We start from the raw sequence: 45,977 nt of genomic DNA, 5'->3' as shown, positions 1-45,977 counted from the left end.
GCGACCAATGACCACAGCGATACGCTGACCATGGCCGAACTTTTGGCCACCTATAAAGCGCAGCAGAATGTCGAACGGGGCTTTCGTTTTCTCAAGAGCCCGGAGTTTTTAACCTCCTCACTGTACCTGAAAAAGCCGGAGCGGATTGAAGCGTTGCTCATGGTGATGACCTGTAGCCTGATGATTTACGCAGCGTTGGAGCACCGGATCCGGCAGGGATTAGTGGAGCAGAATCGCAGTGTGGCGGATATGAAAAAGAAACCGACCCAGCAGCCGACGGCCCGTTGGATCTTTTTGCGCTTTGGTGGCATCCATGAATATCGACTGGGAGAAGCTCCGCCACAAGTAACGGAGCTAACAGGAGACCAGCAGATCATTTTGGAGGTATTGGGTGAGCGCTATCGGCAAATTTATTCCTAAATCAGGTGCGGAATGTCGGCTCCAAGCATGACCGCTTGTTGCGCCTCGAGAAAACCCATAGGGAACAGACGATTGAGCTCAATGACGAGCAGATCCGCCTGCTCGAGCGCTTCAGCCCCGAGTTCCGAGAACGTCAGATAGAGGTCCACTACACCGGGGAACTGGTGGCGGTCGACACCTTCTTCGTCGGCGCACTCAAGGGGGTGGGCAAGGTGTATCTGCAAACCGTACTGGACTGCTACAGCCGCCACGCCTGGGGACGGCTCTACATCAGCAAGCTGCCGGTGACCTCGGTCCATGTGCTCAACGAAACGGTCCTGCCGTTCTTCGAGGCTCACGAGGCTCACGAGGCGCGGGTCTATACCATCCTGTCGGACAACGGGCGCGAGTTCTGCGGGCGCCCTGACCATCACCCCTACGAGCTGTTCCTGCAACTGGAGGGGATTGAGCACCGGACCACCAAGGTACGCAGGCCGCAGAGCAACGGCTTTATCGAGCGGCTACATCGCACCCTGCTGGATGAACATTTCCGTATCAAGGGGAGGACAACCTGGTATGAGTCGGTAGAGCAGATGCAGACAGACCTGGACAGCTATCTGGATCACTACAACACCCAGCGGCCACATCAGGGCAGGATGATGGAAGGACAGACTCCCTACAGCATGTTCAAAAAGGGTCTGAAATTGATACCGAAGGAAGTGCGCACTAAAGTAGCGTAAACAAGACACCGGTTTGAGGCCGGTGTCAGGTGATAACTAGATCTGTACAGATTTACCCCCTTGTTTATTACTTTCCAATAAAGTCCATCATTTTCAGTGGTTAATGGCTTAATAGAACGCTATACATGATGCTCAAAGGATTATATATCCAATGAGTAATGCATCGTACTTTGTCTCATTGCATGATGGACATTTATGCAGACTGGGTAGCAGTAACTGATAAAATAATGACTGAATTTGATGTGTGTCATATGGGTATGTTTGTTAGCTTGCTGGTTTAATTTGATGAAGTATTGGTGTAAGACATTTATTTCTGACTTTTTGATCTTCCTCTATATCTTTCTTTTCGAAAAAGTCATTATATCTTGACTGAAGTGTTATCCAATCAAAAAACTTAATTGAAACTTTAGATACAAATTTAGGGGCAAAACTTATATAACCAACAGGAAGAGAAATGTCGCGCTGCTCATCTTGCTGTAAATGAAATAAGCTGGCTACCATAAGACCCGGTATAATCATAAACTCTGCATCAGCACCACCAAATTTAGCTGGTAAGTCCATAAGCTCTGCGTTGGATAGCTTCCAGAAATTGTTCTTTAAATTCATTGATTCTTGATAACTCTCGCAAGCCATACCTAAAATTATTTTCGATGTTTTCTTTCTTTTATCGAACAAGTTGTAAACTTCATCGACTAACTTATTTAAATCCGCAGTTTTACCCCATGTTTTAGATTCGGAGTTAGCAAGCCAAATCAAACCAGAGTTATCAGGTCTATCTTTAAAGATAGTTTCAAGTCGATCCACTATAATGCCTCTGTTTTGTGCGGTATAAAAATTACCGAGCAGCATAAAAGTATCATTATTTAGCTTCGTTAAGCCATTTTCATAATGATTAACTAAAGCTTTAACATTGAGAGTCTTGGTATTGTCATCCCAAAACTGTATGAGAAAAGGATCACTTGATATCTCAAGGTATTCGTTAAAACTATGGTATTGATTCTTCAATGCACCCACTGAAATTGTAGAGTCCATAAGAGAAAACATTTTTTTTTCCTCATCCCATTCATCAAGTGTATTTGAAACATACTCCATTTTTATCTTACTGGGAGAGTCAGTATCAATAAAATACTCCACCTCCAGTGGAAGTGTTGCATCATATCTATCTGATACCTGATTTATTTTGTATAATTCTTTCACCTCTGAAAATACATCTTCTTTCAATACAAGTTCTCTAAATAAGTTGAAGTTTTTATCAAAAGCGTTTTGGGCCTTATTCAATAAGTTGCGGTAGCATTCATCCGGTAAATCTAGTGAAATGCTAAAGTCATCAGATCCTGAGCGTCTTACATCTGTTGACAGCATTTGAAAGCTATACAATTCGAACTCAACAGGTGATGCTTCATCAGTAACTTCAAAAAAAGTAGGCCTCAAGTTCCCATCTTCTTCTGTAAACTTACTCATCGCATAGTAAGTAAGCTTTATTTTACCACCTTCCCATTCCACCAAGTTTTCTTCTTGTAAATCATCAATAATCGCCAGCATTTCTTTACTAGTTAGACCAAAGTAATCCTGAATAGTATCCAAACTAGTGGAAGATAATGAATAAATGAGTCTAATTACAAACTCTTTAACAACCGGCAGTTCTCTTTTTTTACTGACGGTATAATCCATAAAAAAAGACTTCATTGGTAAGCCATAACAAACCTTGCTTAATTGGATCTTCATTCTTTAGCCTCTAGAGATTGTGAGTTTACAATAGAATATTCTTGACCACTATGCTCTGAGATATATTTGTACACTCGACCAAATGCAGAGCCTTCATTATGATTGCACCACATATCAGAATTTCCAACTATAAATAATGCTTCCTTGGCACGAGATAAAGCTACATTTGCTCTATTCTCTGAAGCAACGTGCCCTTGAGCACCACTTGAGTTACTTCTGACCAAAGAAACGATAACAATGTCATTTTCTTTACCTTGATAACTATCGATCGTATCTACTTTTATGATACATTTTTCGAGCAAAGTTCGTGCCCATGAAACACCATTTATTTCACGAATTAAATATTTTACTTGCTCACCATACATACAAATAATGCCAATCTTAGGATCATTACCTTCTACAAGGATAGTTTCTGAATTTTTATGTGCTACGATTTTACTCAGAAGTCCTAATATAATTTCTGCCTCGTACTTATTGACATAACTTTTTTGATTTGCATTCTTGGTGGTTGGTTTAGATTCAAAAGAGCTTTTGTTGGCTTTACTAGTATCAATCCAAGTTACTGGTGTACAAATATCTTTGAACAATTCTAAGTAAGCTTTTTTCGTTACTCCCCGACCGGTTTCCAAGCCCCCTTCCTCTGAATAAAAACACTCTGATACTAAGTTTCCAACAGCAGGTATCATTCGATATTGAATTTTTAAAAATCGTCCAACAGTTTTTCCATAACTGGATACGAATGCTCGTTCAAAATCACTGCGTTTAAACTCTTCAGTGCTAACTGCAGGTAAAATACGCTTGGCCGCTTTTATGTGTTCTTCATCAAATAATGGGGGGAGTTGCTTATGGTCACCGACTAAAAGAACCTTACGTCCTACCTGCATTGCTATTGCAAGTTCACTTGCGGGTGATCTGGCAGCTTCATCAATAACTACTAAGTCATAAATATTCTCTTGAATGCCATAATGATTACGCCCTATACCAACACAAGTTCCACAAACCAAAGTTCGAGTTTTTGATAAAAAGTTTTGAAATTGTGATTGACTTGAAGCCATAACACTCAGCCATTCATTTGAAATAGAAATTATGTTCTTAAATTTTGATACTAAATCACCAGAGAAAATTTCATAATGTCTAGCCATGGCTGAGTAAATAAAGTCTCTATAATATTTAAGATTAATGCCACTTAGATTAAATTCCATACCTGCTTTGCGAGAAAAGAACTCCGGCAATTTCTTATTTAATACTTCAGTTTGCTTAACCAGTGCATCTGACGCACTGCTGTCCACATCCTTCATACGAGATATTATACGATCTAATTGTTTGCCAAATGACCGTTCAAATTCGGTCGCAACTTTTGTAAATGCCTCATCAATACCTAACTCTCGAGATACCCTAGCAATTCGCTCTTCATATTCAGCTTTAAATCTATCTCTATAATGTTCTTGAAGTGCCTTTTCTCCCACATCATCAAGTTGTTCAGAAAGTACATGCTGATCGCCAAGACGAACTATATCTATCTCAGTATCATTTCTACCGAATAGTGATCTAACTTTTTCAGTTGCATTGTTGACAGCCTCATGAGATTGGCTGACTAAAAGGACCCTTCTAGCACCATTAGATATGCAGTAGTGAATGAAAGAACCAATAAATGCTGTTTTGCCAGTGCCAGGAGGACCTTGAAGCAGGCTAACAGGACCATACTTGTATAAACCTTTAAACGCTTCTCGTTGTTGTGTATTTAGTTTGAAAATAACGTTTCCATCAATATCAAACTCTGTATATGAGTCTAACTCTGCTTCAGTAGGTTCAGCTTGTTCAGTTGGTTTAACATCTACGCCAGGAGAAAAGTAATCTGCTATATTGCTAATAACACTTCGGTTATTTACAAGATTGTCGGTTGCCAACTTTCTTTTGTTTAATGATGATGCTGTCAACGCGCCTTCAAGAACCAAAGTATCCCCCAACTCAATCGTTGCCTTACCTCGGATGATTATTGCCATTGTATTAGGGCTGATATCGGCAACCAATCCTATTCTACGGAGTTCGCCATGTCTCTCCGCGTATACAAAAACACGCTCTGTATTTAGATTGAAATCTAAAGACGAGCCTTCACTCGTATATTGGAATAAATATTTATCTCCTTGAATTCGAGGATCTGTAGATATCTCAACCCTTGGGTTACTTTCGTGTTCGGTTTCAACGAGTGCTTTCCAAACATCTCTGGCATCGGTTACTTTAGAACCTTTTATTTTAGTCAAAATCGGTGATGCTTGGTTAGTGTTACTTGCTTCTGTGATTACCGCATCCTTACAAAGTTCTCGGTACACTGGACTTTCAAGTATTTCACCAAAAAATTCTTCTGAAGCTTCACTCTCAGATTTACAGAAAATAATTTCACCATTTAGTTCAAGGATCGATCTTTTCTTATTGCTTATGAATTCATTGTGCCTGATTTCATCAATTTTAGCTGAAACTATAAACTTTTTTTCGGGATGGATGAGTATACTCAATCTATGTTTTACACCAGTTATTCTAACAGAAACGAGGTCATTATCTTTACCTTTATTAATGTCTAAATCTAAATAGTATCTCCCATCATCAGACAATAATTTATTCTGTTTAGTTGGAAGGCTTTTATGGAATATCTTGAAAGTATTAACCAGCTTTAGAGGTGTGGGGATAATTATATTATCTAATTCATCATGCAGTTTTATAATTTCTTGGCTTGAAACTTCAGGTAGTTCAAGTAACTCATTTACATATTTTTTTAGATGGGTTAGCTGCATTAAATCTGATAACTCACTAATTATCTTTACAATGGCGTAGCGGTCTATGCTTGCCTTAGAGATATTCTCATGATTATCAGGGGTGTAGGTGGGGGTATATCTACTTTCATCTAACTCAATAATGTCTATAAACACTAAGCCATTATCATTGATAATGATGTTTTCTGGGTGAATATCGCCGTGATGGATGCTTGCTGAATGTAGATCAATTATTGAAGATAACAGTTTTTTTATATTTTGCGTAGGGTCTTCAATAGATTTTGACTCAATAAACTGCTTCCAGGTAATGCCTTTAATCCACTCAAACTGGAAGAATGCGCAGGTCATTTGTGGGTTTAATCCATAGTCTATAATTCTTGGAAGGCACTTTATATCAGCGTTTTTTCTAATATCCAGCCTATTAAAGAATGAAAGTAATTGACTATTAACTCCACCATCTGCTAATACGTCACTCACCCCAAACCAAGCTTTCAGTCCAAATGTATCATCAACAGCTTTTAAAAAAATAAATGTTCCATTACCTTTGACTGAGCTGATATCACCAAAATCAACGTAGATGTTTTTTGAAGAGTGGTAGTTGGCCAACATACCTAGTTTATCTTCACCATTAGATTCCCCTACATTCAATAGTTTATTAAGTTCAGTAAGTGCTTCTCGTAAGTCTTTGAAACGGGCTGCAGCTTCAAGCTCTAATCCCCTTTCAAACCATTTATTGAGTCGTTGGCCTATGTGGTTGTCTTCAATTGTTTCCCATATATAAATGCCGTCTTCTTTAATTGGTAGTTTGCCAAATGCAATATAGTGACATATAGCAGTAGCCAGATATACATCACGAGTAAAATGCGTACCGTTAGAGTCGTCGTACAATTCTTCAGGTGTTTCAATTTTATTATGTTGAAGGATTTTACGAATATTAGATACTGTTTTATTTTGTGGGTCTGGATAGGTCGCTGTTAAGAAGTTAGACAATACGACTTTACTTGGAAGTGATACCCAGACGCTGTGATTTCCAATGTCACGATGTGCAACATCAATATCATGGAGACTAGCGAGTCGACTAACTAGAGCTTGAATCAGGTTGAGCCTATTTTCTTCCGTAAGTGTTGTGCTGTGTTTTCTGATAAATGTATCAAGTCGCTCTTTTTTATTTGGCCATTCATATAACTCAACAAAATCTGACGATAGTTCACCAGGTAAATATTCAAGTCGTAGAAATGCATCCCTAAGATCCTCATCCTGACTTGCTATATACCCAAGCACATCACTTTCTCTATGCGCAATTAGAGATCTTTGTTCTGGTGTTCTTGCATGCTCAACGATACACGGAGAAGTAAAATTCCACCTGCGCATCAATGCTTTGTAGTTATGATTATCTGAACGTTGGCTAAGATATTCAGAATATAGTCCATCTCTATGTTGGAATAACGGCATTCCTTGTAAGACATAGTTGTTAGCGGAATAATTTTTTGCTTTAAAATCCGCACTGTTATTAGAAAAGATTTTATCCCATTGCTTTAAGTTTTTGTTAGGTGCATCTTCTTTTCTTTTTATCATCCATGATTTATCTTCGAAATGCTTTTTATAGACTTTTTCGTCGCCAATTTTAGAAAACTCTTCTAATGTAAAGACATAGTCTTGCTCATCAGGATGAAGGTGGTCTTTAGTAGCCTCACCACATAAAACAACACAATGATCGACCCAAGGGACAAATCGATCGCTTAAACGCTCTTTCAATTTGGTTGCTAGTATTTGGGCAGATCTTCTTGCTTGGCGCACACCATTACTACGATGCTCTTCACGTCCATCTGGAAACTGTACAACCCACTTTCCTTCTTTTGAATAAATTTTTCCAGACCAGTTTTTCAGCTCAACATTTATGATTCGATCGTGTGTAATCAAAATTAAGTCGCCTTCAAACTCTTTACTTTGCCGACCTCTCATTTCTAACGAAGAATAAGCTTTCCAGTTATTTGGAAGGCTAGCTTCAAGTTTCTCATTTGCTTCTCTTTCATAGCTGTTTATCCCTAATGGGTCTAAGCATTGAATTTTCATTATTTGACCTTCTATTATTAAATATAGTTATTGCAAAGTATTGTTAATACGGTGATACCTACAATAAGTAGGAAAGCCATGGTTCATGGACACCTCTGAAGGCATATAATTAAAATGCCATGTTGTCAATGGTTATAAAAATTTTAATGAGGAGATGCTCGCTAAACCTGCCTAGCAACTTATCCGTTGATTGAGGAGTTGAACTGCGAAGACTAGAACTCGAGATCATGCTCAAAAAGCTAGTGGTAATTAGAGGTAAGGCGGTATTAACTCGTTAATACCGCCTTATATTTAACTCTGCTCTGCTCTGCTCTGCTCTGCTCTGCTCTGCTCTGCTCTGCTCTGCTCTGCCCTGATGCCTATATGAACAAGCCAACTTTAAATCAGCTTATTGCTAGCTAGGCTTGGAGAGTGCCATTCACTTTAATGCTTTTCTATCGCATAGCCATACCCACTGTGTAAAAACAGTTGAAGTGTGGTGACGAAAAGTATCGGCCACGCTACCGCCCCTGAATTTCAGCCTCCAGTCTGCTGCGCTTTCCCTGTGGTGTTGCTCTGGTCTGGTACATGGCTGCTTCGACAAGAGGGGGTCTGATGGCCATGTTACCGAACGGAGCCTTTTAGGGAAGGGGGAGTGGGGGATTTCTCGGGCAAGATCAATAAATTGAGCTGCCATCGGGTGGTGGTCGGGCGATGTGAGGACTTCCGCGCCCTTGCTTGCTCAACGCTCGCTGCGTATTTGGGCAGAGGAATGAACTGCGGGGCCGTGACGCTGTTGAGTGAGGCGTAGCACAGATACCAGGGTGAGGGCATCAAGGTTGGGGCTGTGATGGTATGGGCGCACCCATACGGCCAGAACCGTCTTTTCCACAAGAGATAAATGGGCCCGCTGCCGGTGACGGCAGGGGCCCGTTTTTATTGTTAGCGCACGGTCTTTGGGTCTGGTTTCCTCTGTGAAGGCTTAGCGGGCCAGCAGGGGTTGGCCGCTGGTCAGGGCGGTGCTGGTTGGCCGGGTGGCGGGATGCTGCTGGAACTGGCGTACCAGCCGCTCCAGATCCCCGAGCTGCTTCACGAGGGCAATGATGCCCTGCACGGCGTGGCGGCTGCCCTGGCTGGAGTCATCGGCCAGACGCTTGATGTCCAGCACGCTGTGGTGGATGTCCTGGGTGACCAGGGATTGCTCCTGCACCGCCTGGGCTATCTGGTTGCTGCCTGCGGTCACCTGCAACAGGCGTTCGCTTATCTGTTGCAGGATATCGCCGGTGGCGGCGGCCTTGAGGCGGCAACTGGCGGAGAGCTGCTCCCCTTGCGCCATGGCCTGCTGGGCATCGTCGGCGCTGGCCTGCAAGAGGCTTATCATCTGCTGGATCTCGCCGGTGGAGGATTGGGTCTTGATGGCCAGGGTGCGGATTTCGTCCGCCACCACCGAGAAGCCGCGACCGGACTCGCCCGCCCGGGCCGCCTCGATGGCCGCATTGAGGGCCAGCAGGTTGGTCTGGTTGGCGATGTTGTTGATGACGTCCAGGATGCCGTCGATGGCGCGGCACTGGCTGGCCAGCGCCTCTATCACGGCGCGGGAGGTGAGCAGCTCGCCGTGAACCCCTTCCACCGCCGCCACGGTATCGAGCACGCTGCGATTGCCCTCCCGAAACAGCACGGCGGTGTTGTCCAGGCTGTCCGAGGAGGCGCTCGAGCTGTGGGAGACCTCGCGAATGGACGCCGTCATCTCGGTGATGGCGGTCGCGACCTGGTTGGTCTGGGCCTGCTGTTGTTGCAGGTTGCCGGTGATGGACTCGGCATTGTTCAGATCCGTCTGCGCCGCCTGCACGATCTGCTGGCAGGTCTGCTGGGTGCGGGCCAGCACCGCATTGAACTCGGCCTGATTCATCTTCATGGCGAGCTCGACGGCAGCCAGACGATCGACCCGGCCGGTATACAGCAGTTGCATCAAGGGGTTGTCGAAACGGTGGCGGGCCAGGGTCTCCAGCCGGGCGAGGCGCCGGGAGAGGGTCTGGCAGATGACGAGCGCAACCACCAGGGGCAGGGCGCCGATGAGCAGAGGCCAGCCCGGGCCGTGCTGATAGCCGAGGGTGACCAGGCTGGCCAGCAGCGCCATCAGGCAGAGGTGGATCCCCAGGGTGTGGCAGCAGGGGGGCAGGCGCAGGGCCCGGGGGGTCTTGCCGCGGCGCATCTCGTCATAGACCCGCTCCGCACGCTGCTTGATCGCGTCGTCCGGCGCCGTGCGCACCGACTGGTACTCCACCACCTTGCCGCTTGCGTCCTGAATGGGGGTGACGAAGGCGTTGACCCAGTAGTGATCCCCGTTCTTGCAGCGGTTCTTGACCGGGCCCATCCAGCTTTTGCCTTCCCGCAGATGGCGCCACATGTCGGCAAACGCCTGGGGCGGCATGTCGGGGTGGCGGACCAGGTTGTGGGGGGCCCCTTGCAGCTCCTCCAGGGTGAAGCCGGCTATCTGGCAGAACTCGTCGTTGGCATAGGTGATGCGGCTCTCCAGATCCGTGGTGGAAATCAGGTTCTGGTGCGACGGGTAGAGGCGCTCACGCTGGGTAACGGGTTGATTGACTCTCATGGTACTTCCTGCCTGACAGAGGAAAGAGAGTCTGGTTGCAATTCGTACACCAGAGTGCCCAAAAACGCTTAAATTGCGCTCTATATGTCTCTTTTGCGCTCAAAACCCGCAGAGGGGGGAACATGGCCCGGGCTCGCGTCCACCCCTGCCGTCAGGATTCGCTTTTTGGGAGCCGTTTTGGCAATGGCAGGGCGGGTTTCGCAATTTGGCCAGGCGGGGCCGGGGCCTCCGCCAGCCTCAGGCGGGCAGATCCGGCTCGCTGACCGGGGCCGGCATCTGGGTCTCTATCTGCAGGTGGGTGGAGAGCAGGGTCTTCAGATCCTGCAGGTACTCCTCCAAAGGGGGCTCGTCCAGCAGCAGGGCAAGCTCGTTGCCGATGGGGGTGAGCCGGTAATAGAGCAGGGTGAGGTTGCTCTGGCGTTGGCGCAGACGCCAGCGCTGGTTGCCAAAGGCCAGCTCGACCCCGTCGGCGGGCAGGGGGCCGGATTCGAGCTCGCCACGGTGTAGCAGCCCGAGATCGCACAACAGCAGCAGGGCGCTGTAGGGCACCCGGTATTTGCCGAGCCCCATTCGGGTGACCTTGGCGCGACTGAGCAGGCTGGCCCCCTTGTGCATGCCCAGCAGCAGGCGCTGCTCGTCACTGCCCTCGTAGTGGCAGGAGAGGGCGCAGATGCGCTGGAACAGCTGGGCTTCGCGCTGGGTCATCTCCTTGAGGGTGTTGAGGGCACGGATGGAGAAGCGGCCCGGGGTCGCCACTTCCAGGGCGAAGATGCGGCCCCACAACTGCTGCATGGGGGTCATGCTGATGTCTTCGGCCAGTTGCAGGAAGCGGGTGAGCCAGTCGCTGTCTATCTCGCCGCCGGCGGCGGTCTCTTCGCAGTGGCGCGCGGCCATCACCATGATGGATTCCAGATTGCGCTGGCGGGTGGCCTGCTCCGCCAACTGGCGGAAGGTGGCGCGCTGCTCGAAGGTGCTGTCGCTGTTGCGGGTGAGCATGCCATCGATGCCGCGGCTGCGGGCCAGGCGCAGGGTCTGCTCCTGGCTGCTCAGGATGGAACTCTCTTTCTTGGGGGGCAGGTCAGCCATGCTGGCTCCGTGATGGCAAGGTCTGGTAGTGAATGTTACTCCAACCAGATCCATGAACAATCCCTTTGCCGGGGTCGTCACGGGATAAAAAAATGGCCTCCCGGGGGAGGCCATCAGGGGCTCACTCTTCGTAGACGCTGACCTCGACCGCGTCCATGGAGTAGGAGGCGGTGGCCATCTCGTGGCTGGAGCTGACGGTGTGCATCTTGCCCTTGACCCAGATGGCGTCCCAGAGGTCATCCACCGGCGCCCCCTTGGGGTAGCTCACGTAGATCACCTGGTTGGTGGGCGGGGGCGGCACGTGAATGCAGGCGCCGAAGTAGGGGACCAGCAGGAAGGCGGTGATGGTCTTGGCATCCCCTTCCAGGGGCACCACGAACCCGGGGATCCGCACCTCCTGATTGTCCAGCTTCTTGTTGACGCCCCCCACCGGCTGGGGCACCGAGGAGAAGTCGCCATCATGGCTGACCTGGGGCGGTGGCAGCAGTTTTTCCCCCTCCGGGATGAGGATATCCCAGTCGATGGTCTTGTAATCTGCAGCCATGGCAGGCAGCACCAGCAGGCTGGCCAGCAGCGCCACTATTTTCCACTTCATCATCTGTTCTTCTCTCTTGGTCGGATGCGTCGGGTCAGACGCGAATGCTCATGCCGTCGCTCAGGCTGTAGCGGTAAGCGCGGGCGGCAGGCAGCAGCCCGATCACCATGCCCGCCAGCCAGACCAGGCCCAGCAGTTGCCACTCATAGGCGCTCGGCAGACCCAGGCTCATTTGCAGGCCATAGTGGCTGAGCAGCCAGGGGCTAGCAAGCCCCTGACCGAGATAGAGCGCGGCCACCCCGAGGGCGATGCCCGCCGTGGTGAGCGCCATCGCCTCCAGCGCCAGCAGCAGGAAGAGGTGGGCAGGGCCCGCCCCCAGGGAGCGCAGAATGGCGAGCTCGCGGCGCCGCTCGTTGAGGCCGGCGAGCAGGGTGGTCAGCATGCCGATGAGGCCCGCCACCACCACGAAGCCTGCGATCACCGACAGGGCGGTCTCCGCCACGCTCATCAGCCCCCAGAGCTCCTGCAGGGCGGCTCCCGGCAGGATGGCCATCAGGGGCTCTCTGGGATAGGTGTTGACGCTGCGCTGCAACTGGAACGCCAGGATCCGGTTGCTCAGCCCCACCATGAAGGCGGTGATGGTCTTGGGGGTGAGATCCTGCGCCATCGCCTGTTCCGGGGTCACGTTCTTGCTGTGACGACCGGTGTCCCAGCCCAGGTGGATCGCCTCTATGCCCGCCAGCGGCACATGAATGGTGCGATCGATGGGGGTGCCGGTGGGGGCCAGGATCCCCACCACCTTGAACGGCATGTTGTCGTGCTGGCTGAACGAGGTGTTGCCGGCGCCATGGGCGATGACGATGGATTGATCCAGGTGATAGCCGAGCTTTTCGGCCACCTGGGCACCCAGCACCGCTTCAAACGGTGTTTCGAAGGGGCGACCTTCGCGCAGGACGAGCGCTTGCTGCTTGCCGTACTTCAGGTGGGTGAAGTAGTCCCCGTTGGTGCCGAGCACGCGAAACCCCTTGTGGGAGTCGCCAAGGGAGAGGGGGATGGTCCAGGCGATGCCGGGCCTGGCCTTGATGGCCTGATAGGAGTCCCAGCCCACGTTGTTGGTGGGGTTGCCGATGCGAAACACCGAATAGAGCAGCAGGTTCACCTGGCCGGAGCGGGCGCCGACGATGAGATCGGTGCCCGAGACGGTGTTGGCGAAGCTGTCCCGTGCCTGACTGCGCACCCGCTCCACCCCGAGCAGCAGGGTGACGCTGATGGCGACGGCCAGCAGGGTGAGCCCGGCGGTGAGGCGACGGGCCCAGAGACTTTGCAGGGCGAGTTTCAGCATGAAAGCCTCCGCAGTGAAGGGGAGATGGCCGGACGGGCTGCGAGATGATGGCGTGTGGTCATGCCGCCCTCCGGTTGAGCTGTTGCAGGTTCTCCACCCGGGGGAAGAGGGGCTCCAGATAGGGATCGTGACTGACGAAGACCAGGGTAGATCCCTGCTTGTCGCACTCCTCGAACAGCAGCCGGATGAAGGCGGCCCGGTTGTCGGTGTCCAGGGCCGAGGTGGGCTCGTCGGCGATCACCAGAGGAGGGGTGCCTATCAGGGCGCGGGCGGCGGCAACCCGCTGCTGCTGGCCGATGCTGAGGGCGTGGACGGGGCGATGGAGCGCCTCATCCGGCAGTTGCAGTTCTGCCAGCAGGCGGCGCGCTTCCTGCTCGGGGCTCCCTGTCAGGCGGGCCCGCTTGGCGGGTGAAAAGGTGAGGGCAGCGGTGACGTTGTCCTGCACCGAGAGAAACGGCAGCAGATTGAACTGCTGGAAGATGTACCCCAGATTGGCCGCCCGGAACTGGTCACGGGCGCGGCCGGAAAGCCGGGCCAGGGGCTGGCCCAGCACCTCCAGGGTGCCGTGGTTGGCGGTCTGGATGCCGGCCAGCAACCCGAGCAGGGTGGATTTGCCACAACCCGATGGGCCCTTGATGAAGACGCGCTCACCCTCGTGGATGCGAAGGGCGGGCAGATCGAGGACGGCTTCGTGACCCGGCCAGGCAAAGGCCAGATCACGGATCTCAACCACGGCATGTTTCATGGTGTTACCAGCCCAGTTTGTTGGCGGACGGAGTCAGTTCGGCGGCGGTCTGGCCGGTGGGCAGTATGCCCTGCACGCTCAGCTTATCCAGGCTCGGGTAGAGGCTGAACAGGGTAGCCTCGAGACCGGTGAGCTTGGCCGGGGTAGCGCAGGTGTAGGTGTACATGGCCCCCATGTCCGCATGGCCCGCGTCGTCGTGATGGTGTTCATCGTGAGCGCCATCAGCCTTGTCGTGCTCGTGCTCGTGCTCGTGCTCGTGCTCGTGCTCATGGTCATGGTCATGATCTTCCTTGGCGGCCTGCAGCTCTTGCTGGGTCAGCTTGCAGCCGGCGGCCGGGTCGAAACGGAAGAGGGCGTCGGGCTGCTGGAGGCGGGCCACCGCCTTGGCATACTGCGCTTTCTCCTCATCGGTGTTGGCGGCATGCTCGAAGCCCACCAGATCGGCGGCAGGGGCCTGCAACTCGATCATCAGCTGGTTGCCGTCGAGTACCAGGTTGAGGTGGCCGTGACCGTGCTCATGGGCACCGTGGCTGTGGCTTTCGTGTTCGTCGTGATTGGCCTGGGCGCCGAAGGCGGCAGCGGCCAGCAACAGGGTGACTGCTTTCATCGTTAATCCTTTTGAATAAATAGAGAAAAGATTGGTTCAAAAAAAGAAACAATGAAGGGGCGGTGGGGCGCGGATACGGCGATGTCCCGTGGTGCCGGTGGCCGTCCTCGGTTGGGGAGTGCCGATATACCGGTCGATGCCAGAGGAGAGGGGAGGGAGTACGGGGGTCGGCGTCAGTGCCAGCTTGCCATCCAGATGCAGGACGCAGAGGGTGCAGGCATGACCGTGATCGGGCAGGGCTGCTTCAAGAGGGTGTTGTGCCAGCGCAGGTTGCATCCACAACCAGCCCAGCAGCAACACCCAGATTGTCAGTGTGGAACGACCCATAGACCCTTGTGGAAAGGGCGCCATCAGCGCCCTTCTCTCTGATTCAGAGATGGGACTGGATGAGCCCCATCACCTTGGTTATCTCGGCGGCATCGAGCTGGCCATCTTTGGCAAACAGCACCTTGCCCTCTTTATCCAGCAGTATGATGGCCGAACTTTCCGGGGTAAGCGCCCAGGCGTTGCGGGCCATCCCCTTGGCATCCAGCACCATGGCGGACCAGGGGAACTCCTTCTTGCTGTCCTCGGCACTGCTCTTCACGAAACCGGACGTGCCCCAGATGGCGTCATTGCTGTTGATGATGGTGACGGTCTGGTACTTGTCGTGGGGCAGCTTGGCCGCCTTGATCGCCTCGATCATGGGGGCATTGAGCTCCTTGGCGCTGGAGCGACCCGCAATGTGCTGGATCAGGAAGACCTTGCCGGTCAGGACCTTGCTCTGCCAGGGCTGATAGCTGATCTCCTTCTCCTTGAGCACCAGCTCCCCCTTGTCGCTGATGTTGACCAGCGGCACCTGGGTTGATTCCTTGATGTTGTGGGCCATGACCAGGGTTGGCAGCAGCGCCAGAGTAAGCACGAGATGTTTCATCCGGATGACACTCCTTTGTGATGTTATAACGATTTTTGGGTCGAGGGAATGGGACCCTGAACATCCTAAACTGATCGGATCTGTTTAAAAAGTGTTAAATAATGCAGGGTGCGACGGTGATCTTGTCAACATGGTCGCCATCCCCCCAATGACGGCGGCAAGGATGGCATGTCATCCATCAAAAGCAAGTGATGGTCAGAAGAGGCTAGTAGAGCGGTTCGCTGATCAAGGGAATCTGGGCCATCGTCATCTGCTGGGCCAGCAGGGGAGAACCGGTGAGCAGCACGTGGCGCTGATTGCCGATCACCAGGGTGTCTCCCTCAAGGCCGCTGTCGGCCGTGATGGCGAGCCAGGCCGGCGAGACGCTGCCTATGCTGATGTTCGGATAGATGATGCTGAGACTGTACTGGGGCGCCAGCTCCGCCAGCAGACTGGCCATGAGCAGCGCCTTCTCGTCGCTGTCGGCCTTGTTGTCCTGCAGGGCCTGCAAGGGCGGAGCGAAGTGGTCCATCTGCTCGGGCGGGGTGGGGATGCCGCTCAGCCACTCCTGCAGCAGGGTGACGCTGGTGGCGAGATCCTTGGCCGAAAACTGCTGTGCCAGGGGTTTGAGGTCTCCCTTGAACTGATAGAACAGCTGGGAGTAGTTGGGGCGCACACAGGGCAGCTTCTGATTGGCCGGGTGAACGCAGGGCTGGACCCGCATCTCGTAGAAGGCGTCCTCCTGATATTGCCGGTAGGCCTGCCAGAACTGGGCGGATTCGAGGCTGCTGTCGTGCAGGGTAAAGGCCTGTTCCAGGTTGCGGAACTTGGTGGCCGTCTCCGGGCTGTGCTGGTTGATCTGGTTGATGCTGTTGTAGAGGCGCGGACTGATGTAGGAGTAGAGTGTTTCCAGCGGGAAGTTGAGGGCGGTGTCGAGCTGTGTCATCTCGTGACGGCTGGCTGAAAAGGTGCGCTCATCCGCCGTCAATTGCAGGTGCTTTTGCTGACCATCCGCAGATTGCCACTGCCAGCTCAGGTTGATCTCGTTGGCCTGCGCCATGGTGCCGAAGAGCAGACTGCACAGAAAGCCTTGTGCCAGTTTCATGGTGCGCCTCCGCCTGGGTTGATAATAAACAACTAGGTGAGTGACCGGCATTTGGATTGGTCTGGTGACAGATATATTGGTAATTATCTGATCTGACTTTAAATTTAATTCAGGAAATAAGTCATGGGGGAAATCATCATGAAGCTTGTTTCACGGTTTCTGCTGATATTGGTGGCCACGCCGGCGCTGGCGGGGCAGGTCATCGTCAATCAGGGATTGTCCAGCGCGGATACCTTCGCCCTGCGGGATCAGCTGGCCCGGGAGCATGAATGGCAGGAGTGGCTGCGATTCCAGCAGGCCATCAAGTGGCTGGAGGTGCTGCCGGTCAACTGCGATCTGGTGGGAGGTGCCGGTCAGGAATATCGCTGCGGTGATGACTATTACCGCCCCTATCGGCAAAATGGGCGCGACCTCTATATCCAGGGGGATCCCCCCGGAGCGTCCCCGCAACGCCCCATAAAAAAGGCGCCATAAGGCGCCTTTTTTGCGAGGAATACGCTTATTTTGCAGCGTAACGCTCGGCAGAGGTCTTGATTTCGGCTTCGGCAGCGGCCTTGTCGCCCCAACCTTCCACCTTGACCCACTTGCCCGCTTCCAGCTCTTTGTAGCGCTCGAAGAAGTGCTGGATCTGGGCTTTCAGCAGCTCGGGCAGATCGTTCACATCCTGGATGTGATCGTACTGCTTGGTCAGCTTGGAGTGGGGAACGGCCACGATCTTGGCGTCTTCGCCTGATTCGTCGGTCATCTTCAGCACGCCGACCGGGCGGCAGCGGATGACGGAGCCAGCCAGCAGCGGGTAGGGAGTCGGAACCAGCACGTCGACCGGATCCCCGTCCAGGGACAGGGTGGCGTTCACGTAACCGTAGTTGCACGGGTAGAACATCGGGGTGGACATGAAACGGTCAACGAAGATGGCGCCGCTGTCCTTGTCGACTTCGTATTTGATCGGGTCGGCGTTCTGCGGGATTTCGATGATGACGTAGATGTCGTCAGGCAGGCTCTTGCCGGCCGGTACCAGGTTCAGGCTCATGACGTTTCCTTTGAGTGTTGGAGTCAAGTTTGCAGGCCGACATTATAGCGATGTCCCGTCAAATGACCATATTTCAAGGGCCGGGTGGCGTGGCGGAGGGTAGCTTTTCCCCGCGCTTGCCCGATTTCTGTCGTCTGCGGGCGCGGATGCCTTCGCTCCCCATGGGCGCGGCTTGTGCCACCGGGTCAACAGACCCTAGAATGCGCACTCCCTTTACTGGAAAAGGCAGCGGTATGCACATTCACATTCTCGGGATCTGCGGCACCTTCATGGGTGGTCTGGCGGTGTTGGCAAAACAGCTTGGCTATCGGGTGACCGGCTCCGACGCCAACGTCTATCCCCCCATGAGCACCCAGCTCGAGCAACAGGGCATCGAACTGACCGAAGGCTACGACCCCTCCCAGCTCGATCCGGCGCCGGATCTGGTGGTGATCGGCAATGCCATGAGCCGTGGCAACCCCTGTGTGGAATATGTGCTGGACCGCAATCTGCCCTATATCTCCGGCCCCCAGTGGCTGCTGGAGCACGTGCTGAAAGATCGCTGGGTGCTGGCCGTCGCGGGCACCCATGGCAAGACCACCACCGCCAGCATGCTGGCCTGGGTGCTGGAGTATGCCAAGCTGGAACCCGGTTTCCTCATCGGCGGCGTGCCGGGCAACTTCCCGGTTTCCGCCCGTCTCGGCTCGGCTCCCTTCTTTGTGATTGAAGCGGACGAATATGACTGCGCCTTCTTCGACAAGCGATCCAAGTTTGTCCACTACCACCCGCGCACCCTGGTGATGAACAACCTGGAGTTCGACCACGCTGACATCTTCCCGGATCTCGCCGCCATCCAGCGCCAGTTCCACCACCTGATGCGCACCGTGCCGAGCAACGGCCGGGTGCTCTTCCCCAAAGGTGATGACAACCTTACCGCCGTGCGCGAGATGGGCCGCTGGAGCGAGGTGGAGCTGGTGGGCCAGGACGACGCCAAGTGGAAGGCGGTGAAGCTGGCCGATGACGGCTCCGCCTTCGAGGTGTGGCTGGATGGCGTGAAACAGGGCGAGGTGCACTGGGAGTGCATCGGAGAGCACAACGTCAACAACGGTCTGATGGCCATCGCCGCCGCCCGCCATGCCGGTGTCATGGTGGAGCACGGGATCAACGCCCTCTGCCAGTTCAAGTCCCCCAAGCGGCGCATGGAGCTGAAAGGGGAAGTGGCCGGGATCAGCGTCTATGACGACTTCGCCCATCACCCCACCGCCATCGAGACCACCCTGGGTGGACTGCGCGCCAAGGTGGGCAAGGCCCGCATCCTGGCGGTGCTGGAGCCCCGCTCCAACACCATGAAGCTCGGGGTTCACAAGGAGGAGCTGGCCGGTTGCTTCGACGGTGCCGACGAGGTGTTCTTCTTCCAGCCCCCCAACATCGGCTGGGATCTGGGGGAGGTGACGGCCCACATGACCCGGCCTGCCCGGGTATTCGAGGCCCTTGATGCCCTGATTGGCGCCCTGGTGGCCGAGAGCCGCCCAGGGGATCATATTCTGATCATGAGCAACGGCGGGTTCGGCGGCATTCACGACAAGCTGATCGCCCGCCTCAAGGAGCAGCAGAGCACATCATGAACAAGGCCATCACTCTGGCGCTGACCGGCGCCTCCGGCGCTCCCTATGCCCTGCGCCTGCTGGAATGCCTGGTGCAGGCGGACTATCGGGTCTTCCTGCTCGCCTCCTCGGCGGCCAGGGTTGTGCTCAAGACCGAGCAGCAGCAGGATTGGCCGGGCTCCCCCAGGGAGCTGTCGGCGTACCTCTGTCGCCATTATGGTGCCAAAGAGGGTCAGATCGTCGCCTGCGGCAAGGAGGAGTGGTTCTCGCCGGTGGCTTCCGGCTCGGCGGCCCCCAAACAGATGGTGGTCTGCCCCTGCTCCATGGGCACCGTCTCGGCCATTGCCAACGGCACCTCGGACAACCTGCTGGAGCGGGCGGCGGACGTGGTGATCAAGGAGCGGGGCCAGCTGATTCTGGTTCCCCGGGAGAGCCCCTTCTCGGCGATCCATCTGGAGAACATGCTCAAGCTTGCCCGTCTTGGTGTGACCATCATGCCGGCGGCGCCAGGGTTCTACCATGAACCCAAAAGCATCGAGGATCTGGTGGACTTCATGGTCGCCCGCATCCTCGACCACCTGGGTGTTGAGCATGAGTTGACCAGTCGCTGGGGTTATGCAAACCACTGATACGGCGGGGAGCGGACAAAAAAGCGGCGCCGGGCTGTAAAGCCCGGCGCCGCTTTGTCAACATCTGCGCGAGTCAGCTGGCCTGGATGGGGGCCGTCACGTACTTGAACAGGAAATCCGTCACCTCTTCCCGGCTCGGACGCTGCGGCTGATTGATCATCTGCATCATCACATAGCCAAAACCGGTCAGGGAGCGGGCCAGATCCTGCGCCGACAGCACGCTCTGAATCTCGCCGTTGTCGATGGCCCGTTGCAGGTGGGGGGCAATGCGCTCCAGCGCCTTGTCCAGCAGCCGGGTGTAGCGAGGCCACACTTCTTCCCGCACCGAGGAGCTCCACTCCAGCCAGATGCTGGCGTGATCGGGCTTGTCATAGGCGGCGTCAACGAACAGCTTCACGTGGCGGTGAATGCTCTCCCTGGCGGAGCCCTGACCGTTGTAGGCCTGTTCGAGGATCTGCTGTACGAAGGCTTCGATTTCTGTCAGCACTTCGTCGACCAGATCTTCACGAGTATTGAAATAGTTAAAAACGGTCGCAACCGAGACCTTTGCCTGTTCGGCTATCTCGGCATGCCCCGCACGGCCGATGCCGCGACGGGAAAATACCTCGACGGCACACTCCATCAATTGATCACGGCGAGCCTCCGGCGAAAGCCGGGTTCGACGTCTTATTTCTGCGCGTGGTTCCATAGTTTTTTCATCTAATAGTTATTGATTATGGTGTTTATAGTATTGTCACCGATAATGCCCGAAGGCTTGCTAACTCTATCAATTAAAATAAGCCGATAAAAGCATCACGTATGCCTGACGCCCACTGGTTGGAGTGGTAGAATCCTCGGTTTTGACGTTAATGAACGGCCAATAACCCTTTGGTCATTATTGGAGTATGTGATGAAACACATTGTCGAGGTGATGATCCCCGAGGCCGAGGTTGCAGCCCGGATCGCCACGCTGGGTGAAGAGATTACCGCCCGTTACCAGGGCTCCGAGGAAGTGGTCATGATCGGCCTGCTGCGCGGCTCCTGCGTCTTCCTGGCGGATCTCTGCCGTCAGTGCCAATTGCCCATCACCCTGGACTTTATGACTGCCTCCAGCTACGGCTCCGGTATGCACAGCACCCGTGACGTGCGCATCCTCAAGGATCTGGATGACGACATCAAAGGCAAGGACGTGGTGATCGTGGAGGACATCATCGACACCGGTTACACCCTCAACAAGGTGCGCGAGATCCTCTCCCTGCGCGAGCCGAAATCCCTGGCCATCTGCACCCTGCTGGACAAACCGTCCCGCCGCGAGGTTCAGGTGCCGGTGGACTGGCTTGGCTTCTCCATCCCGGACGAGTTCGTGGTGGGCTGTGGCATTGACTACGCCCAGAAGTACCGTAACCTGCCTTTCATCGGCAAGGTCGTACCGCAAGAGTAAGCCGGGTCCGAAGTAGCAAGGCAGGCTGGCCGGCCCGCCATCGACTGTCTTCAGGCGGCGTCACAGCCGCCTTTTCTGTCTCGAGATGGGCTCATCCATCACAGGGGTTGCAATGAACGCATTGGAAATCAGCGGTCTGAAGAAGACCTATCAGGGGGGCGTCGAAGCCCTCAAGGGCATCGATCTCACCGTCAAACAGGGGGATTTCTTCGCCCTGCTCGGTCCCAACGGGGCGGGCAAATCCACCACCATCGGCGTGATCAGCTCACTGGTCAACAAGAGTGCCGGCAAGGTGAAGGTATTCGGTCATGACATCGATACCGATCTGGAGCTGGCCAAGTCCCAGCTCGGCCTGGTGCCCCAGGAGTTCAACTTCAGCCAGTTCGAGAAGGTGAGCCAGATAGTGACTCACCAGGCCGGTTTCTATGGAGTGCCGCGGGCCGAGGCCAAGGTGCGCGCCGAGAAGTACCTGCGTCAGCTCGATCTGTGGGACAAGCGCGACATGGCGGCCCGCACTCTCTCCGGTGGCATGAAGCGCCGGTTGATGATCGCCCGCGCCCTGATGCATGAGCCCAAGCTGCTGATCCTGGATGAGCCGACCGCCGGGGTGGACATCGAGATCCGCCGTTCCATGTGGAGTTTCCTCAAGGATCTCAACGAGCAGGGGGTGACCATCATCCTGACCACCCACTACCTGGAAGAGGCCGAGATGCTGTGCCGCAACATCGGCATCATCGACAAGGGCCGTCTCATCGAGAACACCAGCATGAAGAGCCTGCTCGGCAAGCTGGGTCGCGAGACCTTCCTGCTGGATCTGGTGCCGGGCTCCAGCGTTCCGGCCCTGCCCGAGTTCAACGGCCGGATGCAGGATGAGAACACCCTGGAAGTGGAGCTGGAGAAGAGCCAGTCCCTCAACAGCCTGTTCGAGCAGCTCTCCGCCCAGGGGGTGAAGGTGCTCAGCATGCGCAACAAGGCGAACCGGCTGGAAGAGCTGTTCGTCAATCTGGTAGAGGAGGGTCGCAAAGCATGAACCCCATGACCTATTACATCGCCTTCAAGAGCATTCTGGCCAAGGAAGTGAGCCGCTTCACCCGGATCTGGATCCAGACCCTGGTGCCGCCCGCCATCACCATGAGCCTCTACTTCGTCATCTTCGGCAACCTCATCGGCTCGCGCATCGGTGACATGGGTGGCTTCAGCTACATGGAGTTCATCGTGCCCGGCCTCATCATGATGTCGGTCATCACCAACTCCTACTCCAACGTCGCCTCCTCCTTCTACAGCGCCAAGTTCCAGCGCAACGTGGAGGAGCTGCTGGTGGCGCCGGTGCCCAACTACATCATCATCGCGGGGTATGTGGGCGGTGGCGTGGCGCGCGGCCTCTGTGTCGGCCTCATCGTCACCCTGGTGTCGCTGTTCTTCGTGCCGCTGCAGATCCATCACCTGTTCAGCGTCTGCGTGACCGTGCTGCTCACCTCCATCCTCTTCTCCCTGGGGGGGCTCATCAACGCGGTGTTCGCGAAGTCGTTTGATGACATCAGCATCATCCCGACCTTCATCCTGACTCCCCTGACCTATCTGGGGGGCGTCTTCTACTCCATCACCCTGCTGCCGCCGTTCTGGCAGGGGGTTTCCCAGGTGAACCCCATCATCTACATGGTGAACGCGTTCCGCTACGGCTTCCTCGGGATCTCCGACGTGCCCCTCGGCACCGCCTATCTCATCATCATCGGCTTCATCCTGGTGCTCTACGGGATGGCCTGGTGGCTCATCTCCCGCGGCACCGGTCTGCGCCACTGAGGCGCGCACCTGCCAGCAAAAAGGCGCCCTCGGGCGCCTTTTTATTTGCACATGTCGGTCTCAGAGGGCCGGGGCATCGTAGTCCGCGGGCTCGTCGCTGTAGACGCAGACGTTCCACTTGGCCGCGAGGCCATCATCCGCGAGGCAGTAGCGCTCGAAGAAGGCCTTGATACCGGCGCGCTGGCAGTGGGCCTCGAAGCTCGCCATGTCGCGCCAGATCTCGTTGAAGACGATGGGGAAGCTCTCCCCCTCGGCAAAGGGGCTCTGGATATGGCGGGTGACGATGTACTGCAGGCAGCCATCTTCACGCAGGGTGTCGGGTTCGAGCCCTTGCAGGACGCGGAACAGGGCCTGCTCCTGGCCCGGCTTGGGCTGGAACTGGGCGATGCAGTAAACCTTCTTGGACATCGTGGTCTCCTTGCCGTGTCTCAACCCCGCAGGGCGACGACCCGGTTGTCGATGAGGCGGGCCTTGCCCAGATAGGCGGCCATCAGGATCACCAGGCGCTGGCTCTCGGCGCTGGCGGATTCCAGGGTGTCGGCATCGACGATGTCGATGGCATCCGTCCTGAATCCCGCGTTGTCGAGGCGCTGGCTGGCCTGGGCAACCAGGGAGGGAAGGTGACTGTTCCCCGCTTCAATCTGCCCGGCAATCCAGTTCATGGTGCGCGCGAGCTCGGGGGCAATGGCCCGTTCGGCAGCGGTCAGATAGCCGTTGCGCGAAGAGAGGGCAAGCCCGTCTTCGGCCCGCACGGTCGGCACGCCCACGATCTCGATGGGCATGGCCATGTCGGCCACCATCTTGCGAATGAGCGCGAGCTGCTGGTAATCCTTCTCGCCAAAGCAGGCCACGTTCGGCTGTACCAGATTGAACAGCTTGGTGACCACGGTGCTGACCCCGCGAAAATGCCCCGGACGCAGCGCCCCTTCCAGCAGGCTGGAGATGCCGGGCACCTCGACGAAGGTCTGGCTGGCGAGCCCCTGGGGATACATGATCTCCGGCGTCGGGGTGAAGACCAGGTCGACACCGGCGGCCTCCAGGGCGGCGCAATCCTGCTCCAGGGTGCGGGGGTAGTTGGCGAGATCCTCGGCCTTGTCGAACTGCAAGGGGTTCACAAAGATGCTGACCACCACCTTGTCGCCATGGCGGCGGGCCTCCTCGACCAGGGTGAGATGACCCTGATGCAGATTGCCCATGGTGGGCACGAATGCGATGGCGCGGCCTTCGCGATGCCATTGACCGATCTGCTCGCGCAGCGCGGCGGGATTGTTCACAACCAACATCGTCAGTTCACCTTCAGATGAATCAATAAAAGAGGGGGTCGTCAGGGGGGAGGGCAAGACGGGGGCACAGGCCCCCGCGCTCATGACGACAGAAAGTCAGTTGAAGCAGTGCTCGGGGCCGGGGAAGGTCCCCTCGCTCACCTGCTGCACGTAGAGACGAATGGCGGCACGCATGTCACCGGTCTCGGCCAGGAAGTTCTTGGTGAACTTGGGCACATAACCCGAGGTGATGCCGAAGGCATCGTGCATCACCAGGATCTGGCCGTCGGTGGCAGGGCCGGCACCGATGCCGATCACCGGAATGCGCAGCGCCTTGGTGATGCGCTCTGCCAGAGAGACGGGCACGCACTCGAGCACCAGCAACTGGATGCCGGCCGCTTGCAGCTCCAGTGCCTGGCGGTAGATCTCCTGGGCGTGGAATTCGTCGCGCCCCTGTACCTTGAAGCCGCCAAACACGTGGACGGATTGCGGGGTCAGGCCGAGATGGCCGCACACCGGCACCCCGTTACGGGTCAGGTGGCGGATGGAGTCGCACAGCCAGTCCCCCCCTTCCATCTTCACCATGCGGGCACCGGCCGCCATCAGGCGCGCCGCGTTCTGGTAGGTCTGCTCCGGGGTGGCGTAGCTCATGAACGGCATGTCGGTCACCACCAGGGCATTGGTGGTGCCGCGCACCACGCAGCGGGTGTGATAGACCATCTCGTCCATGCTGACCGCCAGGGTGTCGTCTCCGCCCTGCAATACCATGCCGAGGGAGTCGCCGATGAGCAGCACCTGGGCGCCCTCGTCGTCGAACAGCTTGGCGAAGGTGGCGTCATAGGCGGTGATGGCGGTGATTTTCTGTCCGTCCTGCTTCATCTTCTGCAGGTGGGTAGTGGTGATCTTGCTCATTACGTTGTTCCTACTCTTCTCTACTCGCCTGCTGCACCGGCCAGGATCGCGAGTCCATTGCGCGGGCAGCGGGCAACCAGTTCGGTGAGCGGGGTGCCGCAGGGCAGCACCAGGGAGGGGGCTATCTCGGCAAGGGGCAGCAGGACGAACTCCCGCTCCTTCATGCCATAGTGAGGCACAGTCAGGCGCTCATGCCGGATGACCTCGTCACCGTACAGCAGCAGATCGAGATCCAGGGTCCGGGGGCCCCAGCGCTCATCTTTGCGCACTCGTCCCTGTGCCTGCTCGATGCGCTGCAGCTCGTCCAGCAGCGCCAGAGGGCTGAGGCGGGTAGCAAGGCGCGCCACGGCATTGATGTAGTCCGGCTGATCCGCAGGGCCCATGGGGCGGCTGCCGTAAAGGTGGGAGGTCTGCAGCAGCTCTGACTCGGGCAGGGTCGCCAGCGCGGCGATGGCGCGACGAGCCTGGCCGAGGGGGTCGGCCAGGTTGGAGCCGATGGCGACGAAGACCTCGATCATCGGCGGATCCTTACTCTGCCGACTTCGGCTTGCGGCGACGGGGGCGACGGCGGTTGCGGCCATTGCCGCTGCGCTTCTCGCCATCGTTGCTGCGGGCCTCACCAGCCTGACCGCGCTCACCGCTTGCCGGGCGGCGGGTCGCCTCCCGTTGCAGTTGCGGGCGCACATCCGGGTTGGAGGCCACATAGCGCTCCCACCAGCTCGCCAGCTCGCCGAGGCCGCGCTCGACCCGGTTGCGCAGCAACAGGAAGTCGAAGGCCGCACGGAATTTCGGGTGCTCCATGGCGCGCTCGGGGTGCTTGCCCTGGCGGCGGGTCAGGCGCTGTTGCAGGGCCCAGATGTCGCGCACGTCCGTGGTGAAGCGGCGCGGCACGGCGATGATCCGCACCTGGTTGTCCAGCACCTCGTTGATGGCCAGCATGAAGGCATCGTACCAGGGCAGACCGCTCTCGTTTTCCAGCACCCGGCCGCGGGCCTCAACGGCACCCCACAGCAGGGTGGCGTAGAGGAAGGCGGGAGTGACGCGCTTCTCTTCACGGACCCGGGTATCGGTGTCCATCAGCGCCTGCTCGATGAACTGCTCGTAGGGCGAGTTGCCGTGGGGCGTGAACAGGGCGGCTACCTGGGGGAACAGCGGCTGGAACAGCCCGTATTCCCGCAGCAGCTTGTAGGTGGCCAGACCGTCCCCCGCCAGGAACAGCTTGAGGGTCTCCTCGAACAGGCGGGCGGCCGGGATGTCCTGCAGCAGCGGGGCCAGCTCCCGGATGGGCGCGGCGGTACGCGGGCTGATGGTCATGTCCAGCTTGGCGGCGAAGCGCACGGCGCGCAGCATGCGCACCGGATCTTCCCGGTAACGGGTCTCGGGGTCACCGATGAGCTCCAGCCTGCGCGCGGCCAGATCTTCCAGCCCGCCCTCGAAATCGTGCAGGGTGAAATCCTTGGCGCTGTAGTAGAGGGCGTTGACGGTAAAGTCGCGACGCTCGGCATCCTCTTCGATGGTGCCGTAGACGTTGTCCCGCAGCAGCATGCCTTCATCGGACTGGGCCGACACATGCTTGCTGGTATTGACCTGATGGTGGTGACCCCGGAAGGTGGCCACTTCGATCACGTCACGACCAAAGACGATGTGGGCCAGGCGGAAACGGCGGCCAATCAGGCGGCAGTTGCTGAACAGCGCCTTGATCTGCTCCGGCGTCGCGTCGGTGGCGATGTCGAAATCCTTGGGGGTCTTCCCGAGCAGCAGGTCACGGACGCCGCCGCCGACCAGGTAGGCCTCATAGCCCCCCTTGTTCAGGCGATAGAGCACCTTGAGGGCATTCTCGCTGATCTCTTTGCGCGAAATCGGGTGCTGGTCACGGCTCAAGGTACGGCGCTGTCCGGCGACACGGGCCGGAATGGGGGACTCCACCGACTGCTCGCCGTCTTCCTTGCCGAGCACTTTGCGGCAAAAGTTTGCGATCTGGGAAAAAATGGTACACCTCGTTATGACTTCAAATTGACGGGAGGCCAAAAAAATAGCGGCCTATCATAGCTCAGCCCCAACCAAATGAGAAACGGTGTGGCCTGCTTCCCCTTGATTGGTCCTTTTGGGGCAAGAAATGCAGCCGGGGCTAGCTTTGCCCTTGCGGGATCTTCTGCTGGCGGGGCACCCGGACCAGCTGCCAGTGGGCGATGCCCCAGCCGATGATCTCGTCGATCCGGCTCGCCATCAGCTCGGGCGGCGGGCACTGACCGAGAAAGTGCAGCGCCTGCCACAGGGCCGGTCGTGCCTCGTCCGGCGACAGCGCCGGCGCATGGTTCTGCTTGGAGAGCTTGTTGCCATCCGCTTGCACCGCCAGCGGCAAGTGCACCCAGGCGGGCACCTCTGCCCCCAGGGTCTGGTAGAGGGCAATCTGGCGCACAGTGGGCTTCAGCAGATCGGCGCCGCGGACGATCTCGGTGATGCCGCTGTCCATGTCATCCACCACCACCGCCAGGTTGTAGGCATAGAGCCCGTCCCGGCGGCGCACGATGAAGTCCTCCTCCGCCAGCGCCGCGGGGACGGTGATCTCTCCCTGCAGCGCATCCTCGAACCGATAGACCGGGTGGTGCTGGCGCAAACGGGCGGCACACCCCTCGGCGGTCAGCCCCAGGGTGCGGCAATGACCGTTGTAGAACCCCCCTGCGGCCATGATTTCGCGTCGGGTACAGCGGCACCAGTAGAGATCCCCGGCCCGATAGAGCTGATCGATGATCTCGTCATAGCGGCCATGGCGCGCGCTCTGGAACATCACCTCCCCATCCCAGCCAAGACCGTGTGCCTCCAGGGTGGTGAGGATAAGGTCAGCCGCTCCCGGCATCTCCCGCGGGGGATCGATGTCTTCGATGCGCACCAGCCAGCGTCCCTGCTGCGCCCTGGCCTGCAAGAAGCTGCCAAGGGCGGCGACCAGGGATCCGAAGTGGAGCGGACCGGACGGTGAGGGGGCGAAGCGGCCCACATAGGGGCGTCGGGAGGGGGCGGATGTCATGACCATGGCAATTCGGGTAGGCGTTGCATTGAGGCTGCATTCTGGGACGGCCCGACCAAAAGCTCAATAAAAAAGGGAGCCTGGGCTCCCTTTTCGTTCCTGTGGATGGGCGGCATCAGCCAGCCATCTGTTTTTCCTTGATCTCGGCCAGCGTCTTGCAGTCCACGCAGAGGTCTGCGGTCGGACGGGCTTCCAGACGGCGGATGCCGATCTCGATGCCGCAATGCTCGCAGTAACCGAAGTCATCTTCTTCGAGCAGCAGCAAGGTTTTCTCGATCTTCTTGATCAGCTTGCGTTCACGGTCGCGGGTGCGCAGTTCGAGAGCAAACTCTTCTTCTTGCGCGGCGCGATCCACGGGATCCGGGAAGTTGGCAGCCTCATCCTTCATGTGGTCGACGGTGCGGTCAACTTCCTGCATCAGTTGGTTGCGCCAGGCTCCCAGGATCTTGCGAAAATGTACCTTCTGTTGGTCATTCATGTACTCCTCACCGGCTTTCATCTGGTAAGGCTCTACACCCGCAATGGCCAGGGGGCCCAGAGATTTCCTGTTTTCGCCTGTTGGCATGCCCTGTCTCCTAATTCAGCACGCTACCCGTGCCATCCATAAATTGAGGGCGACATCTATAGCAGAAGGGTCAACGGGAGGCAAACAAGCCTTATCAATAATGTTACCCACTTCTGCATTTATTCTCTGCCCTCGGGTAGCATATGGTCAGATTCAAATGGGATAAAATCCTGAGCCACCATGCCCTGCACCCCAACATGGGGGCGATAGCATAAAATTTCAACCCCTGCCGCCATCGCCTGTTCAACAAGCTGACTATAGTGCGGATCGATATGGGCTGCAGGGCGCATTCTCGCGATGCCGGAGTGCAATACCATGAACAGCAGCACGGCCCGGTGCCCTGCCGCCTTCATGGCCATCAATTCACGCAAGTGCTTGGCGCCACGGGTGGTGACCGCATCGGGGAAGTACCCCATGCCGGGTTGCTCCCGCTCGTCGAGCAGGGTGACGGATTTCACCTCGATGTAACAATCCGGTCTGTGGTCATCTTCCAGCAGCAGGTCGATGCGGCTGTTCTCTTCCCCGTATTTCACTTCGGTGCGCAGCCTGGCATAACCTGCCAGGGGGGAGAGAGCGCCCTGTTCGATGAGCTCCCGGGCGATCTGGTTGGCACGGGCCGTGTTGACGCAGATGAAGTGACCCGCCGGGCTCTCGGCGATTTCCCAACTGTTTGGCAGCTTGCGCTTGGGGTTGTCGGATGTGGAGTACCAGACCCGGGTGCCCGGCAGGGCGCAGCCGGTCATGGCACCGGTATTGGCGCAGTGGATGGTGATCACCTCGCCGTTGTCGAGCGCGACATCCGTCAGGAAGCGCTTGTAGCGTGAGATCAGCTGCCCGGACTGCAGGGGGGGATCGAAGATCATGGGGTGAGCTCCTCGCGGTGCGGGTTTTTGACGCGGGCCCGCAGGGGCCAGCAGGCGAGCGGTTCGTAGTGGACGCCGTCCGGCGTGCTGACGGATTGATAGAGGCAGAAGCGATCGGCCCTGAGCAGAAAATCCGGCGCAGGCAGCTCGCCGGGGGCCTCGCCCGCCTTGCGCGACAGGGTGACGTGGGGGCGATAGCCCTGCTCGCCGTTGCCCAGCCCGAGTTTTTCACCGTGGCGGCGCAGTGCCCTCGCGAGCACAGTCAGCTCGTTCGGCCACTCACCGGGCCCCACCCAGGCGGCTTTGGCGCGCTGAAACCAGCCGGTCTGATCCAGATGGACGCTGAAAGGGGGGCAGTGCTGTCGCTCGGCGGCCGCGATCAGGCGAGCCTGGGTCGTTTCGTCGGCCTCCCCGAGAAAGGCCAGGGTCAGGTGCAGGTTGCTCTCGGGCACCGGCTGGCCGGGCCAGGGGCGCTGGTCTCGCCAGGTCGCAAGCTCGGGGGCAAGCTCTGGCAGGGGCAGGGCAAAGAAGAGTTTGGGCATGCGGCGTGTTGGTCCTCGTGATGGGCATCGGATAAGGGCCATTCTATGGCAGCCGCTCCCGGGATGTCTTGCCGTGTTGCACCTGACGCTTCCTGCCCCTGCCCGGCAGGGGCGCTTACGATGGCCGGGAGGCTGTGGCAGAATGGACCCCTTTTCAGAAGTGTCACAGAAGGTGCCCATCGCTTTGTCTTCCCTCCCCATCGTCCCGGTGTTGCCTGAACTCTTTGCAGCCCTCGACAACCATGCCAGCGTGATCCTGCAGGCGCCCCCCGGCGCGGGCAAATCGACCCTGCTGCCGCTGGAGCTGGTGCGCCAGCATCGGCTGCCCGGTCGCATCATCATGCTGGAACCGAGACGTCTCGCGGCGCGCAATATCGCCGGCTTTCTGGCGCGCCAGCTCGGGGAGAAGGTGGGCGAGCGCATCGGTCTGCGGGTGCGTGGCGAGAGCCGCACCAGTTCTGCCACCCGGCTCGAGATCGTGACCGAGGGGGTGCTGACCCGGATGCTGCAGAAGGATCCTGAGCTCACCGGTGTGTCGCTCGTCATCTTTGACGAGTTCCACGAGCGCAGCCTGCACGCCGATACCGCGCTGGCCTTCGCCATCGAAAGCCAGCAGGGGTTGCGCGATGATCTCAAGCTGCTGGTGATGTCCGCCACCCTGGATGGCATGGCCCTGGAGCGCCTGCTGCCAGGTGCCCCCGTGGTGCGCTCCGAGGGGCGCGGCTTTCCCATCGAGTACCACTATCGCCCCGCCAATCGCCAGCAGTGGTTGGAGCCTCAGGTCGGCGCCGTGGTGCTGGAGGCGCTCGCCAGTCAGGCTGGCAGTGCCCTGGTGTTTCTGCCGGGACAGGGGGAGATAGAGCGGCTGGCACAGTGGCTGGAAGGGCGGTTGCCAGGGGATGTGACCCTGGCTCCCCTTTATGGCCGTCTTGACCTCGCGGCCCAGCAAGCGGCCATCGAGCCTGCGCCTGCGGGTCGTCGCAAGCTGGTGCTCACCACCAACGTGGCGGAGACATCCCTCACCATCGAGGGGATCTCCGTGGTCATCGACAGCGGGCTGGAGCGGCGCGCCACCTTCGATATCAAGAGCGGCGTCACCCGGCTGGAGACCCGGCCCATCGCCAAAGCCTCCGCCACCCAGCGGGCGGGGCGGGCAGGGCGGCTTGGCCCCGGCGTCTGCTACCGGCTCTGGAGCAGCGAGGTGCAGGAGCGCCTCGCCGAGCAGAGTCCCCCCGACATCCTGACGCAAGAGCTCACCGGCCTGCTGATGGACGCCGCCCAGTGGGGGGCCCGGGTGGAGGCGCTGCCCCTGCTGGACATGCCGCCCCCTGCCGCCGTGGCCAGCGCCCGGCGGTTGCTGGTGGCCCTGGGCGCCATGGCCCCGGAGGGTGAGCAACAACTTACCCCGGCAGGCCGTGCCATGGCGGCCTTCGGCACCCATCCCCGCCTCGCCCGCATGTTGCTGCGGTCCCGGGAGCTGGAATCCGAGGGTCTGACAGGGATTGTCGCCGATGCGGCTTTCCTGGTGGCGCTGCTGGAAGAAGATCTGCGAGGATCGGAGCGCTTGTCCGTGTTGTTCCACCGCCGTCAGGGCGCCCTGCGCCAGGGAGCGGCCCGCTGGTTCGAGCGGCTCGGTGTACGGGCAAGCAGCCCGCAGGGTCAATGGCTGGGGTTGCTGTGCGCCCTCGCCTGGCCCGATCGCATCGGCAAGCTGCGCAGTGGCAGCCGCTATCAGCTCAGTGGCGGGGTGAGCTGCGATCTGGTAGAAGGGCATCCCTGCCAGGGGCAGGGGGCCATCGTGGCCGTCGAAATGGGTCAGAACGAGCGCGGCAGCCGCATTTTCATCGCCGAGCCGGTGGCGCTGGATGAACTGGTGCGCCAGCTGCCCGAGCTGGTCGGCGAGCGCCAGTGGTTCGACTGGGACGATCGGGAGGAACGGGTGCGTGCGGAGCGCCAGCAGGTGCTCGGCGAGCTGGTGCTCGGCCAGCGGCCGCTGACGGATCTCTCCGATGAACAGAAGGGGCGCTGCCTGCTGCAGGGCATCCGGCGCAAGGGGCTGCACGTGCTGCCCTGGGACGAGAGCAGCGAGGGGCTGCTGGCCCGCTTGCGCTGCGCCCGCGACTGGCTGCCCGGCGAAGCCTGGCCCGCCATGGATGAGGAGAGCCTGCTGGCCGACCTCGAGCAGTGGCTGCTGCCGGCGGTGAGCGGCATGACCCGGCTGGAGCAGTTGAAGCGGCTCGACATGAGCGACATCCTGCGCCAGTCTCTGCCCTGGCCCCTGCCAAGGCGGCTGGACGAGGCGCTGCCGAGCCACTTCACCGCACCGACCGGCAGCCGGGTGCGGATCCGCTATCAGCCGGGTCAGGCGCCAGCGATCCCGGTGCGCATCCAGGAGATGTTCGGGCTGGGCGCCACCCCATGCGTGGCCGATGGCCGGGTGCCCCTGGTGGTGGAGCTGCTCTCCCCGGCCCAGCGCCCCTTGCAGATCACCGCGGATCTCGCCGCCTTCTGGGCGGGATCCTATGAGCAGGTGAAAAAAGAGATGAAGGGGCGCTACCCCCGTCACTACTGGCCGGACAACCCGCTGGAGGCGATGCCGACCCGGGTGACCAAGAAGAAGATGGGATTGCAGGAGTAGCCGACGGGACAGTGATCGGTCGGTACGATCAGAACAAGATGGCGGTGGCACAGTCCCCCTCCACAACAGGCATCGCAGGCCGCTCGCATCAGCGGGATGGCGAGGAGAACGACAAGAGGATTTATGGCAACCCAACGACGCAAGCGCACGCCCAAGAAGGCGGCGCCCAAACGCACCATCTGGCGCACCCTGTTCTGGCTGGGCTTCAAGCTCTCTCTGGTGGTGGCGGCCTTCATGGTGGTGTTTGGCATCTATCTCGACACCAAGGTGCGCGAGCGCTTCGACGGCGAGAAGTGGCAGTTGCCGGTGATGGTCTACAGCCGCCCGCTGGAGCTCTATCCCAGCCAGCGGCTCTCCCAGACCCAGATGCTGCGCGAGCTCAACATGCTGAGCTACAAGCAGGTGCGTCAGCCCCATACCCCGGGTGAGTACGCGGTGAGCGGCAATCGCATCGAGCTGGTGCGCCGGCCGTTCGAGTTCCACGACGGTGCCGACGGTGCCCGTGGCCTGCGCCTCACCTTCAACGGGGCGCGCCTCGAGGGGATCCAGTCCCTGGAGAACCAGCGCCAGCTCGGCTATGCCCAGATGGACCCGGTGCTGCTCGATCGCCTCAACACCGAGGATCGGGAAGACCGCCTGCTGGTGCGCCTCTCCGAGGTGCCGGACAGCCTGCTGGTGACGCTGCTCACCACGGAAGACAGGGACTTCTACCAGCACGGCGGCGTTTCGCCGGTGGCCATCATGCGCGCCATGGCAGCCAACCTGCTGGCGGGGCGCACCGTGCAGGGGGGCAGTACGCTCACCCAGCAGCTCGCCAAGAACTTCTTCCTGACCCGTGAGCGCAGCCTGTGGCGCAAACTGCAGGAAGCCTACATGGCGGTGCTCATCGACTACCGCTACAGCAAGGACGAGATCCTGGAGGCCTACCTCAACGAGGTCTATCTGGGGCAGAACTTCTCCCAGGGGGTCTACGGCTTCGGGCTCGCCTCCTACTTCTACTTCGGTATTCCGGTCAACGAGCTGGACATCGATCAGGTGGCCCTGCTGGTGGGCATGGTGAAGGGCCCTTCCTATTACGATCCCTGGCGCTTCCCGGACCGGGCCAAGGCGCGCCGGGATCTGGTGCTGAAACTGCTGGCGGATCACGGCAGCCTGACCCAGGCCGAGTATGACCTGGCCAGCAAGCAGCCCCTTGGCATCATCGCCCGCGGCCAGATGAGCTATGGCCGTACCCCGGCCTTCATGGGGCTGCTCAAGCGGGAGATCCAGAACCGCTTCGGCCCGGATCTGCTCAAGCAGTCCGGCCTCAAGATCTTCACCAGTCTGGATCCCATCGCCCAGCACGCCGCCGAGCAGGCGGTGGAGTCGGGTCTGGCCACCATCGAGAAGCAGCGTGGCAAGAAGAAGCTGGAGGCGGCCATGGTGGTCTCCGATTGGCACAAGGGCGAGGTGGTCGCCATGGTGGGGGGACGGGATCCCCGCTACGCCGGCTTCAACCGGGCGCTGGATGCCCGCCGTCAGATTGGCTCCCTGGTCAAACCGGCGGTCTACCTGACCGGCCTCTCCAACGGCCTGACCCTTGGCACGCCGCTTAAAGATCAGCCGATCCGGATTCGCGGCCAGGATGGCCAGATCTGGACGCCGCAGAACTACGACCGCAAGTTCCGCCAGAGCGTGCCCCTGATGGAGGCGCTCGCCAGCTCCCTCAACGTGCCGACCGTCAACCTCGGGATGCAGATAGGCCTGGACAAGGTGGTGGACACCCTGCACAAGCTGGGGGTGCAGCAGGAGATCCAGCCCTATCCGTCCCTGGTGCTGGGGGCGGTGGCGCTCTCGCCCATGGAGGTGAACCAGATGTACCTGCCCATTGCCAACCAGGGGTTGACCCAGCCCCTGTCGGCCATCCGGGCCGTGGTGAATGGCGAGGGACGCCAGCTCTACCAGCATGACGAAGCGGCCAAGCGAGTGACGGATCCCCAGGCAAGCTGGCTGACCCTGTTCGCCATGACCAAGACGGTGAGCCAGGGGACGGCCCGGGCGCTCGGTGCCAAGTTCCCCGGGGCCACCATGGCCGCCAAGACCGGTACCACCAACGAGCTGCGTGACTCCTGGTTTGCCGGGATGGACAACAACGAGCTGGTGAGCGTCTGGGTCGGCCGTGACGACAACACACCGGCCGGGCTGACCGGTGCCAGTGGCGCCTTGCAGCTGTTCAGCGGCTACATGAGCCAGCGAGGGGTCAACAGCCTGGGGCTGAAGATGCCCGAAGGGGTGAGCTGGGCCAACTTCTCCCGCTCGAGCGGTGCCCGGGTGGCCAGCGATTGTCCCGGCAGTCTCCAGGTGCCGGCCAAGCTGGCCGGTCTGGCCGAGCCCATGAGCTGTGCCAGCCCGGTCTCGGACCCGGCGAATGCCCTGGACAACTGGTTCAACGGTTTCTTCAACTGACGAAGACGGGCAGCGCAGGCTGCCCGTTTTGCAAGGATTGCCATGACCCATCCCCTGTTTGAGGCCATCCATCACGTGGCCATCATCGCCAGCGACTATCCGCGCTCGCGCCACTTCTATCACCAGGTGCTGGGGTTGCCCATCATTGCCGAGACCCTGCGGGCCGAGCGTCAGTCGTGGAAGCTGGATCTGGCGCTGCCGGACGGCAGCCAGCTGGAGCTGTTCAGCTTCCCGGCGCCGCCACCGCGCCCCTCCCGGCCGGAGGCGTGCGGGTTGCGCCACCTGGCGTTTCGGGTGGCGGATCTCGACCGGGTCATCGCCCACCTGGAGCAGCACGGGGTGGAAGTGGAGCCGGTGCGGGTGGACGAGCTGACCGGCAAGCGCTTTACCTTCTTCGCCGACCCCGACGGCCTGCCGCTGGAGCTGTACGAGGCAGCGCGTTAGGCTGCCTGTTGCAATCTGGGTGATCGGTTTGACCATGAAAAGGCCGCCCTGGGAACAGGGCGGCTTTTTTCATGGGGTTGGAGAGGGGATCATGCTGTGGTCAGCAGGGCGACCGCGACGGCCATCACCAGCATGCCGACCCAGCCGATGGGCTTGAGCCGCTCGCCAAACAGCAGCAAGCCGCCGAGAGCGGTGCCCAGAATGCCGATGGCACCCCAGGTGGCATAGGCCACGGCCAGATCGATCTTGCCGGTACTGACCGCCTCGCTGAGCAGAGTGAAGGCACAGAGCACCAGCAGAATGCCGAGGACGCCCCACCCCTTGTCGCGAAAACCGACGGAGCGGTTGATTGCCATGTTGGCGCCGATATCCAGCAGGGCGGCGCTCAGTACGATGATCAACGGGTGCATGGGGCTTCCCTCCTCTGGCGGGTGGGGGCTGGTGCATCATGGGTCTCGCCCAGGGTCACCATGACAATCCCCACTATGGCCAGCGCCAGTCCGATCCACTCCTGGATGCTCAGCTCGTAGCCGAGGAACAGGACGGAGACGGCGGTGATGAGGGCGATCCCCAACCCTTCCCACAGCGCAAACGCGATACCAATGGAGATTGTCCTGGCGGCCTTGGCGAGCAGCAGGTAGGAGAGGGTGATGAGGAGCCACATCGGCAGATAGTGGATCCAGCCGCTCGCGCTCTCTGGAATCAGGGCCATGGAGGAGGTGCCGGCGACCTCGGTCAGGATGGCCCCTGTCAGAAAGAGGCGGGCCAAAAGCAGGGGACGGGATGACATGCAGTTTCCTTCTGTTGCTGCGACGAAGAGAGGATAACGGCACCCGAAACGGGCAAGGTTATCGCTGAGCGTCGAGAAAGCTGTCGCTGCTTGTTTGCCTTGGGGGCGGGCCAGGGGATAAGGTGGTGATGGAATAATCTGCCGCCAGTTTGAAGCCATGAAGCTAAATCAGATACAACTCTTTGTAGAAACAGCAGACAGTGGTTCGATAGCCAATGCCGCCAGACGACTTGGCAAGAGTCGCAGCGCCGTGAGCTCGGCGATAGCAACCCTGGAAGTGGAGCTTGGCGTCGAACTTTTCGAACGAGGGGCGAATCAGAGCCGACTGACCGAAATCGGCGAGCAAGTGCTGGACGACTGCAAGCGGCTGCTGCAGGCCGCCAACAGCCTGAAGCTCAAGTGCGAGCACCATGCCTCCGGTGCCGAGGTGGCGCTGCGGGTAGCCCGGGACGACGCCATTCCCGAGGTGGTATGGCGCGAGATGCTGGGGGCGCTGCGTCGCCAGTTTCCGGGCACCAGCATCTCCCTGGTGCTGGCCTCACCGCCGGAGCTGCCGGCCCTGGTGGAAGAGGGGTTCGTGGATGCCGCCTTCGGCCTCATCACCGAGGAACAGGAGCGCAGCGGTCTTTGCATCGACGTGCTCAACCCGATCCGCACCCTGATGGTGGTCGCGCCAAGCCACCCGCTGGCTGGGCTGAAGCGGGTGTTGCAGCAGGATCTGACCGATCACACCCAGGTCACTCTCTCTTATGTGGACGCGTTTTCGGTCAAGAGCCTGCTGCCCATCGGAGGGCAGCATATCGGGTTGTCGAGTTTCGAGCTGATGCGGGATGCGGTGCTGGATGGTCTGGGCTGGGCGGTGCTGCCTTCACCCCTTATCCAGAGCCAGCTGCGCCTGGGAGAGCTGCTGACCCTGAAGCACAAGTTCAGCCTGCAGTGGCGCGATTACGGAGTCTATCTGTCGGAGAACGCCCATCACGGCAAGGTGCTGGCTTGGCTGAAGAAGGCCATAGAAACCTATCTCGAACCCTTCGAGTAGCCGCCAACCGGGGCGGGCACCCCGGTTGGCAGTGAGAGGGGATCAGCGCAGGCCGTGACGGGGGATGCGCTGGCGGGAGCGAAATGGCAGCAGCAGGAGGCCGAGCAGCAGATCCCCCGCCAGGGAGGCCAGCAGACCCGCCGCCACGCCGCAGAAAATGGCGGCCTGTTTGAGGGGGACCACATAGCCGTAGTTGTGAAGGGTATCCTGCCAGAGGGCGGGATCGGCGCGCAGCAACAGGTGGGAGAGCTGCTGGTACCAGGGACTCTCCCGCACGGCGATCTCCCCCTGAAGGTGCTGCTGCTGGTTCACCAGTTGCTGGAGGCTGGTGGCATCCTGGGTGAAGACGGGATCCTGGCTGGCACCGTAATGGGCGACCAGCGCCTGCAGATCGCCATTGAAGTGCTGGTCCGCCGTGCGCTGGAAGGGGGCCAGTGCCAGACCAGCCTGCTGCAGCCGGGCATCCAGCCGCTGGAAGTAGAGATCGACCAGCCCGGGGATCTGTACACCTGCCAGCAAACCGAGGGCAAACAACATCATGCGAAGGTAGCTGCGCATCATCATCATCCTGAACGAAGGGAGCGCCCATACTAGCCGCAACCGGTGGGAGAGCCAAGGAGGGGACGCGCTTGTCCACCCGGTCGGCGGCGCCAAAAGAAGAGCCGATGGAATACCTTTGTTACACGAATTCTTACACTTTTGTGATGCAAGTCATCTTGCGGCTGGCCTAGAATGAGCGTTTTTCGAAGGACACGTCGGCATGAGCAAGTTCATTCCTTTCTATCTGGCCGGGGGCCTCATCGCCTTCAGTTGGGGCGCCCTGCCTGAGCACGGCCCCTGGGATGGGTGGGATCTCGCCCTCTTCCAGCTGGTCAATGGCTGGATTGGCCACTCCCCCCGTTGGGCCGATCTGGTGGCCATCACCAACAACCGCCTGTTCGATCTGGCCGCGCTGGCCTGCATGGGCGGGATCCTCGCCGGTTGCTTCTTCCGTGCCGACGGACAGGAGCGCCGTCGTCTGGTGGCCATGGGGGTAGTGATGCTGCTGGGGGCCCTGGTGATCAATCAGCTCGGGCATCTGTTGCCGGTCAGCCGTCCCAGCCCCACCTTGATGGTGGACGGGGCTCTGCGCCTGACCGAGATCAGTGCGATTCCCACCAAGGACTCCGCCGGTGACAGCTTCCCCGGTGATCACGCCCTCTTCCTGATGATCTTCGCCGGTTTTGCCCTGCGCTATCTGCCGCGCTGGGCCGGGGTGGTTGCGGTGGTGATGGTGCCCCTGTTTTCGGCGCCCCGCATCCTGGCTGGTGCGCACTGGATGACGGACGTCTATGTGGGCGCTCTTTGCCTCTCCCTCATCTGCCTGCCGCTGCTGTTGCTCACTCCCGTGTCGGATCGCCTGATCGACCGCCTGGCTCCCCGGCTGCCACGCTGGATTGCCTGACGGAGAATGAAAAAAGAAGGCGGGTCACCCCGCCTTCTTTCGTTTACGCCTCACCGGTGCTGTGGTCGTCGCGAAATGACCAGGACTACGCCCGATGAGCCCGGGCTGTCGCCCTCCCAACCAGTATGGATAGCCCCATTCGGGTTCTGCCAGCCAAAATAGTCGCGGCCAAACGTTTGCACCCGTCGTCTCATGATCCTGGCCAGGATTTTTTCCCTCCGCTGCCTTAGAATCGCCGCCCGTTGTTGGAGGTATCCCCATGCTTGTCACTTTTCTGCGTCTCTTGTTTATCGGTTGTGCCCTGGTCTTTCTCTTTATGCTGGTCCGTGCCTGGTGGAACAAACGGCGTCATGGCCAGCTCGAAGCCACCCCTTTCTGGCCGGTGGCGGCCATCGGTTTTGTGGCCAATTTTCTCGATACCCTGGGGGTGGGGAGCTTTGCGGTGAAGACCGCCTGCTACAAGCAGTTCAGGTTGATCGATGATCGGGTGCTGCCCGGTACCCTCAACGGCCAGTGCGTGCTGCCGACCGTGACCCAAGCTCTCATCTTCATCGGCGTGGTCAACGTGGATCCCGTCACCCTCATCAGCATGATGGCGGCTGCGGCGGCCGGTGCGGCCTGGGGCGCCCGTTACGTGGCCTCCTTTGATCGCCAGACCATCCGGCTGGTGATGGCGGTCTCCCTGCTGGTGGTCGCCGGTCTCATCTTTGCCGGTCTGCTCGGGCTCTTCCCCCTCGGTGGCGAGGCCATGGGGCTGAGCGGTTACAAGCTGGGGATCGCCCTTGCCGGCAACTTCCTGTTCGGAGCCCTGATGAACGTCGGTATCGGCCTGTTCGCCCCCTGCATGACCCTGGTCTATCTGCTCGGCATGAACCCGCTGGTGGCCTTCCCCATCATGATGGGATCCACCGCCGTGCTCAGCGTCTTCTCGGCGGGGACCTTCATTCGCAAGGGGGCTTTCGATGCGCGGGCCGTGCTGGCGGTGGCCATCTTCGGCCCCATCGGCGTGGTGCTGGCGGCCATGCTGGTCAAATCCATGGAGATGGAGATGCTCAAATGGCTGGTGGCCTTCATCGTCATCTATACCTCCTGGACCATGTACGCCTCCTGGCGGGCGGCGCGGCGACAGCCAGCGCCCGCGCTGGCAGAGGCGACGAGCTAGCTGGCGTCGGCGAGGCCCGCCTGCACGGGCACCCCGCGTTGGTATGTCATCCCGCTCGCCCGGTCCTGGCGCCTCTTCTGATGCCCCTGGCAGCCCCCTCCGAGTGGGCAGTCTGCTGGCTGGAGGCGACCAGTGCGGCTTCCGCCCTGGCACCGAGAAACACATAGAGCCCCAGCGCCAGCAGCAACCCCACGGCGCACCCCATCACCCCCACCGCAGGCCAGAGCAGTTCGCTCTGGCCGAGGGATCCCTTGAACAGCAGCAGCAACCCCTCGATGGAGACCGCGATCAGGATGGCGGCGATAAAGCGGGTAATGGTGCGCCGGATGGCGCTGTGGCGGAAGATGTCCTTATGCAGCAGCACCTCCTCTTCGAGGATGGTCTTGCCGAGATCGAACACCGCCAGCGCGAGCGTGAGGAAGATGATGGCGCTGAAGGCGCCCAGCCGGTTCTGCTGGGTGCCGCACAGGAGCAGATAGAGCTGTTCCAGCCCGTGCCAGATGAGGGTGCCGACGATGAGAAACAGGGCCAGACTCAGGACAACGTAGACGGCCCTGAACCAGGGAATGGCGCGCCGCCGCTCCCTGTCCCCCATCAGCCAGGCGATCAGCTGGTGCAGGTTGATCTCCAGCTCCCGGCCATGGCCCTGCACCAGCAGGCGCAGCTGCCCCTGGGCTGCCGGAACGGGCGCCAGTATGGCTGGCCTGATCTGGGGGGCCAGGCTCTTCACCTCCTCGACGAAGGCATAGGTCTTGAGAGACGCCTCGGGGAGGGTGAGCAGCCCCAGCAGCAGGGGGGCCAGCTCGGTTTCGTACTCCTGATAGCGCCGCAGCACATCGATGGGGCTCATCTCTGCCATATACACCTCGGTCCAATGGGCTCCTGAGCAGGGTTCTGCAAATTGTGGGCCCGATTTATGACAGCCCGTGTACGGCGCGGCGCACCAGCAGGTGGCAAGGCTCCGGTGAGGGACTTAAGGATGCACCACTATGGTGCCTTGTCGGGACGAGCAAACAAAAAAAGGGCCCCATCGGGGCCCTCTGCACATCTTGCGGCTTGTCAGCCAGCCAGCTTGGCGAAGCTGCGCTCGGCGGCCGCCAGGGTGTGTTCAATCTCCTTGTCCCCGTGGGCAAGCGACAGGAAGCCCGCCTCGTAGGCGCTCGGTGCCAGATAGACACCCTCTTCCAGCATCAGATGGTAGAAGCGCTTGAAGCGTTCCATGTCGCAGCGAGTCACCTGCTCGTAGCGGGTGATCTCGGGCTCGTCGGTGAAGAAGAAGCCGAACATGCCGCCCACGTAGTTGATGGCAAGCGGGATGCCGTGCCTGGCGGCGGCCGCTTTCAGCCCTTCGGCGACACGGGCGGTCTTGGCGCTCAGCTGCTCATAGAGGCCCGGCTCCAGCAGCAGGTCCAGCATGGTGAGGCCGGCGGCCATGGCCACCGGGTTGCCGGAGAGGGTACCAGCCTGATAGACGGGGCCGGTCGGGGCGATGTGCTGCATCACCTTCTTCTTGCCGCCGAAGGCGCCCACCGGCATGCCGGCACCGATGATCTTGCCAAGGGTGGTGAGATCCGGGTCGATGTTGTAGTGGCCCTGGGCACCACGCAGGGAGACGCGAAAACCCGTCATCACCTCGTCCAGGATCAGCAGGGCGCCGAACTCGTCACAAATGGCGCGAAGCCCTTCCAGGAAGCCGGGCACCGGCGGGATGCAGTTCATGTTGCCTGCGACCGGCTCGACGATGATGCAGGCGATCTCGCTGCCGTACTGGGTAAAGGCTTCGCGCACCGAGTCCAGATCGTTAAAGACACAGGTGAGCGTGTGTTTGGCGAAATCGGCCGGTACGCCCGGGCTGTTGGGCTGACCCAGGGTGAGGGCGCCTGAGCCGGCCTTGACCAGCAGGGAGTCGGCGTGGCCGTGGTAGCAGCCTTCAAACTTGACGATCTTGTCGCGACCGGTATAGCCGCGGGCCAGCCGGATGGCGCTCATGGTCGCCTCGGTGCCGGAGTTGACCATCCGCACCTGCTCCATGGAGGGGACGATCTGGCGCACCTTCTCGGCCATCAGCACTTCGATTTCGGTCGGGGCACCGTAGCTCAGTCCCTTCTCCACCGCCTTGATGACAGCGGCCTTGATGGCCGGGTGGTTGTGACCCAGCAGCATGGGGCCCCAGGAACCGATGTAATCCACATAGGCCTGGCCGTCCACGTCATAGAGGTAGGCGCCATCGGCGTGATCGATGAAGCGGGGTGTACCGCCGACCCCGTTGAAGGCGCGGACCGGTGAGTTGACGCCACCGGGAATGGTCTGGCGGGCCTGTTCAAACAGCTGATCTGATTTTGACATGGATCATCCTTAATGGGATTTTGGTCGTTACCCGGGCGCAGGCTGCCGATTGCGGCTCGGCAGGGGATGGCGGGAGGAGTATGCTTTGCGCTCTCGCCCCGGACTCTCGCCCGTGATACATGAAACGGGCCGACTATAGCAGAAAGGCCCAGAGCTGGGCAGCCGAGGCCGAGGTGTGTCTGGTCCTCGTTAGATGAGCGTGATTATCCATGGAGCAACAAGCCATTCCTTCCGCCGACGCGGCCTCGCTGCGTCGTCCTCCAGTCTTGCAGCGCCTGATACGGCGGGACAAGATGCCGCTGCTGGTGCTCCTGTTGGCGGCCCTGGTCGGCCTGCTGGCAGGCCTGGTGTGCGGATTGTTCGAGTCTTGCGTTCACTGGCTGGCCCAGCAGCGTGTCGACTTGCTGGCCGATCGCCCCTGGTGGCAGCTTGGCCTGCTCGGCTTTGGTTTCAGCGCCCTGCTGGGGTTGGTCGGCTATTTCCTCACTCATGCCTTTGCCCCCGAGGCGGGGGGATCCGGTATCCCGGAAATTGAAGGGGCCATGGACGACCTGCGCCCGGTACGCTGGTGGCGGGTGTTGCCGGTGAAGTTTTTTGGCGGGGTCTGTACCCTGAGTTCCGGCATGGTGCTGGGGCGGGAGGGGCCCTCGGTGCAGATAGGGGGCAACCTCGGCAAGATGGTGGCGGATATCTTCCGGTTGCCCAAGGAGCATGGCCATGCCCTGCTGGCTGCCGGTGCGGCGGGTGGTCTCGCTGCGGCCTTCAATGCCCCGCTGGCAGGGATACTGTTTGTCATGGAAGAGATGCGACCGCAATTTCGCTACTCCTTCCTCGCCATCAAGGCGGTCGGGATTTCGGCCGTCATGGCGACCCTGATGCTGCAGAACATGAAAGGGCAATCCCCCGTCATCATGCTGCCTCACTACGACGCTCCGGCCTTGAAGGCGCTCTGGCTGTTTCTTTTCATGGGGGGCTGCTTTGGTGTGCTGGGGTTCGTCTTCAACAAGCTGGTGCTCGCCTGTCAGGATGGTTACCTGGCATTGCATCAGAACAAGCGCCACCGCTTCGTCATCATCGGCATGGGGGTGGCTGGAACCTTTGGCATGCTGTCGCTGTTCGCCCCTTCGGTCACTGGAGGGGGAATCGAGCTCATCCCGCATCTGACGGGGGGAGACTATGCGATGGCGACGCTCTTCATCATCTTCTCGGTGCGACTGGTGGGTACCCTCATCTGCTTTTGCTCGGGGGCCCCTGGTGGTGTCTTTGCGCCGACCCTGGCGCTGGGCACCCTGTTCGGGGTGATCTTTGGTCACCTGTTCCACTCTGCATTTCCCGATCTCGGCATCGAACCGGGCGCCTTTGCCATCGCCGGCATGGGGGCGCTTTTCGCCGCCACCGTGCGTGCCCCCATCACCGGCATCGTGCTGGTGACCGAGATGACCGACAACTATCAGCTGATCCTGCCCATGATGATCACCACCATAGGGGCAACCCTGGTGGCGCAATGGTTGGGGGGGCGTCCCATCTATTCCCAGATCCTGGAGCGAACTTTACGGCTTGCTGCGCGTCAAAACCGGGGTGAAAGCAGCATCGCGACCGGTTAACTCTTTGTTTATCCGTATCAATCCGGCATGGTCGCGTATAGTGAAAAGAAACCGGCCGTGTTGATGTCGGCATATAGAAGAGGCCTTATGTCCCAAATCGTGAAGTTATTGGTGGTGCTGGCTGTGGGGGCATGTATCGGTTATGTCGTCGGGAACAGACAGGAGCTGGCTCAGAGCAGCCTGGTGACGGTGCAGCAAGAGACGTTGGAGCGTCAGAGCAAGGCCATTGCACAACTGAAGACGGATCTCGGCGTCAGGGAGACCCTGCTGGCGACCCAGAAGGCCGCCTTCGAGCAACTTCAGCAGACGCTCAAGGATCAGGAAGCCCAGGTACAGGAGCAGAAGCGTCAGCTCGCCTTCTTCGAACGCATCATGCGTCCCACCGGCGAACAGGTGGGGGTATCCATCGACAATCTAACATTGCAGGAGACGAGTGTGCCGGGTCGCTACCACTATCGTCTGGCGCTCACACAACCCGCCAAGAAGCGGGAGCTGTTTCGGGGGCAGGTGCAGATCCGGCTCGAAGGCAGTCTGGCTGACAAGCCCAGGATCCTCAGTGGCCGGGATCTTGGCATGAAGGTGGGGGAGGGACGCTACGCGTTGCGATATTTCCAGCTCTTGGAGGGCAATTGGCAGCTTCCCTCAGGCTTCATCCCGGACAGGGTGAGAATCCTCATCCCGAAGGAGGGTCGGCAACCGGCCCAGGAGCTGGTGGCCGAGTGGAACGAGGTGCTCAAGCCTCTGGTCGCTCAACCAGCCCCCTTGCCGGCAGCACAGTAAGAGAGTGGTGAATACTTGAACTAAATGGTCGGGTATTGGATAATTTCGCGGTTTCCATGTTTGTGGATGTAACGGTTGTGAGGTCAGCAATGAGTGCAGTAGCAGAAGCCCCCTTGCCCATCCAGATGACGGATGCGGCAGCCAACAAGGTAAAGACCTTGATCACCGAAGAAGAGAATCCCGAACTCAAGTTGCGGGTCTACATCACTGGGGGGGGCTGCTCCGGTTTCCAGTACGGTTTCACGTTTGACGAGAAAATCAATGATGGCGATACCGTGGTCGAGAAGAGCGGCGTCACCATGGTGATCGATCCCATGAGCCTGCAATACCTGGTCGGCGGCAGCGTGGATTACACCGAAGGCCTGGAAGGTTCCCGTTTCACCGTGACCAACCCCAACGCCACGACGACCTGCGGTTGCGGTTCAAGTTTCTCCATCTGATCTATAGCAGCGTGATATGAAGGGCCCCGAGGGGCCCTTTTCATTTTTGTATGCCTGGCGTGGCTGGCATGTAGATCTTGATGTGGCGAAAACGGGTACCGATTGGTAGTGATAGAGAAGGTGTGCGGGCTCATTTAGATGAATCGTTGACGGCTTTTTAGTCTGATTGGTTGTTGATTAAACACCTGAACGTCTTTTTCAAATAAACACGTAGTTTTCGCTTGTCAGCGAGAATCATATCCCTATAATGCGCCTCCATCAGCACGGCGCAGTGCGTGTATGGTCCACCTTGCAAAGCAAGCTGGTGAGGGTTATAGTTTCAGACCCTGCTCTTTAACAATTTGAATCAAGCAATCTGTGTGGGCACTCACAGCATCGAGCATCAAAAAACAATTTTTGATTTTCAATGTCTGATGAAGTGACCAAAGCAACTTTTAGTTGCAGCAGTTAATTCAGCAATTCATTGAGCCGCTTTTCGAAGCAACCAAACTTAAATTGAAGAGTTTGATCATGGCTCAGATTGAACGCTGGCGGCAGGCCTAACACATGCAAGTCGAGCGGCAGCGGGAAAGTAGCTTGCTACTTTTGCCGGCGAGCGGCGGACGGG

The 45,977-nt window shown here is 58.8% G+C and carries 43 protein-coding genes, 1 rRNA gene and 1 pseudogene; 18 read left to right on the top strand and 27 right to left on the bottom strand.

From position 1 onward, the window contains the following. A partial coding sequence (locus HKD46_RS15800) for an IS1634 family transposase (protein ID WP_171865645.1) occupies positions 1-420 on the top strand: 420 nt, incomplete at its 5' end. Between the two features lie 20 nt (positions 421-440). Continuing rightward, a pseudogene (locus HKD46_RS15795) lies at positions 441-1,139 on the top strand (integrase core domain-containing protein); the annotation flags it as partial. A 264-nt stretch (positions 1,140-1,403) separates the two neighbouring features. Here HKD46_RS15795 and HKD46_RS15790 read toward each other — a convergent pair. The 11 genes from HKD46_RS15790 to HKD46_RS15740 all read right to left on the bottom strand — a co-directional run bounded on the left by HKD46_RS15790 (position 1,404) and on the right by HKD46_RS15740 (position 16,607). Then, positions 1,404-2,864, bottom strand: a complete 1,461-nt coding sequence (locus HKD46_RS15790; protein WP_171865644.1) for a hypothetical protein — start codon at positions 2,862-2,864, stop codon at positions 1,404-1,406. Continuing rightward, on the bottom strand, positions 2,861-7,705 hold the full coding sequence (locus tag HKD46_RS15785; RefSeq protein ID WP_171865643.1) for an AAA domain-containing protein: 4,845 nt from the start codon (positions 7,703-7,705) through the stop codon (positions 2,861-2,863). Before HKD46_RS15785 ends, HKD46_RS15790 begins: the two co-directional genes overlap by 4 nt. A gap of 961 nt (positions 7,706-8,666) precedes the next feature. Beyond that, positions 8,667-10,295 (bottom strand): PAS domain-containing methyl-accepting chemotaxis protein, encoded by a 1,629-nt coding sequence (locus HKD46_RS15780; RefSeq protein ID WP_069784205.1) that lies wholly within the window; start codon positions 10,293-10,295, stop codon positions 8,667-8,669. A gap of 237 nt (positions 10,296-10,532) precedes the next feature. After that, a complete protein-coding gene (locus HKD46_RS15775; RefSeq protein WP_042016317.1) occupies positions 10,533-11,381 on the bottom strand; it encodes a TIGR03899 family protein in 849 nt (282 codons plus the stop codon). 121 nt (positions 11,382-11,502) lie between these two features. Beyond that, positions 11,503-11,979, bottom strand: coding sequence for a DUF3299 domain-containing protein (locus tag HKD46_RS15770; RefSeq protein WP_010675589.1), 477 nt, complete (start codon positions 11,977-11,979; stop codon positions 11,503-11,505). A 31-nt stretch (positions 11,980-12,010) separates the two neighbouring features. Continuing rightward, on the bottom strand, positions 12,011-13,258 hold the full coding sequence (locus HKD46_RS15765; RefSeq protein ID WP_010675588.1) for an ABC transporter permease: 1,248 nt from the start codon (positions 13,256-13,258) through the stop codon (positions 12,011-12,013). Positions 13,259-13,316: 58 nt separating this feature from the next. Further along, positions 13,317-14,003: an ABC transporter ATP-binding protein gene (locus HKD46_RS15760; RefSeq protein WP_010675587.1), complete on the bottom strand. Its 687-nt coding sequence runs from the start codon at positions 14,001-14,003 to the stop codon at positions 13,317-13,319. 4 nt (positions 14,004-14,007) lie between these two features. Then, entirely contained in the window at positions 14,008-14,610 is a 603-nt protein-coding gene (locus tag HKD46_RS15755) for a DUF2796 domain-containing protein (RefSeq protein WP_171865642.1), read from the bottom strand. A gap of 36 nt (positions 14,611-14,646) precedes the next feature. Next, the gene (locus tag HKD46_RS15750) at positions 14,647-14,937 is read right to left on the bottom strand and encodes a hypothetical protein (RefSeq protein WP_080989913.1); all 291 of its coding nucleotides are present in this window, start codon (positions 14,935-14,937) and stop codon (positions 14,647-14,649) included. Between the two features lie 43 nt (positions 14,938-14,980). After that, positions 14,981-15,523: a YtfJ family protein gene (locus tag HKD46_RS15745; protein ID WP_010675585.1), complete on the bottom strand. Its 543-nt coding sequence runs from the start codon at positions 15,521-15,523 to the stop codon at positions 14,981-14,983. 205 nt (positions 15,524-15,728) lie between these two features. Continuing rightward, positions 15,729-16,607, bottom strand: coding sequence for a hypothetical protein (locus tag HKD46_RS15740; protein ID WP_010675584.1), 879 nt, complete (start codon positions 16,605-16,607; stop codon positions 15,729-15,731). 123 nt (positions 16,608-16,730) lie between these two features. Here HKD46_RS15740 and HKD46_RS15735 point away from each other — a divergent pair, with 123 nt between their 5' ends. Further along, entirely contained in the window at positions 16,731-17,081 is a 351-nt protein-coding gene (locus HKD46_RS15735; RefSeq protein WP_010675583.1) for a hypothetical protein, read from the top strand. Positions 17,082-17,106: 25 nt separating this feature from the next. On the opposite strand, the gene ppa is transcribed toward HKD46_RS15735, so the two are convergent. Beyond that, on the bottom strand, positions 17,107-17,637 hold the full coding sequence (gene ppa, locus HKD46_RS15730) for an inorganic diphosphatase (protein ID WP_005335667.1): 531 nt from the start codon (positions 17,635-17,637) through the stop codon (positions 17,107-17,109). A 233-nt stretch (positions 17,638-17,870) separates the two neighbouring features. On the opposite strand from ppa, the gene mpl reads away from it, so the two are divergent. Together mpl and HKD46_RS15720 are read left to right on the top strand one after the other, a co-directional pair. Beyond that, the gene (mpl, locus tag HKD46_RS15725; RefSeq protein ID WP_171865641.1) at positions 17,871-19,241 is read left to right on the top strand and encodes a UDP-N-acetylmuramate:L-alanyl-gamma-D-glutamyl-meso-diaminopimelate ligase; all 1,371 of its coding nucleotides are present in this window, start codon (positions 17,871-17,873) and stop codon (positions 19,239-19,241) included. Then, positions 19,238-19,849 (top strand): flavin prenyltransferase UbiX, encoded by a 612-nt coding sequence (locus HKD46_RS15720; RefSeq protein ID WP_042864976.1) that lies wholly within the window; start codon positions 19,238-19,240, stop codon positions 19,847-19,849. The genes mpl and HKD46_RS15720 overlap by 4 nt, the downstream gene beginning before the upstream one ends. Before the next feature lie 73 nt (positions 19,850-19,922). Here the strand turns inward: HKD46_RS15720 and HKD46_RS15715 are convergent, their stop codons facing one another. Further along, a complete protein-coding gene (locus HKD46_RS15715; protein ID WP_029314803.1) occupies positions 19,923-20,537 on the bottom strand; it encodes a TetR/AcrR family transcriptional regulator in 615 nt (204 codons plus the stop codon). Positions 20,538-20,738: 201 nt separating this feature from the next. On the opposite strand from HKD46_RS15715, the gene hpt reads away from it, so the two are divergent. The 3 genes from hpt to HKD46_RS15700 all read left to right on the top strand — a co-directional run bounded on the left by hpt (position 20,739) and on the right by HKD46_RS15700 (position 23,069). Further along, a complete protein-coding gene (gene hpt, locus HKD46_RS15710) occupies positions 20,739-21,269 on the top strand; it encodes a hypoxanthine phosphoribosyltransferase (protein WP_010675579.1) in 531 nt (176 codons plus the stop codon). Between the two features lie 112 nt (positions 21,270-21,381). Then, positions 21,382-22,299: an ABC transporter ATP-binding protein gene (locus tag HKD46_RS15705; RefSeq protein WP_045521939.1), complete on the top strand. Its 918-nt coding sequence runs from the start codon at positions 21,382-21,384 to the stop codon at positions 22,297-22,299. Further along, entirely contained in the window at positions 22,296-23,069 is a 774-nt protein-coding gene (locus tag HKD46_RS15700; RefSeq protein ID WP_010675577.1) for an ABC transporter permease, read from the top strand. The genes HKD46_RS15705 and HKD46_RS15700 overlap by 4 nt, the downstream gene beginning before the upstream one ends. A gap of 60 nt (positions 23,070-23,129) precedes the next feature. Here HKD46_RS15700 and HKD46_RS15695 read toward each other — a convergent pair whose 3' ends face one another. The 9 genes from HKD46_RS15695 to thpR form a co-directional block, all read right to left on the bottom strand. Then, a complete protein-coding gene (locus HKD46_RS15695; protein ID WP_010675576.1) occupies positions 23,130-23,477 on the bottom strand; it encodes a putative quinol monooxygenase in 348 nt (115 codons plus the stop codon). Between the two features lie 20 nt (positions 23,478-23,497). Continuing rightward, on the bottom strand, positions 23,498-24,352 hold the full coding sequence (gene panC, locus HKD46_RS15690) for a pantoate--beta-alanine ligase (protein ID WP_039040846.1): 855 nt from the start codon (positions 24,350-24,352) through the stop codon (positions 23,498-23,500). Positions 24,353-24,448: 96 nt separating this feature from the next. Then, positions 24,449-25,243, bottom strand: coding sequence for a 3-methyl-2-oxobutanoate hydroxymethyltransferase (gene panB / locus HKD46_RS15685; protein WP_039040847.1), 795 nt, complete (start codon positions 25,241-25,243; stop codon positions 24,449-24,451). Between the two features lie 20 nt (positions 25,244-25,263). Beyond that, positions 25,264-25,761, bottom strand: a complete 498-nt coding sequence (gene folK, locus HKD46_RS15680) for a 2-amino-4-hydroxy-6-hydroxymethyldihydropteridine diphosphokinase (protein ID WP_045521936.1) — start codon at positions 25,759-25,761, stop codon at positions 25,264-25,266. 10 nt (positions 25,762-25,771) lie between these two features. Then, the gene (gene pcnB / locus HKD46_RS15675; RefSeq protein WP_052815237.1) at positions 25,772-27,271 is read right to left on the bottom strand and encodes a polynucleotide adenylyltransferase PcnB; all 1,500 of its coding nucleotides are present in this window, start codon (positions 27,269-27,271) and stop codon (positions 25,772-25,774) included. Between the two features lie 100 nt (positions 27,272-27,371). After that, a complete protein-coding gene (gene gluQRS, locus HKD46_RS15670; protein WP_161470256.1) occupies positions 27,372-28,274 on the bottom strand; it encodes a tRNA glutamyl-Q(34) synthetase GluQRS in 903 nt (300 codons plus the stop codon). Between the two features lie 109 nt (positions 28,275-28,383). Continuing rightward, on the bottom strand, positions 28,384-28,833 hold the full coding sequence (dksA, locus tag HKD46_RS15665) for an RNA polymerase-binding protein DksA (protein ID WP_029314801.1): 450 nt from the start codon (positions 28,831-28,833) through the stop codon (positions 28,384-28,386). A gap of 119 nt (positions 28,834-28,952) precedes the next feature. Continuing rightward, positions 28,953-29,696, bottom strand: coding sequence for a DNA/RNA nuclease SfsA (sfsA, locus tag HKD46_RS15660; RefSeq protein WP_161470255.1), 744 nt, complete (start codon positions 29,694-29,696; stop codon positions 28,953-28,955). After that, positions 29,693-30,238 (bottom strand): RNA 2',3'-cyclic phosphodiesterase, encoded by a 546-nt coding sequence (gene thpR / locus HKD46_RS15655; protein ID WP_039040852.1) that lies wholly within the window; start codon positions 30,236-30,238, stop codon positions 29,693-29,695. The genes sfsA and thpR overlap by 4 nt, the downstream gene beginning before the upstream one ends. Before the next feature lie 184 nt (positions 30,239-30,422). On the opposite strand from thpR, the gene hrpB reads away from it, so the two are divergent. From hrpB to HKD46_RS15640, 3 genes are all read left to right on the top strand, one after another. After that, the gene (hrpB, locus tag HKD46_RS15650; protein ID WP_161470262.1) at positions 30,423-32,876 is read left to right on the top strand and encodes an ATP-dependent helicase HrpB; all 2,454 of its coding nucleotides are present in this window, start codon (positions 30,423-30,425) and stop codon (positions 32,874-32,876) included. A 123-nt stretch (positions 32,877-32,999) separates the two neighbouring features. Then, the gene (gene mrcB / locus HKD46_RS15645; protein WP_010675566.1) at positions 33,000-35,321 is read left to right on the top strand and encodes a penicillin-binding protein 1B; all 2,322 of its coding nucleotides are present in this window, start codon (positions 33,000-33,002) and stop codon (positions 35,319-35,321) included. 42 nt (positions 35,322-35,363) lie between these two features. Continuing rightward, positions 35,364-35,765 carry a VOC family protein gene (locus HKD46_RS15640; RefSeq protein ID WP_010675565.1) on the top strand — a complete coding sequence of 134 codons (402 nt, stop codon included), beginning with the start codon at positions 35,364-35,366 and terminating at the stop codon, positions 35,763-35,765. An 89-nt stretch (positions 35,766-35,854) separates the two neighbouring features. Here HKD46_RS15640 and HKD46_RS15635 read toward each other — a convergent pair whose 3' ends face one another. Continuing rightward, complete coding sequence (locus HKD46_RS15635; protein WP_171865640.1) at positions 35,855-36,175, bottom strand: SMR family transporter; 321 nt, start codon at positions 36,173-36,175, stop codon at positions 35,855-35,857. Continuing rightward, the gene (locus tag HKD46_RS15630; protein ID WP_043155747.1) at positions 36,163-36,555 is read right to left on the bottom strand and encodes a multidrug efflux SMR transporter; all 393 of its coding nucleotides are present in this window, start codon (positions 36,553-36,555) and stop codon (positions 36,163-36,165) included. Before HKD46_RS15630 ends, HKD46_RS15635 begins: the two co-directional genes overlap by 13 nt. Positions 36,556-36,712: 157 nt before the next feature. Between HKD46_RS15630 and HKD46_RS15625 the strand changes: the two genes are divergently transcribed. Next, entirely contained in the window at positions 36,713-37,594 is an 882-nt protein-coding gene (locus HKD46_RS15625) for a LysR family transcriptional regulator (RefSeq protein ID WP_052815231.1), read from the top strand. A gap of 42 nt (positions 37,595-37,636) precedes the next feature. Here HKD46_RS15625 and HKD46_RS15620 read toward each other — a convergent pair whose 3' ends face one another. Then, positions 37,637-38,152: a DUF2937 family protein gene (locus HKD46_RS15620; protein WP_052815230.1), complete on the bottom strand. Its 516-nt coding sequence runs from the start codon at positions 38,150-38,152 to the stop codon at positions 37,637-37,639. A 202-nt stretch (positions 38,153-38,354) separates the two neighbouring features. Between HKD46_RS15620 and HKD46_RS15615 the strand changes: the two genes are divergently transcribed. Then, the gene (locus tag HKD46_RS15615) at positions 38,355-39,038 is read left to right on the top strand and encodes a phosphatase PAP2 family protein (RefSeq protein ID WP_069784197.1); all 684 of its coding nucleotides are present in this window, start codon (positions 38,355-38,357) and stop codon (positions 39,036-39,038) included. A gap of 259 nt (positions 39,039-39,297) precedes the next feature. Further along, complete coding sequence (locus HKD46_RS15610; RefSeq protein WP_171865639.1) at positions 39,298-40,200, top strand: sulfite exporter TauE/SafE family protein; 903 nt, start codon at positions 39,298-39,300, stop codon at positions 40,198-40,200. A gap of 46 nt (positions 40,201-40,246) precedes the next feature. Here HKD46_RS15610 and HKD46_RS15605 read toward each other — a convergent pair whose 3' ends face one another. Both HKD46_RS15605 and hemL read right to left on the bottom strand, forming a co-directional pair. Next, a complete protein-coding gene (locus tag HKD46_RS15605) occupies positions 40,247-41,059 on the bottom strand; it encodes a hypothetical protein (protein ID WP_171865638.1) in 813 nt (270 codons plus the stop codon). Positions 41,060-41,259: 200 nt separating this feature from the next. Next, positions 41,260-42,546, bottom strand: a complete 1,287-nt coding sequence (hemL, locus tag HKD46_RS15600) for a glutamate-1-semialdehyde 2,1-aminomutase (RefSeq protein ID WP_010675557.1) — start codon at positions 42,544-42,546, stop codon at positions 41,260-41,262. A gap of 209 nt (positions 42,547-42,755) precedes the next feature. On the opposite strand from hemL, the gene clcA reads away from it, so the two are divergent. The 4 genes from clcA to HKD46_RS15580 form a co-directional block, all read left to right on the top strand. Next, complete coding sequence (gene clcA / locus HKD46_RS15595) at positions 42,756-44,150, top strand: H(+)/Cl(-) exchange transporter ClcA (RefSeq protein WP_039040862.1); 1,395 nt, start codon at positions 42,756-42,758, stop codon at positions 44,148-44,150. Positions 44,151-44,237: 87 nt separating this feature from the next. Further along, positions 44,238-44,930 carry a DUF6776 family protein gene (locus tag HKD46_RS15590; RefSeq protein WP_069784194.1) on the top strand — a complete coding sequence of 231 codons (693 nt, stop codon included), beginning with the start codon at positions 44,238-44,240 and terminating at the stop codon, positions 44,928-44,930. Between the two features lie 89 nt (positions 44,931-45,019). After that, the gene (gene erpA / locus HKD46_RS15585) at positions 45,020-45,370 is read left to right on the top strand and encodes an iron-sulfur cluster insertion protein ErpA (RefSeq protein WP_010675554.1); all 351 of its coding nucleotides are present in this window, start codon (positions 45,020-45,022) and stop codon (positions 45,368-45,370) included. A gap of 492 nt (positions 45,371-45,862) precedes the next feature. Continuing rightward, a 16S ribosomal RNA gene (locus HKD46_RS15580) occupies positions 45,863-45,977 on the top strand; the annotation flags it as partial.

This window comes from Aeromonas sp. TW 6 (assembly GCF_013168745.1).
GTDB lineage: Bacteria > Pseudomonadota > Gammaproteobacteria > Enterobacterales > Aeromonadaceae > Aeromonas > Aeromonas caviae.
This window is presented reverse-complemented; position numbering and strand designations above follow the sequence as displayed.

What these genes read in the sequence shown, in the direction of transcription:
- HKD46_RS15790 (WP_171865644.1), bottom strand. Translation starts at nt 2,864, where the DNA reads ATGAAGATCCAATTAAGCAAGGTTTGTTATGGCTTACCAATGAAGTCT.
- HKD46_RS15785 (WP_171865643.1), bottom strand. Translation starts at nt 7,705, where the DNA reads ATGAAAATTCAATGCTTAGACCCATTAGGGATAAACAGCTATGAAAGA.
- HKD46_RS15780 (WP_069784205.1), bottom strand. Translation starts at nt 10,295, where the DNA reads ATGAGAGTCAATCAACCCGTTACCCAGCGTGAGCGCCTCTACCCGTCG.
- HKD46_RS15775 (WP_042016317.1), bottom strand. Translation starts at nt 11,381, where the DNA reads ATGGCTGACCTGCCCCCCAAGAAAGAGAGTTCCATCCTGAGCAGCCAG.
- HKD46_RS15770 (WP_010675589.1), bottom strand. Translation starts at nt 11,979, where the DNA reads ATGATGAAGTGGAAAATAGTGGCGCTGCTGGCCAGCCTGCTGGTGCTG.
- HKD46_RS15765 (WP_010675588.1), bottom strand. Translation starts at nt 13,258, where the DNA reads ATGCTGAAACTCGCCCTGCAAAGTCTCTGGGCCCGTCGCCTCACCGCC.
- HKD46_RS15760 (WP_010675587.1), bottom strand. Translation starts at nt 14,003, where the DNA reads ATGAAACATGCCGTGGTTGAGATCCGTGATCTGGCCTTTGCCTGGCCG.
- HKD46_RS15755 (WP_171865642.1), bottom strand. Translation starts at nt 14,610, where the DNA reads ATGAAAGCAGTCACCCTGTTGCTGGCCGCTGCCGCCTTCGGCGCCCAG.
- HKD46_RS15750 (WP_080989913.1), bottom strand. Translation starts at nt 14,937, where the DNA reads ATGGGTCGTTCCACACTGACAATCTGGGTGTTGCTGCTGGGCTGGTTG.
- HKD46_RS15745 (WP_010675585.1), bottom strand. Translation starts at nt 15,523, where the DNA reads ATGAAACATCTCGTGCTTACTCTGGCGCTGCTGCCAACCCTGGTCATG.
- HKD46_RS15740 (WP_010675584.1), bottom strand. Translation starts at nt 16,607, where the DNA reads ATGAAACTGGCACAAGGCTTTCTGTGCAGTCTGCTCTTCGGCACCATG.
- HKD46_RS15735 (WP_010675583.1), top strand. Translation starts at nt 16,731, where the DNA reads ATGGGGGAAATCATCATGAAGCTTGTTTCACGGTTTCTGCTGATATTG.
- ppa (WP_005335667.1), bottom strand. Translation starts at nt 17,637, where the DNA reads ATGAGCCTGAACCTGGTACCGGCCGGCAAGAGCCTGCCTGACGACATC.
- mpl (WP_171865641.1), top strand. Translation starts at nt 17,871, where the DNA reads ATGCACATTCACATTCTCGGGATCTGCGGCACCTTCATGGGTGGTCTG.
- HKD46_RS15720 (WP_042864976.1), top strand. Translation starts at nt 19,238, where the DNA reads ATGAACAAGGCCATCACTCTGGCGCTGACCGGCGCCTCCGGCGCTCCC.
- HKD46_RS15715 (WP_029314803.1), bottom strand. Translation starts at nt 20,537, where the DNA reads ATGGAACCACGCGCAGAAATAAGACGTCGAACCCGGCTTTCGCCGGAG.
- hpt (WP_010675579.1), top strand. Translation starts at nt 20,739, where the DNA reads ATGAAACACATTGTCGAGGTGATGATCCCCGAGGCCGAGGTTGCAGCC.
- HKD46_RS15705 (WP_045521939.1), top strand. Translation starts at nt 21,382, where the DNA reads ATGAACGCATTGGAAATCAGCGGTCTGAAGAAGACCTATCAGGGGGGC.
- HKD46_RS15700 (WP_010675577.1), top strand. Translation starts at nt 22,296, where the DNA reads ATGAACCCCATGACCTATTACATCGCCTTCAAGAGCATTCTGGCCAAG.
- HKD46_RS15695 (WP_010675576.1), bottom strand. Translation starts at nt 23,477, where the DNA reads ATGTCCAAGAAGGTTTACTGCATCGCCCAGTTCCAGCCCAAGCCGGGC.
- panC (WP_039040846.1), bottom strand. Translation starts at nt 24,352, where the DNA reads ATGTTGGTTGTGAACAATCCCGCCGCGCTGCGCGAGCAGATCGGTCAA.
- panB (WP_039040847.1), bottom strand. Translation starts at nt 25,243, where the DNA reads ATGAGCAAGATCACCACTACCCACCTGCAGAAGATGAAGCAGGACGGA.
- folK (WP_045521936.1), bottom strand. Translation starts at nt 25,761, where the DNA reads ATGATCGAGGTCTTCGTCGCCATCGGCTCCAACCTGGCCGACCCCCTC.
- gluQRS (WP_161470256.1), bottom strand. Translation starts at nt 28,274, where the DNA reads ATGGTCATGACATCCGCCCCCTCCCGACGCCCCTATGTGGGCCGCTTC.
- dksA (WP_029314801.1), bottom strand. Translation starts at nt 28,833, where the DNA reads ATGCCAACAGGCGAAAACAGGAAATCTCTGGGCCCCCTGGCCATTGCG.
- sfsA (WP_161470255.1), bottom strand. Translation starts at nt 29,696, where the DNA reads ATGATCTTCGATCCCCCCCTGCAGTCCGGGCAGCTGATCTCACGCTAC.
- thpR (WP_039040852.1), bottom strand. Translation starts at nt 30,238, where the DNA reads ATGCCCAAACTCTTCTTTGCCCTGCCCCTGCCAGAGCTTGCCCCCGAG.
- mrcB (WP_010675566.1), top strand. Translation starts at nt 33,000, where the DNA reads ATGGCAACCCAACGACGCAAGCGCACGCCCAAGAAGGCGGCGCCCAAA.
- HKD46_RS15640 (WP_010675565.1), top strand. Translation starts at nt 35,364, where the DNA reads ATGACCCATCCCCTGTTTGAGGCCATCCATCACGTGGCCATCATCGCC.
- HKD46_RS15635 (WP_171865640.1), bottom strand. Translation starts at nt 36,175, where the DNA reads ATGCACCCGTTGATCATCGTACTGAGCGCCGCCCTGCTGGATATCGGC.
- HKD46_RS15630 (WP_043155747.1), bottom strand. Translation starts at nt 36,555, where the DNA reads ATGTCATCCCGTCCCCTGCTTTTGGCCCGCCTCTTTCTGACAGGGGCC.
- HKD46_RS15625 (WP_052815231.1), top strand. Translation starts at nt 36,713, where the DNA reads ATGAAGCTAAATCAGATACAACTCTTTGTAGAAACAGCAGACAGTGGT.
- HKD46_RS15620 (WP_052815230.1), bottom strand. Translation starts at nt 38,152, where the DNA reads ATGCGCAGCTACCTTCGCATGATGTTGTTTGCCCTCGGTTTGCTGGCA.
- HKD46_RS15615 (WP_069784197.1), top strand. Translation starts at nt 38,355, where the DNA reads ATGAGCAAGTTCATTCCTTTCTATCTGGCCGGGGGCCTCATCGCCTTC.
- HKD46_RS15610 (WP_171865639.1), top strand. Translation starts at nt 39,298, where the DNA reads ATGCTTGTCACTTTTCTGCGTCTCTTGTTTATCGGTTGTGCCCTGGTC.
- HKD46_RS15605 (WP_171865638.1), bottom strand. Translation starts at nt 41,059, where the DNA reads ATGGCAGAGATGAGCCCCATCGATGTGCTGCGGCGCTATCAGGAGTAC.
- hemL (WP_010675557.1), bottom strand. Translation starts at nt 42,546, where the DNA reads ATGTCAAAATCAGATCAGCTGTTTGAACAGGCCCGCCAGACCATTCCC.
- clcA (WP_039040862.1), top strand. Translation starts at nt 42,756, where the DNA reads ATGGAGCAACAAGCCATTCCTTCCGCCGACGCGGCCTCGCTGCGTCGT.
- HKD46_RS15590 (WP_069784194.1), top strand. Translation starts at nt 44,238, where the DNA reads ATGTCCCAAATCGTGAAGTTATTGGTGGTGCTGGCTGTGGGGGCATGT.
- erpA (WP_010675554.1), top strand. Translation starts at nt 45,020, where the DNA reads ATGAGTGCAGTAGCAGAAGCCCCCTTGCCCATCCAGATGACGGATGCG.